Source organism: Rothia nasimurium (genome assembly GCF_928392795.1).
Classification (GTDB): domain Bacteria; phylum Actinomycetota; class Actinomycetes; order Actinomycetales; family Micrococcaceae; genus Rothia; species Rothia nasimurium_F.
On record NZ_CAKMTJ010000007.1, the window covers coordinates 57672 to 115342 of the forward strand.

The 57671-nt window shown below is 59.3% G+C and carries 53 protein-coding genes (2 of these 53 cut by a window edge); 34 read left to right on the forward strand and 19 right to left on the reverse strand.

Annotated features, from left to right (window positions below; all coding sequences use genetic code 11):
- The 5 genes from gmk to L6963_RS08515 all read left to right on the forward strand — a co-directional run.
- Positions 1-8: the final stretch of a guanylate kinase gene (gmk, locus tag L6963_RS08495; RefSeq protein ID WP_237206601.1), read on the forward strand. It extends 568 nt beyond the left edge of the window; the window shows 8 of its 576 coding nt (coding positions 569-576); the start codon falls outside the window, past its left edge; its stop codon occupies positions 6-8.
- A 155-nt stretch (positions 9-163) separates the two neighbouring features.
- On the forward strand, positions 164-550 hold the full coding sequence (gene rpoZ, locus L6963_RS08500) for a DNA-directed RNA polymerase subunit omega (protein ID WP_237206602.1): 387 nt from the start codon (positions 164-166) through the stop codon (positions 548-550).
- 13 nt (positions 551-563) lie between these two features.
- On the forward strand, positions 564-1862 hold the full coding sequence (gene coaBC, locus L6963_RS08505) for a bifunctional phosphopantothenoylcysteine decarboxylase/phosphopantothenate--cysteine ligase CoaBC (RefSeq protein WP_237206603.1): 1299 nt from the start codon (positions 564-566) through the stop codon (positions 1860-1862).
- A gap of 5 nt (positions 1863-1867) precedes the next feature.
- A complete protein-coding gene (metK, locus tag L6963_RS08510) occupies positions 1868-3073 on the forward strand; it encodes a methionine adenosyltransferase (protein WP_237206604.1) in 1206 nt (401 codons plus the stop codon).
- A 14-nt stretch (positions 3074-3087) separates the two neighbouring features.
- Positions 3088-5172: a primosomal protein N' gene (locus L6963_RS08515; protein WP_237206605.1), complete on the forward strand. Its 2085-nt coding sequence runs from the start codon at positions 3088-3090 to the stop codon at positions 5170-5172.
- Positions 5173-5224: 52 nt separating this feature from the next.
- Here the strand turns inward: L6963_RS08515 and L6963_RS08520 are convergent, their stop codons facing one another.
- Both L6963_RS08520 and L6963_RS08525 read right to left on the reverse strand, forming a co-directional pair.
- Positions 5225-6337: a glycosyltransferase family 4 protein gene (locus L6963_RS08520; protein ID WP_237206606.1), complete on the reverse strand. Its 1113-nt coding sequence runs from the start codon at positions 6335-6337 to the stop codon at positions 5225-5227.
- A gap of 1 nt (position 6338) precedes the next feature.
- Positions 6339-7256, reverse strand: coding sequence for an alpha/beta fold hydrolase (locus L6963_RS08525; protein WP_237206607.1), 918 nt, complete (start codon positions 7254-7256; stop codon positions 6339-6341).
- Positions 7257-7489: 233 nt separating this feature from the next.
- On the opposite strand from L6963_RS08525, the gene leuS reads away from it, so the two are divergent.
- The 6 genes from leuS (at position 7490) to holA (ending at position 15625) form a co-directional block, all read left to right on the forward strand.
- On the forward strand, positions 7490-9928 hold the full coding sequence (gene leuS / locus L6963_RS08530; protein WP_237206658.1) for a leucine--tRNA ligase: 2439 nt from the start codon (positions 7490-7492) through the stop codon (positions 9926-9928).
- 125 nt (positions 9929-10053) lie between these two features.
- The gene (locus L6963_RS08535; RefSeq protein WP_237206608.1) at positions 10054-10962 is read left to right on the forward strand and encodes a DegV family protein; all 909 of its coding nucleotides are present in this window, start codon (positions 10054-10056) and stop codon (positions 10960-10962) included.
- A gap of 180 nt (positions 10963-11142) precedes the next feature.
- Positions 11143-12048, forward strand: a complete 906-nt coding sequence (locus L6963_RS08540; RefSeq protein WP_237206609.1) for a ComEA family DNA-binding protein — start codon at positions 11143-11145, stop codon at positions 12046-12048.
- A gap of 368 nt (positions 12049-12416) precedes the next feature.
- A complete protein-coding gene (locus L6963_RS08545) occupies positions 12417-13637 on the forward strand; it encodes a ComEC/Rec2 family competence protein (protein ID WP_237206610.1) in 1221 nt (406 codons plus the stop codon).
- Positions 13634-14563: a ComEC/Rec2 family competence protein gene (locus tag L6963_RS08550; protein ID WP_237206611.1), complete on the forward strand. Its 930-nt coding sequence runs from the start codon at positions 13634-13636 to the stop codon at positions 14561-14563. Before L6963_RS08545 ends, L6963_RS08550 begins: the two co-directional genes overlap by 4 nt.
- 54 nt (positions 14564-14617) lie before the next feature.
- On the forward strand, positions 14618-15625 hold the full coding sequence (holA, locus tag L6963_RS08555) for a DNA polymerase III subunit delta (protein WP_237206612.1): 1008 nt from the start codon (positions 14618-14620) through the stop codon (positions 15623-15625).
- 101 nt (positions 15626-15726) lie between these two features.
- Here the strand turns inward: holA and rpsT are convergent, their stop codons facing one another.
- Together rpsT and L6963_RS08565 are read right to left on the reverse strand one after the other, a co-directional pair.
- Complete coding sequence (rpsT, locus tag L6963_RS08560; RefSeq protein ID WP_185172890.1) at positions 15727-15990, reverse strand: 30S ribosomal protein S20; 264 nt, start codon at positions 15988-15990, stop codon at positions 15727-15729.
- A gap of 392 nt (positions 15991-16382) precedes the next feature.
- Positions 16383-17021: a type II toxin-antitoxin system PemK/MazF family toxin gene (locus L6963_RS08565; RefSeq protein WP_237206613.1), complete on the reverse strand. Its 639-nt coding sequence runs from the start codon at positions 17019-17021 to the stop codon at positions 16383-16385.
- Between the two features lie 143 nt (positions 17022-17164).
- Between L6963_RS08565 and lepA the strand changes: the two genes are divergently transcribed.
- Together lepA and hemW are read left to right on the forward strand one after the other, a co-directional pair.
- Positions 17165-19021 carry a translation elongation factor 4 gene (lepA, locus tag L6963_RS08570; RefSeq protein WP_237206614.1) on the forward strand — a complete coding sequence of 619 codons (1857 nt, stop codon included), beginning with the start codon at positions 17165-17167 and terminating at the stop codon, positions 19019-19021.
- Positions 19021-20271, forward strand: a complete 1251-nt coding sequence (gene hemW, locus L6963_RS08575; protein ID WP_237206615.1) for a radical SAM family heme chaperone HemW — start codon at positions 19021-19023, stop codon at positions 20269-20271. Before lepA ends, hemW begins: the two co-directional genes overlap by 1 nt.
- Positions 20272-20362: 91 nt before the next feature.
- On the opposite strand, the gene L6963_RS08580 is transcribed toward hemW, so the two are convergent.
- Complete coding sequence (locus L6963_RS08580) at positions 20363-20779, reverse strand: DUF4870 domain-containing protein (protein WP_237206616.1); 417 nt, start codon at positions 20777-20779, stop codon at positions 20363-20365.
- A gap of 158 nt (positions 20780-20937) precedes the next feature.
- Positions 20938-21795, reverse strand: coding sequence for a DUF3097 family protein (locus L6963_RS08585; protein WP_237206617.1), 858 nt, complete (start codon positions 21793-21795; stop codon positions 20938-20940).
- 177 nt (positions 21796-21972) lie between these two features.
- Between L6963_RS08585 and hrcA the strand changes: the two genes are divergently transcribed.
- From hrcA to L6963_RS08645, 12 genes are all read left to right on the forward strand, one after another.
- Positions 21973-22965, forward strand: coding sequence for a heat-inducible transcriptional repressor HrcA (gene hrcA, locus L6963_RS08590; protein ID WP_237206618.1), 993 nt, complete (start codon positions 21973-21975; stop codon positions 22963-22965).
- Between the two features lie 46 nt (positions 22966-23011).
- Positions 23012-24142, forward strand: coding sequence for a molecular chaperone DnaJ (gene dnaJ / locus L6963_RS08595; RefSeq protein ID WP_237193770.1), 1131 nt, complete (start codon positions 23012-23014; stop codon positions 24140-24142).
- A 9-nt stretch (positions 24143-24151) separates the two neighbouring features.
- Positions 24152-24910 (forward strand): 16S rRNA (uracil(1498)-N(3))-methyltransferase, encoded by a 759-nt coding sequence (locus L6963_RS08600; protein ID WP_237206619.1) that lies wholly within the window; start codon positions 24152-24154, stop codon positions 24908-24910.
- Between the two features lie 82 nt (positions 24911-24992).
- Complete coding sequence (locus L6963_RS08605; RefSeq protein WP_237206620.1) at positions 24993-26093, forward strand: PhoH family protein; 1101 nt, start codon at positions 24993-24995, stop codon at positions 26091-26093.
- A 4-nt stretch (positions 26094-26097) separates the two neighbouring features.
- The gene (gene ybeY, locus L6963_RS08610) at positions 26098-26604 is read left to right on the forward strand and encodes an rRNA maturation RNase YbeY (protein ID WP_237206621.1); all 507 of its coding nucleotides are present in this window, start codon (positions 26098-26100) and stop codon (positions 26602-26604) included.
- A 3-nt stretch (positions 26605-26607) separates the two neighbouring features.
- Positions 26608-27885, forward strand: coding sequence for a hemolysin family protein (locus L6963_RS08615; RefSeq protein ID WP_237206622.1), 1278 nt, complete (start codon positions 26608-26610; stop codon positions 27883-27885).
- Positions 27886-27924: 39 nt separating this feature from the next.
- Positions 27925-29007: a GTPase Era gene (locus tag L6963_RS08620; protein WP_237206623.1), complete on the forward strand. Its 1083-nt coding sequence runs from the start codon at positions 27925-27927 to the stop codon at positions 29005-29007.
- A gap of 152 nt (positions 29008-29159) precedes the next feature.
- Positions 29160-30569, forward strand: a complete 1410-nt coding sequence (locus L6963_RS08625; RefSeq protein ID WP_237206624.1) for an LCP family protein — start codon at positions 29160-29162, stop codon at positions 30567-30569.
- Positions 30570-30776: 207 nt separating this feature from the next.
- On the forward strand, positions 30777-32519 hold the full coding sequence (leuA, locus tag L6963_RS08630) for a 2-isopropylmalate synthase (RefSeq protein WP_237205238.1): 1743 nt from the start codon (positions 30777-30779) through the stop codon (positions 32517-32519).
- A 111-nt stretch (positions 32520-32630) separates the two neighbouring features.
- Positions 32631-33398 carry a DNA repair protein RecO gene (gene recO, locus L6963_RS08635; RefSeq protein ID WP_237193747.1) on the forward strand — a complete coding sequence of 256 codons (768 nt, stop codon included), beginning with the start codon at positions 32631-32633 and terminating at the stop codon, positions 33396-33398.
- A gap of 3 nt (positions 33399-33401) precedes the next feature.
- Entirely contained in the window at positions 33402-34181 is a 780-nt protein-coding gene (locus L6963_RS08640; RefSeq protein ID WP_237185687.1) for an isoprenyl transferase, read from the forward strand.
- 46 nt (positions 34182-34227) lie between these two features.
- A complete protein-coding gene (locus L6963_RS08645) occupies positions 34228-35313 on the forward strand; it encodes a quinone-dependent dihydroorotate dehydrogenase (RefSeq protein ID WP_237206625.1) in 1086 nt (361 codons plus the stop codon).
- 106 nt (positions 35314-35419) lie between these two features.
- Here the strand turns inward: L6963_RS08645 and L6963_RS08650 are convergent, their stop codons facing one another.
- Positions 35420-35989 (reverse strand): DUF3043 domain-containing protein, encoded by a 570-nt coding sequence (locus L6963_RS08650; RefSeq protein ID WP_237193743.1) that lies wholly within the window; start codon positions 35987-35989, stop codon positions 35420-35422.
- Between the two features lie 100 nt (positions 35990-36089).
- Between L6963_RS08650 and L6963_RS08655 the strand changes: the two genes are divergently transcribed.
- The 5 genes from L6963_RS08655 (at position 36090) to L6963_RS08675 (ending at position 41151) form a co-directional block, all read left to right on the forward strand.
- Positions 36090-37484, forward strand: a complete 1395-nt coding sequence (locus L6963_RS08655) for a M20/M25/M40 family metallo-hydrolase (RefSeq protein ID WP_237206627.1) — start codon at positions 36090-36092, stop codon at positions 37482-37484.
- A gap of 85 nt (positions 37485-37569) precedes the next feature.
- A complete protein-coding gene (locus tag L6963_RS08660) occupies positions 37570-37926 on the forward strand; it encodes a HesB/IscA family protein (protein ID WP_237185683.1) in 357 nt (118 codons plus the stop codon).
- Positions 37927-38159: 233 nt separating this feature from the next.
- Positions 38160-39029, forward strand: coding sequence for a cytochrome c oxidase subunit II (gene coxB, locus L6963_RS08665; protein WP_237198944.1), 870 nt, complete (start codon positions 38160-38162; stop codon positions 39027-39029).
- A gap of 10 nt (positions 39030-39039) precedes the next feature.
- Positions 39040-40740 carry a cytochrome c oxidase subunit I gene (ctaD, locus tag L6963_RS08670; protein ID WP_185172910.1) on the forward strand — a complete coding sequence of 567 codons (1701 nt, stop codon included), beginning with the start codon at positions 39040-39042 and terminating at the stop codon, positions 40738-40740.
- Between the two features lie 9 nt (positions 40741-40749).
- Positions 40750-41151 carry a cytochrome c oxidase subunit 4 gene (locus L6963_RS08675; RefSeq protein WP_185172911.1) on the forward strand — a complete coding sequence of 134 codons (402 nt, stop codon included), beginning with the start codon at positions 40750-40752 and terminating at the stop codon, positions 41149-41151.
- 729 nt (positions 41152-41880) lie between these two features.
- Here the strand turns inward: L6963_RS08675 and L6963_RS08680 are convergent.
- From L6963_RS08680 to L6963_RS08695, 4 genes are read right to left on the reverse strand one after another with little or no spacing between them, the layout of a single operon-like run.
- Positions 41881-43545, reverse strand: coding sequence for a cytochrome b (locus L6963_RS08680; protein WP_237204948.1), 1665 nt, complete (start codon positions 43543-43545; stop codon positions 41881-41883).
- Positions 43545-44636, reverse strand: coding sequence for a ubiquinol-cytochrome c reductase iron-sulfur subunit (locus L6963_RS08685; protein WP_185172913.1), 1092 nt, complete (start codon positions 44634-44636; stop codon positions 43545-43547). Before L6963_RS08685 ends, L6963_RS08680 begins: the two co-directional genes overlap by 1 nt.
- A gap of 49 nt (positions 44637-44685) precedes the next feature.
- Complete coding sequence (locus L6963_RS08690) at positions 44686-45480, reverse strand: c-type cytochrome (protein WP_237193731.1); 795 nt, start codon at positions 45478-45480, stop codon at positions 44686-44688.
- A 52-nt stretch (positions 45481-45532) separates the two neighbouring features.
- The gene (locus L6963_RS08695; protein WP_185172915.1) at positions 45533-46171 is read right to left on the reverse strand and encodes a cytochrome c oxidase subunit 3; all 639 of its coding nucleotides are present in this window, start codon (positions 46169-46171) and stop codon (positions 45533-45535) included.
- A gap of 237 nt (positions 46172-46408) precedes the next feature.
- Here L6963_RS08695 and trpD point away from each other — a divergent pair, with 237 nt between their 5' ends.
- The gene (gene trpD / locus L6963_RS08700; protein ID WP_237206628.1) at positions 46409-47449 is read left to right on the forward strand and encodes an anthranilate phosphoribosyltransferase; all 1041 of its coding nucleotides are present in this window, start codon (positions 46409-46411) and stop codon (positions 47447-47449) included.
- Positions 47450-47516: 67 nt separating this feature from the next.
- Here the strand turns inward: trpD and L6963_RS08705 are convergent, their stop codons facing one another.
- Complete coding sequence (locus L6963_RS08705) at positions 47517-47900, reverse strand: DUF3054 domain-containing protein (protein ID WP_237206629.1); 384 nt, start codon at positions 47898-47900, stop codon at positions 47517-47519.
- Between the two features lie 228 nt (positions 47901-48128).
- On the opposite strand from L6963_RS08705, the gene L6963_RS08710 reads away from it, so the two are divergent.
- The 3 genes from L6963_RS08710 to L6963_RS08720 all read left to right on the forward strand — a co-directional run bounded on the left by L6963_RS08710 (position 48129) and on the right by L6963_RS08720 (position 50174).
- On the forward strand, positions 48129-48587 hold the full coding sequence (locus tag L6963_RS08710) for an NfeD family protein (protein WP_237206630.1): 459 nt from the start codon (positions 48129-48131) through the stop codon (positions 48585-48587).
- A 30-nt stretch (positions 48588-48617) separates the two neighbouring features.
- Positions 48618-49742: an SPFH domain-containing protein gene (locus L6963_RS08715; protein WP_237206631.1), complete on the forward strand. Its 1125-nt coding sequence runs from the start codon at positions 48618-48620 to the stop codon at positions 49740-49742.
- Positions 49743-49835: 93 nt separating this feature from the next.
- Positions 49836-50174 carry an RNA polymerase-binding protein RbpA gene (locus L6963_RS08720; protein WP_135011868.1) on the forward strand — a complete coding sequence of 113 codons (339 nt, stop codon included), beginning with the start codon at positions 49836-49838 and terminating at the stop codon, positions 50172-50174.
- 68 nt (positions 50175-50242) lie between these two features.
- On the opposite strand, the gene L6963_RS08725 is transcribed toward L6963_RS08720, so the two are convergent.
- The 7 genes from L6963_RS08725 to L6963_RS08755 all read right to left on the reverse strand — a co-directional run.
- Positions 50243-50977: a polyprenol monophosphomannose synthase gene (locus L6963_RS08725; protein WP_237206632.1), complete on the reverse strand. Its 735-nt coding sequence runs from the start codon at positions 50975-50977 to the stop codon at positions 50243-50245.
- Between the two features lie 114 nt (positions 50978-51091).
- Positions 51092-52141 (reverse strand): hypothetical protein, encoded by a 1050-nt coding sequence (locus tag L6963_RS08730; RefSeq protein WP_237206633.1) that lies wholly within the window; start codon positions 52139-52141, stop codon positions 51092-51094.
- A 34-nt stretch (positions 52142-52175) separates the two neighbouring features.
- Positions 52176-55016: a DEAD/DEAH box helicase gene (locus tag L6963_RS08735; protein ID WP_237206634.1), complete on the reverse strand. Its 2841-nt coding sequence runs from the start codon at positions 55014-55016 to the stop codon at positions 52176-52178.
- 108 nt (positions 55017-55124) lie between these two features.
- Positions 55125-55973, reverse strand: coding sequence for a twin-arginine translocase subunit TatC (gene tatC / locus L6963_RS08740; protein ID WP_237185672.1), 849 nt, complete (start codon positions 55971-55973; stop codon positions 55125-55127).
- A gap of 101 nt (positions 55974-56074) precedes the next feature.
- Positions 56075-56332 carry a Sec-independent protein translocase subunit TatA gene (gene tatA / locus L6963_RS08745; RefSeq protein ID WP_237206635.1) on the reverse strand — a complete coding sequence of 86 codons (258 nt, stop codon included), beginning with the start codon at positions 56330-56332 and terminating at the stop codon, positions 56075-56077.
- A gap of 5 nt (positions 56333-56337) precedes the next feature.
- Complete coding sequence (locus tag L6963_RS08750) at positions 56338-56652, reverse strand: hypothetical protein (protein ID WP_237185671.1); 315 nt, start codon at positions 56650-56652, stop codon at positions 56338-56340.
- A gap of 147 nt (positions 56653-56799) precedes the next feature.
- Positions 56800-57671: the 3' end of a helix-turn-helix transcriptional regulator gene (locus L6963_RS08755; RefSeq protein ID WP_237206637.1), read on the reverse strand. The gene runs 1081 nt beyond the window's last position; the window shows 872 of its 1953 coding nt (coding positions 1082-1953); its start codon lies off the right edge, out of view — the gene reads right to left on this strand; it ends in the stop codon at positions 56800-56802.

Sequence of the window (57671 nt, forward strand, 5' to 3'; positions counted from 1 at the left end):
GCAAGTAAGCCAGGGAGTCGCTAGGGCGGCGGTTTAGGGGAATATCACCCCTGCACCGCCGCCCTTTTGCGTGACAAAAAAACGGTTGACCGATAGTATAGGTAGAGTTTTATGCCACCGGTAGACCCGGTGGTGAGCAAGCACAGTCAAGATGGAGTCTTACGTGGCAAACGCACACAACGATGAAGGTATCATCAATCCCAGCGCAGACGCTCTGATCCAAAAAGCTGAGTCGAAGTACGGTCTGGTGATTTTTGGTGCTCGCCGTGCTCGCCAGATTAACGCCTACTACTCACAGCTTCACGAGAACCTGTACGATCACGTAGGCCCCCTGGTAGATTCTGAGCCCAACGAGAAGTCGCTCTCTGTGGCTATGCGTGAAATCAACGAAGGCCTGATTGAGGCCCGCCATATTGCTGATGGCCAGTTCGATGAAAACGGCACCCTGCTGCACGAGGATGAGCCCAGCGCCTTCCTGGCCGGTGGCGATTTCTACATCGACGAGCCTTTCGTTGAGTACGTTGACGCTGAAGACGCAGATCAGGCCTAATCTGCAGTAGCTCATGCGAGTTGTTATTGGCATTGGAGGGGGCATTGCTGCCTATAAGGCGGCAATGCTCCTTCGTCTTTTTGGTAAAGCCGGGCACGAGGTTATAGCCGTGCCCACCGAAGCTGCCCTCAAGTTTGTGGGGCAGCCTACTCTTGAAGCCCTGAGCGGCAACCCCGTATCGGTGGATGTTTTTGAGCGGGTTCCCGAGGTCAATCATGTGCGGCAGGCTGAGCAGGCTGACGCTGTAATCGTTGCCCCGGCGACAGCCGACCTCATGGCTCGTTTAGCGGCTGGGCGGGCTAACGACCTGCTGACCGCAACCGTGCTGACCACTCACGCCCCGGTCATTTTAGCGCCGGCGATGCACACCCAGATGTGGGAGCACCCGGCTACCCAGGCCAACGTAGCGACCCTGAAATCCTACGGCTACCACGTGATCGAGCCTGCCGTGGGCCGTCTGACCGGCCCCGACTCCGGTGTGGGGCGCCTACCTGAACCCGAGGATATATATGCCCAGGCTCTAGCCCTTTTGGGCTGGGATCAGGACGCCGCGGGGGAGGGTCGGTCGGTTGAGGCAGGTGAGCTGCCCCTAGCTGGGCAGCGCCTGCTCATTACAGCCGGCGGTACCCGTGAAGCCCTTGACCCGGTACGCTTCTTGGGCAACCGGTCCTCGGGCAAGCAGGGCATCGCCCTTGCTACTGCTGCTACCGAGCTCGGCGCCCAGGTACACCTCATTGCAGCCCATGTGGAGGTCGAGATACCGGATAACCTGCACCGGGTCACCCGGGTATCGAGTGCCCTGCAGCTACGCGAAGCCGTGTTTGAGCACCTGGCAGCCACCGACGTCCTGATTATGACCGCGGCGGTGGCTGACTTCAGGCCGGCAGAGTACGCGGACGCCAAGATTAAAAAGACGGACGACCCCGGCCAAGACCCCGTGATTAGGCTGGTGCGCAACCCCGACGTCCTCAAAGAAGCCGTACTTTACCGCGAGGAAAACCCGCAGCGAGCACCCCACACCATCGTTGGTTTTGCCGCCGAGACCGGGGATGCTACCACCAGCCCGCTCGACTACGGCCGCGCCAAGCTGGCGCGCAAGCGCTGCGACTACCTGGCGGTGAACACCGTGAGCGAAACCCAGGGGTTTGGGGCAGATAGCAACACTATTACCCTGCTCTCGGGCCAGAATGACCGCGAGGTAACCCTCCAGGGCAGTAAGCTCGACGTCTCCCGCGTAATACTTCGTCATATAGCGCAAGAATTCAACAATCATTCACCAAGTAGCCCCACCGGGCCGAGAGAAGTACAGTAAAAACCGTGACTGAAAATAATCATCTTCGTTTATTCACCAGTGAGTCCGTGACCGAGGGCCACCCCGACAAGATTTGTGACCAGATCTCTGACTCAATCCTGGATGCCCTACTGACCGTTGACCCGCTCTCAAACGTAGCGGTTGAAACCCTGGTCAACACCGGCCAGGTGCACGTAGCGGGTGAGGTGACCACTAACGGTTACGTCGACATCCCCAGCATCGTGCGTAAGACCATCCTCGACATCGGCTACAACTCATCCACCCACGGCTTCGACGGCGAATTCTGTGGCGTATCTGTATCGATTGGCGAGCAGTCACCCGACATTAACTCGGGTGTTTACAACTCCCTCGAAGCCCGCCGGGGCACCGCAGCCGACGACCTGGATCGCCAGGGCGCAGGAGACCAGGGCATCATGTTCGGTTACGCCACCAACGAGACCGAAGTGCTCATGCCCGCCCCCATTTACGTTGCCCACCGCCTGGCGGAGCAGCTGACCAAGGTGCGCAAGGACGGCACCCTGCCCAATCTGCGCCCCGACGGTAAGACCCAGGTGACCCTGGGCTACGACGAGAACTTCAAGCCCGTCATGATCGATACCGTTGTGGTCTCAACCCAGCACACCGCAGACTACGATCTCGACCAGCTTTCAGCCGATATTCAGCAGTACGTGATTGAGCCGGTTCTGGCCAGCTTCGACTTTGACTCGTCTCAGGCCAAGTTCATCATCAACCCCGCAGGCCGCTTCGTTCAGGGTGGCCCCGTGGGTGATGCAGGTCTGACCGGTCGCAAGATTATTGTGGATACCTACGGTGGCATGGCCCGTCACGGTGGTGGTGCCTTCTCAGGCAAGGACCCCTCCAAGGTTGACCGTTCTGCCGCCTACGCCATGCGCTGGGTTGCCAAGAACATCGTTGCTGCCGGCCTCGCCGACCGTGCCGAGGTTCAGGTCGCCTACGCTATTGGTCAGGCTGCCCCCGTCGGTATATACGTTGAAACCTTCGGTACCGAAAAGGTCGAAATCTTCAAGATCGAAGAGGCTATCCGCGAGGTCTTCGACCTGCGCCCGCTGGCCATCATTCGCGACCTGGAGCTGCGCCGTCCTATCTACGCCAAGACCGCAGCCAACGGCCACTTCGGCCGCGAAGAGCGCGAGTTCACCTGGGAGCGCACCAACCGCGTCAACGAACTCAAGGCGGCTGTAGGCCTCTAAGCTAAAATGTCTGTATGACAACGGCACCCACCCCCGAATCCCTGCAACCAGATTTGTTGCAGGGATTCGACATACCCGATGCGCACCTGGTCGGCTCCACGGCAGCCGAGGACGCTGCGGTGCAGCTGCCGATTGCCCGCGTGCACATCGACACCCACGTGCCCCACCTCGATAGGCTCTTTGACTACCGGGTGCCAGCGGCTCTTGATGAAGAGGCCCAGCCCGGGGTACGGGTGAGGGTTAAGTTCGGGGGAAGAGAGGTCACCGGCTGGCTGCGGGAGCGGGTAGAACATTCGGACGCCCCCGCCCGCCTGGTACCCCTGCACAAGGTGATTTCGCCCCTGCCTGTTGTTACCCCTGAAGTCTTTGAGTTAACCGATGCCCTAGCGGAGCGCTACGCGGGGCTGGTTTCCGATGTGCTTCGCCTGGCTGTACCCCCGCGGGTCGCTAGCGTTGAGAAAGCTTTTATAGAGTCCGAAGACCCGGCCGAAGCGCCCATTCCAGACTGCCCCGACCTCACCGGCTTCTCCGACTACGCCCATGGGGCAGAGTTCTGTGAGGACCTGCTCGCCGGCCATCAGGCCCGGGCGGTGATGGCCGTGCTACCCTCCCATCCTGAACGGAGCTGGGAGCAGCTGCTGGCGTCCGCCCTGGTAGCTACCGCCTCCACCGGCAGGGGAGCCCTAGCCGTGGTGCCAGACCATAAGAGCCTTGACCGGCTCACAGCCGCCCTCGAAGAGCTCGTAGACGAGAGCGCCTTCGTGCGGTTGACCGCCAACGATAAGCCCACCCCCCGCTACCGCAGTTATCTGAAAGCCCAAAGCGGCCAGGTGCGTATCGTGATCGGTACTCGTTCAGCCGCCTACGCTCCCGTAGCCAACCTGGGTCTGGTGGCCTGCTGGGACGACGGGGACTCTTCCCTGATTGAACAGCGAGCCCCCTACTGCCAGGCCCGTGACGTTCTTTTGTTGCGGGCCACCCTCGAAAAGACGGCGGCCCTCTTCATGGGCTATGCGGTCTCTAGTGAGGCTGCCCGCCTGGTCCGCACCCGCTGGGCTAGCTTCCTGGGGGCAGATAGGGCCTTGGTCAGGTCTTTTACTCCCCGGGTCATGCCCACCGGCGACGACTATCAGCTTGCCCGTGACCCCCTGGCAGCGATTGCCCGCATACCCCACCAGGCTTTCGCCGTAGCCAAGGACGCCCTCGCCACGGGGCCCGTGCTGATCCAAGTGGCCCGTGCCGGCTACATCCCCGCCCTGGCCTGCCAGCGCTGCCGCATGCCCGCCCGCTGCGATAACTGTCGCGGCCCCCTGGCCCAGCCCGCCGGGGGAAGTGCCCCCCAGTGCGGCTGGTGCGGCCACCTGGCCCACCACTGGCACTGTCTCGACTGCGGGTATAACCGCTGGCGTACCGGTATCGCCGGTGCCCTGCGAACCGCAGAAGAACTGGGTCGGGCATTCCCAGGCGTCCCGGTGATCACCTCTAGCGGCGAGAACATCAAAACCAGTATCGGCCCAGAACCGGCCCTGGTCATCGCCACCCCCGGCGGCGAACCGGTAGCTGAGGGCGGTTATGCGGCCGCCCTGCTGCTTGATGCCGACCGGATGCTTCAGTTCGACTCTCTGCGCGCCCCCGAAACCGCCCTTCGGCGCTGGTTGAACGCGGCAGCCCTGGTGCGCTCCTTTGCCGTGGGTGGCCGCGTCGTCACCACCGCCAGCCCCTCGGCAGCTCTTGAAGCCCTGGTGCGCTGGGACCCCATGGGCTTTGCCCTCTGGGAAATGGACGAGCGTGCCGAGATTGGCCTGCCCCCGGCCGTCCGCACCGCCGCCATTACCGGTAGTGAGCGTGCCGTTCAGGTCTTTTTGGAGGCTATTACCCTGCCCGATGAGGCCCGTGTCAATGGCCCTATGCCCCTGGCCGATTCAACCGGCTACTACGAGGGGGAGGCCGACAGCGACCTCTATCGAGCCATTATCTTCTTCCCCTATGCCGTGGGAGCCAAACTCACCCACCACTTGCGCTCCATCAAGGCCTCGCTAGCTGCCCTGAAAAAGAGCGAGCCCGTGCAGATACGCTGCGACGGGCTCGATATTCTCTAGGTCTGCCCGGTGCCTGGGGTAGCGGGGGCAAGTACCCGGGGCGGCTAAACTTCTACTGCCGATGAAGGGAAGAGGCCAGCTCCAGCAGGGTGAGGGCGCTCTGTTCCCAGGTGTAGCGGGCGGCGTCCGCAAGACCGTTCACAATGCTGGTCTGCTGGACTTGCCGGTCTTCTAGGTCGCGTACCGCCTGCGCAAAGGCGAAGGGAGAGCTGGTCTCAGCAAAGCGGGCTGAGGGGGCAATTTCCCGGAAAATCGGGATATCCGACAGCACTACGGGGCAGCCCGCCGACTGAGCCTCCACCACTGGCAGCCCGTAGCCTTCTTCCCGCGAGGCGGTAAGCAGGGCAGCGGCGGTGCGGAGCAGCTGGCGGTAGTCTTCATCGCTGGTTCCCCCGTGGAACACTATGTTTTCATCGGCCAGACCTTGTAATTCGGCCAAGCGGGCTGGAGCAACCTTGGAGAGCAAGTGCAGGCGGTAGTCCGGCAAGAACCTCATAGCCTGCACGAGGGTTTCTACATTCTTATAGGGCATGAACGAACCCATGTAGATGAGGTCCTTAGTGCGTCCCGGGGCCAGTTCAATAGCCTGGTCCCGGCTAATGAAACTATCAGCCTGGGGCGCGTTGGGGATCACCGTTATCGACTTGTCAGTTAGCTTGTGCTCCCGCATCAAAGCCGCCGTGGTCTGCGATACCGTAGCGACGGCGTCCGCCCGGTTCAGCAGGTAGCGCTGCGGCGCGTAGGTGGTGTGGAAGGCCCGCCAGCCCAGCCGAACCGGCAGGGGGAGGAAGCCCGGTGGAGTAGGGTGGGAGTAGTAAATCAAATCGTGCAGGGTCAGGATCAGCTTGAACTGCCTGCCCAGCCCGCCCAGTCCGATGGTTTGCATGGGCGAGAAGACCACGTCGGGTAAGTAGCGGTTGAGCTGCAGGGCGGCGGTGGGTTCCAGAGCGGACGTCGGTGCACAGATTTTCACGGACGGCAGGTCAGGGAGCATCTCAAGCTGACGCTGATCGCTCACGACCATGGTGAGCTCCAGGCCTTCGGGCAGGCGCCGGTCACCGGCGTCCGCGAGCTCCTTGAGGGCAAAGAGTAAGGACGCCGTGTAGCGGCTAATGCCGTCGTGAAAACCGATACGGGTATAGCGGGCATCGATAAAAAGTTTCATGCTATCTGCCCTCCTTCAGGTCTTGGGCGTGGAAGTCAGCAATTAGGGAGGCAGCCCGTAGGGGAGTTTCGTAGTGAATCAGATGGCCGACCTCGGGAATAACGTCGAGCCGCCCCCGCTGGAGTTTACGGGCCATGGCCTGCTGAAGTTCCAGAGTACCCAGGTCATCCTTCTCCGCCACAATGAGCTGGACCGGCATCGGCAGGGCCGGGGTGAAATCAGCTGCGGTGGTGCTGATAGAGGCCCGGTAGGCCTGTAGAACCGCCTCGCGGGAGGCAAAGGCACCGAAGTAGGCATCGTGCTGGCCGTTGATGAACCGGCGCAGGGCGGGGTCGTGATTTTTCATCATGAACTCACTGCTCAATCTGGTCACCAGGCGGGAGCGCAGCAGGGCAAAACCCAGGGAAGCAGGTAGGGCAGCTCCCGCACCATAATAGAGCTCAGCCAGGCGGCTCATCACCTTTTGGTCCCCCTCAAGAGCAGGCTGGCAGATGGGGTTAATCAGGGTCAAACGCTCTACCAGATGGGGGCGCACCAGAGCAGTATAAGAGCTCACGATCGACCCAAAAGAGTGACCCACCAGGTGCACAGAGCTGCCCACAGCGGTCTCTATAAAATCAACCAACCAGGCAGCATAGGTGCTCACCGCATGCTCGGCCCCCTCAATCGGGGCAGTCTTACCAAAGCCCGGCAGATCAGGGATATAAACACAAAAATCCTTCAGGCCGGTAGCAATGATTTCTAGGCCGTGGTGATCGCCTCTAAAGCCGTGCACCAAAACCAGGGGAGCGGCGTCCGCGTTTCCATACACCCACCAGCGACAATAGGTGCCGCCAACCCAGCCCTCGTAGCGCGTCCCGGCAGGAACCTGCTGAGGTGCCGGCTCAAAAACGCCGGCCGAGTGGGGGCTTGCAGACATAGTGACTCCTTCTCTCTACCCCCACCACTGTACCGCCTCACCGCCCACTTCTCAGTGGGCAAACTGCCACCGGGCAAAGCAAGCCCAAGCGCGGTACACTAGGAAACAAACTATTGACAGCTCAGACTCGTGCGCGCCCAAAAAGCGCAAGCACCACTCGACAGACAGGAAACACGGTGACTGCTGAGGTAGAACCTACCGAACAGAACGAAACCACCTGGGACTTCCGCTCCATGGAAGCCAAGTGGCAGCCCTACTGGGAAGAAACCAAGGTTTTTGAACCCACCAACGAAGAAGGCAAGGAAACCCGCTACGTAGCGGACATGTTCCCCTACCCCTCCGGCGACCTCCACATGGGCCACGCCGAAGCCTTCGCCATTGGCGACGTCACCGCCCGCTTCTGGAAGCAAAAGGGCTACGATGTGCTACACCCCATCGGCTGGGACTCCTTCGGCCTGCCCGCAGAAAACGCAGCCATCAAGAACAACACCCACCCCAAAGAGTGGACCTACAAGAACATCGAGACCCAGGCCGGCTCTTTCAAGCGCTACGGCATTATGACCGACTGGTCCCGCCGCCTGCACACCTCTGACCCCGAATACTACAAGTGGACCCAGTGGCTCTTCCAGCAGTTCTACAAGAAGGGCCTGGCCTACCGTAAGTACTCCCAGGTCAACTGGTGCCCCAAGGACCAGACCGTGCTGGCCAACGAGCAGGTTGTCAACGGCGAGTGCGAACGCTGCCACACCCCCGTGACCAAGAAGTCTCTGAACCAGTGGTACTTCAAGATCACCGACTATGCCCAGGAACTGCTGGACGACATGAAGGAGCTGGAGGGCCACTGGCCCGACCGCGTGCTGGCTATGCAGCGCAACTGGATCGGCCGCTCCGAGGGTGCCGAGGTTACTTTTGAGGTTGAGGCTGCCGGCAACAAGCCCGCCACCACCGTAGACGTCTTCACCACCCGCCCCGATACCCTCTACGGAGCAACCTTCTTCATCGTGGCAGCCGACGCCGACCTGGCCCTCGACCTGGTAACCGACGACCAGCGGGAAGCCCTGGAAGCCTACCGCGAAGAGATCAAAGTTCTGTCGGATATCGACCGCCAGTCCACCGACCGCGAGAAGACCGGTGTTTTCCTGGGCCGTTACGCCATCAACCCCCTGACCGGCGATAAGCTGCCCCTGTGGGCCTCTGACTACGCCCTGGCCGATTACGGCACCGGCGCACTGATGGCGGTTCCCGCCCACGACCAGCGCGACCTGGACTTCGCCCGCAAGTTCGACATCCCCGTCATCACCGTTCTCGACACCGGTGAGGACGACCCGGCAGAAACCGGCGTCGCTACCACCGGCGATGGTGTACACATCAACTCCGGCCCGCTGGATGGCCTGAACAAGGCTGACGGTATCTCAAAGGCCATCGAGATTCTTGAAGAGAAGGGTGTAGGCACCGGCAAGGTCAACTTCCGCCTGCGTGACTGGCTGCTCTCCCGCCAGCGCTTCTGGGGCTGCCCCATCCCCGTCATCCACTGTGAAGAGCACGGTGAACAGCTGGTTCCGGAAGAGCAGCTGCCCGTCCTGCTCCCCGACAACCTGGCCGGTGAAGACCTGGCACCCAAGGGCCAGTCACCCCTGGCAGCTGCTACCGACTGGAACACCGTTCCCTGCCCCGTCTGCGGTAAGGACGCCAAGCGCGACTCAGACACCATGGACACCTTCGTGGATTCCTCCTGGTACTTCCTGCGCTACGTCTCACCGAATTACGACCAGGCTATCTTCGACCCCGAGCAGATGAAGAAGTGGAACCAGGTCGATATGTACGTCGGCGGTGTTGAGCACGCGATTCTGCACCTGCTCTACGCCCGCTTCTTCACCAAGGTCATCCGCGACCTGGGCCTGATTGAACACTCTGAGCCCTTCAAGGCCCTGATGAACCAGGGCCAGGTGCTCAACCAGGGTAAGGCTATGTCTAAGTCACTGGGTAACGGTGTTGACCTGGGCCAGCAGCTCGATAAGTTCGGTGTCGATGCCGTCCGCACCGTCATGGTCTTCGCATCCCCGCCCGAGGACGATGTCGACTGGGCCGATGTTTCCCCCGCAGGTATGCAGAAGTTCCTGGCCCGCGCCTGGCGCGTTGCCCAGGACGTCACCAGCGAGGTGGGGGCGGACGGCGCAACCGGCGACGCTGCCCTGCACAAGCTGGTGCACCGCACCGTTCACGACGTCGATGCCCTGGTAGAGAACGGCAAGTTCAACGTTGCCGTGGCCAAGACCATGGAGCTGGTCAACGCTACCCGCAAGGTCATTGACTCCGGTGCAGGTGCTGCCGATCCGGCCGTCCGCGAGGCTGCTGAGACCATCGCCATCCTGCTCTCCCTCTACGCCCCCTACACCGCAGAAGACGCCTGGCACCTGCTCGGCCACGATACCCCGGTACTGACCGCGGGCTGGCCTGAAGTTGACCCGGCCCAGCTGGTAGACGATACCGTCACTGCAATCGTGCAGGTCAAGGGCAAGGTCAAGGACCGCCTGGAGGTCGCCAAGGATATTTCTGAAGCCGATCTAGAGGCCCTGGCTCTGGGGTCAGAGGCCGTTCAGCGAGCCCTGGGCGACGCTGAAGTACGCAAGGTCATTGTGCGTGCCCCCAAGCTGGTCAACATTGTGATCTAGCGAGATCTAGATAGAGATCATCGGGTGCTCCTTCCATAGCGAGGGGCACCCGATTTTTCTATCTTTTGGGTGATTGCTATGGACTGAGTCACTCCAAGGGCTTGGCTAGGCGGTAGAGTAGTGAGGTGCGTTCTATAGCCCTGGTCACCGATTCATCTGCTGCCCTGCCCGCCGCTACCCTTGAAGAGCTCAAGGCCGAAGGCGGGTTTATTCTGGTTGACCTACCGGTCACCGTGGGCGACCGTGCTTTGAATGACCTACCGGCCGATCAGATAGATGCCGCTATCGCTTTAGCTCACGTTCAGGGGGAGCAGGTGCTGACCTCCGGCGTTGCGCCGGGTACCCTGGTGGACGCCTACGAGCAGCTGGCAGCCCAGGGCTACACTGCGATTATCTCGGTTCACTTATCGGGGGAGCTGTCGGGTACCTGCGATGCGGCCCGTTTAGCGGCGCAACTGGTCGATGTGCCGGTGGTGGTGGTTGACTCGCTCAACTTGGCGATGGGGCTGGGGGAGCCCGTGCTCCGCCTGCACCGCCTCCTTACCCGCGAGCAGGACTTAGAGCAGGCTACCGCTGTAGCCGAGGAGCTCTGTGCTTCTACCGAGCTCTTTTTCTTTATCCCTACCTTGGACGCTCTTAAGCGGGGCGGACGCGTCAGCCCCGCTCTAGCTATGGTGGGCCAGATGTTTCAGATTCGGCCTGTGGCTACCGTGCTCGATGGCAAACTGCACTACGTTGAGCGCCCCCGCACTACAGCTAAGGCGATTGAACGGCTTGCAGCTTTGACCGAACAGGCCAGTGCCGAGCGGGCCGGTGAATTACCGCTAGATGTGCCGCTGAAGGATAGGGAGTCAGCCAACCTGCTCAGGCGCCAGGGGCAGGTGGTTGCCGTCCATTACAGCGGTAATGAGGAACAGGCGCGGGAGTTTCAGCAGACCCTGGGGTCTATCGCCTCTGGGGCCGTGCTGACGCCCCTGCCCCCGGTGCTCTCTGCCCATGCGGGCTTAGGGGCCCTGGCAGCCGTTATTTTCTAGAGTTATGTTCACGATGGTGCAGAGCCCCTGTGGATAGGGGCCTGAGTCGCGTCATCTTGTGACTCGGCTGCACCACCTGTGAGGTTTTTGGGGCTAATTTCCGCAGGTTGGTGGGAGGGGCTTTATCCACAGGCGCCATCGGCCTTGGCCTAGACGATCGGAAGCTCTTAGCCTGGGGCCATGTCTCAGAACTCTAGGTACCCCGCTGATACCCTACCGTCTGTTTCGGTTGAACCTGCCGACGTCAATACAGGTCAGCCGAGTCAGACCGATTATCTTTTGCGCAGCAGGCGCCACGGCCCTGCTTCTGCGAGCGCCACACGGAGCCCCCGCCATCGGGCGCTTCTTGAGCGCGCTTTGGCGTCTTCCGGTTCGGAGGCTCCCGGCCTTGGCCCGCAGGCTTCGGTGACCCGGTGGCGGGTGCCTACGGGTGCTTTAGTGATTCTTGCTCTTGTCCTGGGTCTGGTTGCTCTGTGGCCTGTGGTGTTTTCTGGCGGCGGCTCGTCTGTGTCGGCGGTTCCTGTGGCCCCTTCTGGGGAAGCCACGGTGCAGGCTGATGGGGGTAGCCCGGTGCAGGGTGATGAGGCTGGTCAGGGGCTGAGCACCGGGGCGGACGCTACTTCAGTTGCCGCTCATGGGGGAGGTGCGCCTGTGGTGGTTCATGTTGCCGGCGCGGTGCAGACCCCGGGAGTCTATGAGCTGGATTCTGGGAGCCGGGTAAACGATGCGGTCACAGCTGCCGGCGGGCTCAGGGACGATGCTGATACATCGGCGATCAACCTGGCAGCCCCTGCCAGCGACGGGAGCCAGGTCTATATTCCGGTGCAGGGCGAAGCACCACCTAGTTCGGCGGCTGACACGTTTCCCGATACAGACCGGGGCGCGGACGCCGCCGGGCTAGTGAATATCAATACGGCAAGCGCTGAGGAACTTCAGACCCTGCCGAAGGTCGGCCCGGTGCTGGCTGCATCGATTATTAGCTGGCGGGAGCAGTACGGGGGTTTCAGCTCGGTGGATGAGCTGGACCAGGTTTCGGGCATTGGTCCAGCCACTCTTGAAGCTCTCCGCCCGCTGGTGACGGTATGAAAAGGGTACTGGCTGCTGGGCGGAGCTGGCAGCAGGCACAGGCTGAACGGGCCGAACATCGGCGGGTGCAACCGCGTCTGACCGATGCCCGTCTTGTGGTACCTGCTGTGGGGCTCTGGTGTTTTACTGCTCTGTGGATTCTTGCCGGGGCCCGGTGTGCGCTCTGGGCTGGGGCCCTGCTCGCTTGTCTTGCTCTGGGCTCCTGGTGCGGCGCCCAGCTTTTAGTTCGGAAAAGTATTGCGAAGGTGAAAGGTCCACTGACCCAGGTACCGGTCTCTGTGTCATATACTCTGGCGCTAACCTGCCTGCTCGCTGCCTTACAGACTGTTGCCCTTCAGTCCCGGGGCTACCCTCAGCAGTGGGAGCTGATGCAGACTCTGAACGGGCAGGGAATACGAGTGACGGCTGAAGTAACTGAGGCCCGGCCTGCTCCGACGGGTGGGTATAGGTTGCAGGTAGAAACCGTGGAGATGAGACAGGCTACTAGGACCTGGAGCCAGCGGGTACCGCTCAGCATCTATACAGATAAACTTTTTATTCCGGGGAGCACTGTCAGCGCGGTGGGGGAGTTGAAGGTCAGCGGAACCTACTACCGGTTGCAGGGAGCTGTGAGCCTGCTGGAGCAACCGGCTTCTGTAGCCCCTCTCTTCGAACTTAAGAGCGGGTTGCGCGATAGGGCAGTGGACCACCTGGGCGCCGAACGGGCTGGCCTGCTCCTGGGTATGGCCTACGGCGATGATTCTTCACTGCCTGCACCGGCTCTTTCATCTTTGCGGGTGGCCGGTCTAACGCACCTGACAGCTGTTTCGGGGGCCAACATTACCCTGATTTTTGTCGTCGCCTACCGTCTGCTCTACCCGCTGTGGCCCCATCGTCCTGCCCTTATAGCAGTCGGAGTAGCCGCGTCATCGACCTACGTCGTGCTGGTAGGGCTTGACGGTTCTGTACTCAGAGCCTGGGTAATGGGGCTGCTGGGAGCTCTAGGTCTGATTCTTGGCCACGGAGCCTATCGTCTGGCTTTCCTCTCGACCTGCGTGATGGCTCTTCTTCTGGCAGCGCCACCCCTTGCCACCCACTACGGCTTTATTCTCTCGGTCGTGGCTACAGCTTCCCTCCTGATACTGGCACCGGCTCTCTCGCGTCTCCTCAGCAGGGGGCTGCCCCTTCTGCTTGCTGATCTGGTAGCCCTACCCTGTGCAGCTAGCCTCTGGTGCGCGCCGGTGATCCTGATACTTTCTGAGTCCATCTACCCCTATACGGTCCTAGCTAACCTTCTGGCCGCCCCTTTGGTAGCGCCCATTACCGTGCTGGGGTTACTTGCCCTCATCGGCTACGCCCTTGGGCTAGCCCAACCCCTGCTCGATGCCCTCATGAATCTCGGTGGCTTTCTTACCCAGGGGCTGCTAGCAGTTGCTACCTGGTGCTACAAGCTACCTGCAAGCCAGCTACCTCTTGCGCTTTCACCTCTCACTCTAGGGTTGACCCTGCTGATCGTTGTGGGTAGCAGCTGGCTGGTTCTCTCAGCAGACAGGTCTCTCAACTCCCTGCCCCCGGCCCGCTTGCCTCGACTGCTAGGGGGCAGACCGTGAACCGCAGGAGAAACAAAAGCCTGGCTGATCTTACCCTCATAGTGCTCGTGATAGGTCTAGCGGTATTCCTGCTGCACGACCGTTGGCCGGCTGCACACCGGGCCCCTGATAACTGGCAGTGGATTACCTGCGATGTAGGCCAGGGGGACGCCCACCTCATCCGCACCGGCCAGCGATCGGCCTACCTTCTCGATACCGGCAACGATTACTCGGCCCTCAAGTCCTGCCTCGACTGGGCCGGGGTAGACCAGCTGGAAGCTGTGCTCATAACCCACGCCCATAGCGACCACGATGGGGTACTACAACAGGTTCAAAGTGACTTCGCCCAGCCGACGCTGGTGACGTCGCCCCATTACAGCAGACAGGGGCAACAGACCCCGGTCGCACAAGGAACAGCTGCCTATCGGCTTTCTACGGGCTCGGCCTTCCCAGCAGAGTCCGTTACCGCAGGGCAGCACGAGGCAGCCGGTCAGCCCCTGGGCCGGGTGCTCTGGCCCCCGGCCCAGGCCCAGAGGATTCCCGGCGCAACCGGCTCCTCTAGCTGGATCAACAATTCCTCCCTCGTCATCCACTGGTCTCTACCTGCCAGGGAGACCGGCCAGAGGCCGCTGACCGTGCTCACCACGGGGGATCTTGAAGCGGACGCCGCCCACCGGCTTCTTGCCGAATCGGCAGGGCAGGTGCCTGCCGACGTCCTTAAAATAGCCCACCACGGCTCGGCGGGCAGCGGCACCGACCTGATCATCGCAGCCAGCCCCTCCCTAGCGCTCATCCCTGTGGGAGCAGGCAACAGTTATGGGCACCCGCATGAGAGTATTCTCAGCTTCCTGAACCAACGTTCTATCCCCGCTGCCCGCACAGACCTTTCGGGGCATCTGGCGCTGACCACCAGTGACCGGGGGATTGAGGTGACCGCCTCCGGCTAAACCTGCACAAAAGCGCTTTATCTGACAAGATAGAAAGGCACCCAAGGAGGATACATGGCACGCACACCCCGCACCCGCTCAGCTGGGCCAGATAACGGCTGGCGATCGGTTCCGCTTGCTCCACTCGTTTTGCTCTACGGCCCCGAAGAATACTTTGCTTCCCGGGCCACCCAGCGGCTCCGCCAGCTCTTTGAAGAGGCCCACGGCAGCTACGAACTCACCAGCCTTTCGGCCAAAGATTACCGGGCCGGGCAGCTAGACGTCCTTGCCAGCCCCTCACTTTTCGACGAACCCAAAATCATTGAGGTCACCCAGGTGGCCTCCATGAGCGACGCCTTCCTGCAGGACGCTCTTGCCTATGCCGCTGCACCCCACGACTCCACCCTGGTGATACTGCACCACGCAGGCGGTAACAGGGGCAAAAAGCTCATTGATACCATCAAGGCCAATAAGTCCTACCCGGTGGTCGAGTGTAAGGCCCTTAAGAATGAACGCGACCGGCTGGATTTCGTCATTTACGAGTTCCGCTCAGCCCAGCGCTCTATTGACCCGCCCGCAGCGGCAGCTCTCGCGGCAGCAACCAGTGATATCTCAGAACTAGCCTCGGCTGCCCGCCAGCTCATTGCAGATGAGCCGGGTACCATCACTGTAGACACCATCGACCGCTACTTTGGCGGCCGTACCGAGGTCACCGCCTTTAAGGTGGGCGATGCTGCGGTAGCTGGCAACAGCAGGGAAGCCATTAAACTGCTCCGCCAGGCGATCGATACCGGAAGCGATCCTATCCCCATCCTGGGTGCCCTGGCTGCCCGCATGCGCAACATTGCCAAAGTGCACGGGGTGCGCGGCAACTCCAACCAGCTGGCGGGTGACCTTAAGATGGCTCCCTGGCAGGTAGAAGCTGCCCAGCGGGATTCCCGCAGGTATGCGCCTGCCGACCTGGCTCGCGTCCTTGCCCTGCTGGCCGATACCGATGCCCAGCTCAAGGGCGAGAATCTTGACTCTTTCTACCCCCTAGAAAAAGCCGTCCTGGCTATTTCCCAGGCCTCCCGCACCCACTAGCGGCAGGCCAAGAAAGCACAAGGCCCCGCTCCCATGAAAGGGAGCGGGGCCTTGCGTCACTTCGCTCTTAGACGCCGGCTAGAGGTGCCGGAATATAGAACTTAGGAAAGCTTGTTGACGAGAACGGTCAGACCGGACTTCTTGTTAGCTGCGTTCTTCTTGTGCAGAACACCCTTAGAAACAGCCTTGTCCAGCTTGCGGTTCGCAACACGAAGAGCTTCAGTTGCTGCTTCAACGTTCTGAGCTTCAACTGCCTCGTTGACCTTACGGATGGAGGTCTTGAGATCTGACTTGATTGCGTTGTTGCGCAGACGAGCCTTCTCGTTGGTGAGGATGCGCTTCTTCTGGGACTTGATGTTAGCCACGATTAAAAACTTTCTGTTTTTGTCTAATTGGTCGGTGAGGGCTGCGCTGACCGGTCATCGACTGAGCGGCGTGGGGATGCCTATGGCAACCAGTCAGCAGTGCCCGATGACCATCGGACACACAAGGGTTAACTTTATCAGCTCCGCCCCAGCTTGGGGCAGAGATATAAGCAACAATTTTTCTTAGTCTACGTCAGGTTGAGTGGAGCAGGCTCGCAGCGAAGCTGCTGGCTTCGGGGCTGGCATGAATCACTAGTGATGAGCACCGAGATTCCGAGCGCGCGAGGAAAACAAATCTCGGCGCGAATCTGGCGAGCCTGCGAGCCAGCTAGCGAACCAGCGAGAGGGTCGGCAGCGAGCGCGAGCCTGTGTAACCCCTTTGAGCAAGTCTCTTAGCGACGGCGGTAGGCTTCGGCGATGAAGTCGAAGGTTGCACGGTCCATGATGGCTCCTTCACGGCGGATACCGTTCGGGTTGAGCTGGATGACCCGGTTGAGCTTGACCTCGGAGTCTCGCCCTTCCTTGTCCCATACGCCTGCGCCGATGTCCAGGTAGTTGGGGTCGACGGTGCGGGAGTTGGAGTGGTCCTTGCTGGTGAGCATCAGCCCTAGAAGGTAGGAACCGGAGCGTCCGATGACCAGGACAGGGCGGTCCTTGCCCTGGCTGTAGTCCTCTTCGAAGGGGACCCAGGCCCAGACGACTTCGCCGGGGTCGGCGTCGCCGTCGAGAGCGGGGGAGTAGTCAAAGGATACCGAGCCGAAGTAGTCGCCGGGGTAGCCGCCCTGTTCCCAGCTTCCGGTGGATTGACCGGCAGGGGTCTGCTGGCTACTGCCGGGGCCGAAAGTACCAAAATTGCCGTTGCCGGCGTCTGGACGCTGCTGGGTGCGCGTGCCGGCCTGGCTCCCACTGCTAGAGGGGCGGGAACCTGTGCCTTGCTGCTTATTCTTCTGGTTCTGGTACTTGTTCCATTCCCGGTAGATGCGCTGGCCGATGTTCAGTGCCTGCTGGATGGTTCGCATGTTGATCTTCATGGTCACTACAATAATCGCTGCTCATCGGCGCGCGAGCAGACACGCACCGGCTAAATGTGAGAAACTGGTTAACTGATTTCTACCGTCAGAGACCCGGTAGGCTCCCATGAGCTTTCTGAGAGTCGTGAAAGGACCCAACCCACGTGTCACCCTTGGCGACCAACCCGCCCAAACCGGCGGCCACTGACCCTTCCGTTATCCGTAACTTCTGCATCATTGCGCATATTGACCACGGTAAGTCCACCCTGGCTGACCGCATGCTGCAGGCCACCGGCGTGGTTACTCCGCGCGAGATGAAGGCCCAGTACCTTGACCGCATGGATATCGAGCGTGAGCGCGGTATCACTATTAAGTCCCAGGCTGTTCGTATGCCCTGGGAGGTGGACGGCGTCAACTATGCCCTGAACATGATTGATACCCCCGGTCACGTGGACTTCACCTACGAGGTCTCCCGTTCTCTGGCTGCGTGTGAGGGTGCCCTGCTGCTGGTGGATGCTGCTCAGGGTATTGAGGCTCAGACCCTGGCTAACCTCTACCTGGCTATGGAAAATGACCTGACCATTATTCCGGTGCTCAACAAGATTGACCTTCCGGCTGCCCAGCCCGATAAGTATGCCGAGGAGCTGGCTAACCTGATTGGCGTTGAGCCTGAGGATGTGCTGCGGGTTTCGGGTAAGACCGGTGAGGGCGTACCCGAGCTGCTGGACCGTATCGTTGAGCTGCTGCCCGCGCCCGAGGGTCAGGCTGATGCCCCCGCTCGCGCCATGATTTTTGACTCTGTCTACGATTCCTACCGCGGTGTGGTCACCTACGTTCGTGTGGTGGACGGCAAGCTGGAACCCCGCCAGAAGATTAAGATGATGTCTACCGGTGCAGAGCATGACCTGCTGGAAATCGGTGTGATTTCTCCCGAGCCCAAGCCGACCGACGGCCTGGGCGTGGGCGAGGTAGGCTATCTGATTACCGGTGTGAAGGACGTCCGCCTGTCCCGCGTGGGTGATACCGTCACCGGTGCTCACAAGCCTGCCGCAGAAGAGCTGGGTGGCTACGAGGATCCCAAGCCCATGGTTTTCTCTGGTCTCTTCCCGATTGACGGCTCTGACTACCCGGCTCTGCGTGACGCCCTCGATAAGCTGCAGCTCAACGACGCCGCCCTGATTTACGAGCCTGAGACCTCTGCGGCTCTGGGCTTTGGTTTCCGCTGTGGCTTCCTGGGTCTGCTCCACCTTGAAATTGTGCGTGAGCGCCTAGAACGCGAGTTCAACCTCGACCTGATTTCTACTGCCCCCAACGTTATTTATGACGTGGTCGATGAAGCGGGTAATGCCCAGCGAGTCACCAACCCTTCCGAGTTCCCCGAGGGTAAGGTCGCTACCATCCGCGAACCCATGGTGGCCTGTACCATCATTGCCCCGAACGAGTTTGTGGGCGCGATTATGGAGCTGTGCCAGTCCCGCCGCGGCACCATGGGTGGCATGGACTACCTTTCCCAGGATCGCGTGGAACTGCGCTACCGCCTGCCGCTGGCCGAAATTGTCTTTGACTTCTTCGACCAGCTCAAGTCCAAGACCCGCGGTTATGCCTCCCTGGACTGGAAGTTTGACGGTGAGGAAGAAGCCGATCTGGTCAAGGTCGATATTCTGCTGCAGGGTGAGAAGGTTGACGCTTTCTCAGCTATTACCCACCGCGATAAGGCCTACTCTTACGGCGTGATGATGACCGGCAAGCTGCGTGAACTGATTCCTCGTCAGCAGTTCGAGGTGCCGATTCAGGCTGCTATTGGCTCTCGCATTATTGCCCGTGAGAATATTCGCGCTATGCGTAAGGACGTTCTCTCTAAGTGCTACGGTGGCGATATTTCGCGTAAGCGTAAGCTGCTGGAGAAGCAGAAGGAAGGTAAGAAGCGTATGAAGATGGTGGGCCGTGTTGAGGTTCCCCAGGAAGCCTTCATCGCTGCCCTGTCTTCCGGTGAAGAAGGTAAGGACAAGGGCAAGAAGTAATGCCAGCCCAGCCCCTGGGCGCTCCAGCCCCTTTGGACGGCAGAATCCCCGTTGATTCTGCCGTCCACGGCGTTGAGCGCGATTTTTCTCTCTACGTGCACGTGCCCTTTTGCTCGGTACGGTGCGGCTACTGCGACTTCAATACCTACGCCACCGAGGATTTCGGCAACGGGGTGGGTTTGGGTACCTATGCCGAGGACGCCATCGCCGAGTTGCGCTTTGCCCGGCAGGTTTTGCGCGAGTCGGGTGTCGCTGACCGTCCGCTCTACTCTGTCTTTTTTGGCGGGGGCACCCCCACCAAGCTGCCTGCAACTGACCTTGTGAAGATTCTGCGCGAAGCGGTTGAGCTGTTTGGTGTAGAAGAGGGTGCTGAGGTAACGACCGAGGCCAACCCCGACTCGGTGACCCGCGAGGATCTTGAGACGCTGAAGGCCGGTGGCTTTACCCGGGTGTCCTTCGGTATGCAGTCGGTGGTACCTGAGGTGCTTGAGGTGCTTGATCGTACCCACACTCCGGCGAATGTTCCCAAGGTGGTCGCCTGGGCTAAAGAGGTTGGGCTGCAGGTGTCGGTTGACCTGATTTACGGGTCACCGGGGGAGAGTCTGGCCCAGTGGGAGCAGTCGGTGCGGGCAGCGGTGTCGTATGCCCCCGACCATATTTCTGCCTATTCGCTCATCGTTGAAGAGGGCACCAAGCTGGCTGCCCAGATTCGGCGGGGCGACTACACCATACCCGACGAAGACCTGATGGCAGATATGTACCTGCTGGCTGAGCAGATCTTCAATGAGGCCGGCTACCACTGGTATGAGGTGTCGAACTACGCCAAGTCACCTGAGTATCGTTCCCGCCATAACTATGCCTACTGGCGCAACCAGGATTGGTGGGGCATTGGTCCCGGCGCCCACTCGCATGTGAATGGTACCCGCTGGTGGAATCTCAAACACCCTGTACCCTATGCCAACCGAGTCCGGGCTGGCCAGAGCCCGGCTGCTGCCCGCGAGGTTTTGGGGGAGCAGACCCGTAGGTTTGAGGACATCATGCTACAGGTCAGGGTCATTGACGGCCTAGACATTTCCCGCCTGCTGGAGGGTGGCGATGCTGCCCGAATCGAGGCGTCCCTGAACTGGCTTCAGGAGCAGGGTTTGATTGACCCCGAGGCGAGAGCGGGCGGACGCGTGCAGCTCACCCTCCAGGGGCGTCTGCTGGGCGACGCGGTGACCAGGGAGCTCCTCCCCGATATCGACAGCTAACTACTTTGCCCCACCAGGGGGGGGAAACGAAAGGGGCGGTCTGACTCAGCTGAGTCAGACCGCCCCCTTCATGTTCTAGAAGCCCGGGTGCCTACTTACCGCGGCGAGTGAGCTTGCTGAAAAGACGGGTATTGCCCTTGTACTGGTAGGGGTTACCGCGGGTTACCTTAATACCGGCAATGAGGGCTGAAATAGCCAGGTAGGTCCAGGCCAGGGCAGCGATGAGGCCGAAGAGCCAGCCGATAGCCGGAATGTTGCTGAGCATAATTGAGACAGCCAGAACCAGGGTGGGTAGCAGGGTGAAGTCGAGAGCTTCACGGGATTCCTGCTCGGTGAAGGGGCCGCGGCCTCGGTAGAGGTAGTAGATGACGGCCGCGGGAATACAACCTAGCACGCCCCCAAAGTGTGCAGCGGTTGCGATATTTCGGTCTGCGCTAACAGACAGGTGTGCAGCGGTTGCAGGTGACCCCTTATAGGCGGTCGAGGAAGGTGCTGATGCGGTCTTCAAGAATTCTTCTCTTTGAGGTTGAAAGGGCGAATGAGTGATGTGCGGGCTGTGATCCCATCAAACACAATTTTAGTCAAAGCTAGGGGAGGGCGGTATATGTGAAGCCTACGAATTTATGGGGGAGTAGGACGATATTTGTCACACCGCCTGTACCCGCTTTAGCCTGCGGCCCCGTCAAGGGTGACGAAGTCAATGAGGTGTTCCACCGGCCCTAAGAGACTTGGCTCAAGGTCGGTGTAGGAATTGACCCTCTTGAGAATGGAATCCCAGCCGGCGCGGACGTCCTCGGGGGTCTCTGCCGCTCGGCCGAAACGCCGCAGTATGCCGGTCTTCCAGTCTTCCCCGCGGGGAACTTCGGGCCAGGCCTGTAAGCCCAATACCTGGGGCTTGACGGCCTGCCAGATATCCACAAAGGGGTGGCCCACAATCAGCACGTTATCGCGGGCACCGGCCACGGCCATGGCCTCTTGCGCGATGCGCTCTTCCTTACTTCCTGCCACCAGGTGGTCTACCAGAATTCCGAGTTTGCGGTGGGAGGCCGGGCCAAAACCTGCAACTGCTGCGGCGAGATCGTCGACCCCGTGCAGGGGTTCCACCACAATACCCTCAACCCGTAGGTCGTGGCCCCAGACCTTTTCAATGAGCTCGGCATCGTGTACGCCCTCCACCCAGATACGGCTGGCCCTGGCTGTCCGTGCCGGAGCGTTCTCCACCGCAACCGACCCCGACCGAGAAACCTGCCGTGTAACGGTCTTAGGTTTCTGTTGAGGTTTGGTTAGATCAATGCTGCGGCCCTCAAGCAAAAAACCCGGACCCAGGGGGAAGAACTTGATACGGCCCCGCCGGTCTTCGAGGCCCACTTGAGGGCCGGACGCCGTAGCCCGCAGGGTCACTGCCGCCCCCACAAAGCCGGTGGCGGCGTCCTCTAGCACCATGCCGGGGGCAAGAGGTACCTTGGGCAGGGCAGGACGGTGGGAGGTGAGGTCAGCCTGACCCCAGGTATCGCGGTAGTCCATCGGTGTGTCTCTCACTCTCTCATCCAGGGGCATTAGCCGTCAGCGTACCGAGTTCTGATTCTAGTTCAGTGGTATTAGAGTTAACGGGTAACTTAGCACTCAAGGTCATCAAGTGCTAACCTAGCCCCGCAGACCTCTTCGCCCACCAGGCGAAGACCTATGAGCCCAGGAGGTGCCGTGAACCACCCGAGACGCTTGCAAGTTCTGCAAGCCATCGTCGAAGAATACGTGCACACCCGTGAGCCCGTGGGGTCTAAAACCCTGCTTGAGCGGCATCAGCTGGGGGTTTCCAGCGCCACCGTGCGTAACGATATGGCGGCCCTCGAGGAGCAGGGTCTGATCCAGGCTCCTCATGCCAGTGCCGGGCGGGTCCCCACCGACCGGGGCTACCGCCTTTTCGTTGACCAGATATCGTCCCTACAGCCCCTCTCTAACGCTGAAAAACGGGCGATTCGAACCCTGCTCGATAGTGCCGAAAGCGTTGATGAGATGATGAAGACCAGCGTGCGTCTACTCTCATCGCTCACCCACCAGGTAGCTATGGTGCAGTACCCCACCGGCCCGGCTACCAGCGTGCGCCATATCGAGCTGGTCTCCCTCTCCAGCACCACGGTTCTGCTGATTCTTATTACCGACTCCGGCCAGGTAAACCAGCGCACCCTCACCCTTGCCCACAGCCCCGAAGAGCTTGCAGTAGCCCGCCAGCAGCTCCTTGACCTCTACGCCAACCGTACGCTCGACAGCATAGCCGCAGCACCGGCGTCCGCCCCCGGCAATAACCTGCTCGGCCCCCTCACCGAGGCCCTGCACCTACTCGCAGCCCAGGGTGCCTCTTCTCAGGTGCTGATTGCGGGCACCTCCTACCTTGCCGCCTCGACCGTAGATTTCAGGGGCAGCATCGCCCCGGTGCTCGATGCCCTAGAAGAACAGGTTGTGCTACTCAAACTACTCACCGACCTAGACCACGATGAACGCGGATTTGCCGTGAGTATCGGCTCTGAGAACCGCAGCGAATCCCTAGCCGAAACCTCGGTCGTCGCCAGTAGCTACGGGCCCGGGGGAGCTGCCCACGTGGGAGTCGTTGGCCCCACCCGCATGGACTACACCAGCACCGTCTCCAAGGTCAACGCCGTAGCCCGCTACCTATCCAAGATTTTGGGCCAGGCCTAGCCCTGCGCCTACCCCCTTTAAACCAGCCCATCGAAAGAGAGAACCAGTGAGCAGTCACTACGAAACCCTCGGCGTCTCACGCGATGCCAGCCCCGAAGAAATCAAGAAGGCCTACCGCAAGAAGGCCCGCCAGTTGCACCCCGACATCAACCCTTCGGAAGAAGCTGCCGAGGAGTTCAAGCGCGTCTCCCTCGCCCACGATGTGCTCTCTGACCCAGAAAAGCGCCGCATCTACGACCAGACCGGCAACGAAAACGGCACCGCCGGTGGCTTCGGTGCAGGAGCAGGCGGCTTCGGCGGGGGCTTTGGCGGCTTCCAAGATATCTTCGATACCTTCTTCAACTCTGCCCCGCGCGGCCCCCAAAGCCGCGTCCGCCAGGGCCAGGACGCCCTCATCAACGTCAAGATCGACCTCAAAGATGCCGTCTTCGGCACCAACAAGCCCATCACCGTTGATACCGCCGTTACCTGTGACCTCTGCAAGGGCGAAGGAACCGCTGAGGGCACCCACCCCGAAACCTGCGACACCTGCCACGGCCAGGGCTACATGCAGCGCCAGGTCCAGTCGATTCTGGGCACCGTCGTGCAGCCCGTTGAGTGCCCCACCTGCCGCGGGTTCGGCACCGTCATCAAGCACCCCTGCGCTGAATGCTACGGCGAAGGCCGAGTGCGGGAACGCAAGCCCCTCACCATCAAAATTCCCGCCGGCGTCACCAATGGCGCCCGCATCCGCCTGGCAGGCCAGGGTGAAGCCGGTACCGCAGGCGGCCCCAACGGCGACCTCTACGTTGAGCTGCGCGTCAACCCCGACCCCACCTTCAGCCGGGACGGCGATGACCTGGTAGCCACCGTAGGTGTGCCCATGACCGCAGCGGCCCTGGGTACCACCATCACCCTCGACACCTTCGACGGCCCCCAGCAGGTACAGATTCCCACCGGAACCCAGTCAGGTGACGTAGTCACCCTCAAGGACCTGGGCGTCACCCACCTGCGCGGCGGCGGCCGCGGCGACATCCGTGTGCAGATTGAGGTGCGCACCCCCACCGACCTCACCGAGGAGCAGAAGAACCTGCTCAAGCAGTTCTCCGAGCTTCGCGGCGAGGACCTGCAGGTCAGCGAAACCGTCACCCATAAGCAGGGCGGCTTCTTCTCCCGCCTCAAAGACCACCTCAAATAGGACGACCCCATGAGCAACGCTGTCTACTACATCGAACCTGACGAGCTGGCTGCCCTGACGCCAGGTGCCACCCTGCACCTGACCGGCGACGAGGGGCACCATGCCCTCGTTAAACGTCCCGAGCTCGGGGAAGGGCTCGACGTAGTAGACGGTGAGGGCAACCGCGCTATCACCCGGGTTACTGAGCTGGGTCAGGACGGCCCCGTGCTTGAGGTCCTCGAACTCACCGAAGATACGGTGGGGGTAGAGATATACCTTGTGCAGGCCCTGGCTAAGGGGGATAGGGATATCCAGGCTATTGAGATGGCCACCGAGCTGGGTGCCCACGGTATTGTGCCCTGGAGCGCCGACCGTTCGATTGTGCGCTGGAAGATGGAGCGGGCCGTCAAAGCACGGGCTAAGTGGCAGAATACGGTGCGGGCAGCAGCTAAGCAGTCCCGCCGGGCCCTGCTGCCCCCGGTCTACGAGCAGCACTCAACCGCAGATTTAGCCGACCTTGCCCAGGAGCTGGGGGAGGACGGCCTCTTCCTGGTTCTCCACGAGCAGGCAGATTACCGTCTCACCCAAGCTCTTGAAAAGCACCTGACCGATCGGGTGAAAGAGGTCTACTTCATCGTGGGCCCCGAAGGCGGTATCAGCCCCCGAGAACTCGACCTGCTCGCAGAAGCCGGGGCCCACACGGTACTGCTTGGCCCAGAAATCCTCCGCAGTTCTACCGCCGGTGCAGCCGCTATTTCTGCCCTCAACGTTGCGCTAGGACGCTGGTAAACCCCGTTCTGCTACAGGTAAAGTAAGAACTACCGCGTACGCTTTGTATTTCAAGGAGCTCTGACAGCCCGCACGGGCATCTATGACTACCTCATCTACGGCTAGCAGCCGCCCCCTCTCTGTTGCCCGCACCTTCTCCTTCCGGTCAACCGAAGAGATGGTCGCGGTGCTTGGTCCCCACGACGGAAATATCACCCTGATTGAGCAGGCCTTCCCCGGGCTCACCATTCGCCCCAAGGGGCTAGACGTCATCGTTACCGGCCCCTCAGAAACCGTAGCCACCACCGTCCGTCTGCTGGCTGAACTCACCATTTTGGTAGAGAACGACACCCAGGTCACCGGCGAGGTGGTCAAGCGCATCATGGGCATGATGACCGCCAGCCTCTCCCACCCAGCTACCGCGATTAGCCAGAATATTCTGAGCTCCCGGGGCAAGAATATTCGCCCGAAGACCATTAATCAGAAGTCCTATGTCGATGCTATCGATGCCAACACCGTGGTCTTTGGCATCGGCCCGGCAGGTACCGGTAAGACCTACCTGGCCATGGCCAAGGCGGTACAGGCCCTCCAGTCAAAGGAAGTCAACCGCATCATTCTGACCCGCCCCGCTGTTGAAGCTGGCGAGCGCCTAGGCTTCCTACCCGGGTCGTTGAACGAGAAGATTGACCCCTATCTACGCCCGCTCTACGATGCGCTGCACGACATGATGGACCCCGAGACCATTCCCCGCCTGATGGAGGCCGGGACCATTGAGGTGGCGCCCCTGGCCTATATGCGCGGTCGTACCCTGAACGACGCTTTTATTATTTTGGACGAAGCGCAGAACACTACGGTGGAGCAGATGAAGATGTTCCTGACCCGTTTGGGCTTTGGGTCGAAGATGGTGATTACAGGTGACGTCACCCAGGTGGACCTGCCCGGTGGTCAGGCCTCAGGTCTGAAGCAGATTCGTCAGATTCTTGAAGGTATTGACGATATCCATTTCGCGGTTCTGCAGGCCGAGGACGTGGTACGCCACTCCCTGGTCTCGGATATTGTAAGTGCCTACGATAAGTGGGACGATGCCAAGACCTCGATGGAGCGCCGCCGCAATCGCAAGGTCAAGCGCCAGACCATTGAGGCTGCGGCCGAAAAGCTGCTGCAGCAGTCAGGTATTGATGTAACCCCCGAAGAGAAGGTCTAGCCCTGTGAATATTGAGTTTGATATTGAAGAGCCCGGCGCAGAGGCGAGCGACTTTGTGCGTGAGTCTTTTGAGGCTGTTGATACCGGTGTGCTGGAGAAGCTTGTAGCCCATGCCTTTGCCCATATGAAGGTCTCGCCTGAGACCGAGCTGTCTATCGCTATTGTGGGCGAAAGCGAAATGGAGCGCATCCACATCGATTGGATGGACCTGCCCGGCCCCACCGACGTGATGAGCTTCCCCATGGACGAGCTCACCCCCGGTACCGACGACCAGCCGGCCACCGGCGTCCTCGGTGATATTGTCCTGTGCCCGCCCGTTGCCGCCCGTCAGGGGGCGGACGCCGGCCACAGCACCCTCGATGAGCTCTGCCTACTCACCACCCACGGCATCCTGCACTGCCTGGGCTATGACCATGCCACGGCGGAAGAAGAGGCTGAAATGTTCGGTATTCAGCGCACCATTCTTGAAGAGTTTCTGGGGCGCCCGGCACCTGTAGAGACGAGGCACTAACCGGTGCTTTCTTCTGCTTTGCTGGCCTGTGCCGTCCTACTCTTAGTATTAGTGGGCTACCTGCTCACCGCCGTTGAGTCGTCCTACACCTACCTGCCCCGCTCTGAGGCCCAGCGCCTGGGGGAGGAGCCCGAGAACAAGAGCATTCGGGCTATTCTCACTGACCCCGAGCCCTACTTCCGGTCCCTGCGTATCTGGCGGGTTCTGGCTGAGGTGTCTTCGGTCGTCTGTTTCTTCCTGCTGGTCCACGACCTTTTCAGCCGCACCTGGGTGAGTGTCCTGGTCACCCTGCTGGTCATGACCGTTGTGGTCTTTGCCTTCTTCGGGGTTGCCCCCCGCCTGGTGGGCCGCACCAAGCACACCCAGGTCTTCTCGGCGATGGCCGGGGTGGTTTACGGGCTGGGCGTGCTCACCCGTCCCTTCTCGTCCGCTCTCACCGCCCTGTCCCGCAAGGTCAGCCCTAAGGACTCCGAGCAGGTGACCGGCATTTTCACTGAAGATGAGATTCTTGAGTTCGTTGACCGCGCAAGTTCTTCTGAGGCTATCGAAGACGACGAGGCAGAGATGGTTCAGTCCATCTTTGAACTCGATGAGACTCGCATCCGCTCCATCATGGTTCCCCGAGCCGACATGGTCACTGTCGATGTAACCGAAAACCTCGACGATGCGATTTCCCTTTTCCTGCGCTCGGGCTACTCCCGTATCCCTGTGTTAGGGGAGTCTTTCGACGATGTGCGCGGCGTGCTCTACCTTAAGGACGCCTTGGCAGCTGCCCGGGAGCCGGGAGCGAATGCCCAGGAGATGGGAATTGCCTCGCTCATGCGCCCGGTGCGCTATGAGCCAGAATCTAAGCGCGTGATGGATCTGCTCAAGGAAATGCAGCGTGAATCTACCCACGTCGCCGTTGTAGTCGATGAATACGGCGGTACTGCCGGTCTGGTTACTCTGGAAGATCTGATTGAAGAACTCGTGGGCGATATCTCTGATGAATATGACAATGAGAAGCCCGAGATTAACCTTCAAGAGGATGGCACCTTCAAGATTAGCTCCCGCCTGAGTATCTGGGAGCTGGGAGAACTATTCGGTGTGGACCTTGAAGATGAGGACGTCGATACAGTGGGTGGTCTACTTGCTAAGCACTTGGGCAGGGTACCAATCATTGGCAGTGAGGTTCTTGTTGAAGGAATCCATATCAAGGCAATCGGTTCCCGTGGCCGTCGCAATAAGATTGGCACACTCTCTGTTTGGGCGGACTCAGCCCCCCAAGAGCCTGTAAAGTAAAGCCAAGACATTTCTTAACCTCTTCTTTGGAGTATTTGCATGGAGTTTGCTTCCTTCCCCGACGACTACACTGCGGGCTTTGCCGTCCTGGTAGGCCGCCCTAACGCCGGTAAGTCAACCCTCACCAATGCGTTGGTCGGGCAGAAGGTCGCCATTACCTCCAACCGCCCGCAGACCACCCGCCACACCATCCGCGGTATCGTGCACCGTGAGGACTTCCAGCTGGTTCTCGTTGATACCCCCGGCTTGCACCGCCCCCGCACCCTCCTGGGCGAGCGTCTGAACGATATGGTTGCTCAGACGCTTTCTGAGGTCGACGTGATTGGTTTCTGTATTCCTGCCGATGAGAAGATTGGCCCCGGTGACCGCTACATTGCACAGCAGTTAGCTGCTTCGGGGAACAAGCCCATCGTAGCTATTGTGACCAAGGCCGATAAGGTGAGCCATGAACAGCTGACCGAGCAGCTTTTGGCTGTTTCAGCCCTGGGCGACGAGATTATGAGCGCTGAGCGTGCAGCCCGTCAGCAACGCCGGGAGCGTCAGGAGCGAAAGAAGAAGGGGGAGGAGCTCCCCTTCCGTAAGGGCAGTGGCCCGGCCGCTACCCGTGACAAGAGTAAACCTCTTGCCGCACCAGTTAATGACGGCCGTGGCGGCTGGGCAGACATTATTCCGGTCTCGGCGGTGAAGGATTACCAGGTAGAAGAGGTTGCTAAGCTCCTTTCTTCTTACCTTCCCGACTCGCCCCCGCTCTATCCCACCGGTGAGCTGACTGACGAACCTGAGGCTACCCTGGTAGCTGAGCTGGTTCGAGAGGCCGCCCTTGAAGGTGTACAGGACGAACTCCCACACTCGGTAGCAGTTACGGTTGAAGAGATGGAGCTACGCGAGGGTCGGAGTGAGGACAACCCCCTGCTTGATATTCATGTGAATCTCTTTGTGGAGCGTGACTCCCAGAAGGGAATTATTATCGGTAAGCGGGGAGCTCGTCTGAAGGAGATTGGCCAAACCGCCCGTAAGAATATTGAGGCCTTACTTGGCACCAAGGTTTTCCTGTCGATCCATGTCAAGGTCGCAAAAGACTGGCAGCGTGACCCTCGGGCCTTGGGCAAACTAGGCTTCTAGATTTCCCCTTATCAGGAGTTTCTTCCCTGCATTACCCCCTAAGCTGGTCTGAAAAATCGGTTACCCCACACCGAACAAACGAATCGGAGATACCTTTTATGGCGCCACAGGGTCAGCCCCAGCAGCGAGTAATTACGCCCCTGGGGCGTCATATGAGCAACCAACCGCTTAGGTCCCAGCGGGTCAAGTGGATAGCGCTCTCGTGCGTTGCCCTTCTTGCTATGGTGATTGCCTTCAGCGGCTTTGCCCTGGTACGGTTGCGCAGCAACGTGCAAACTGCCGAGATGAACATTGGTGAGCTCTCGTCGAACCTTGCCAGTGGCCCACTCGACATTCTCGTGATTGGCTCCGATACCCGTGCGGGTAACAATGGCGCCTATGGCACAGCTGAGGACGCCGCCTCCGGTGCCCGCTCCGACGTGATGATGCTGGTTCAGGTGAGCGAAGACCGTTCAAACGTCAATGTTATATCCTTCCCCCGTGACCTGATGGTCGATATCCCTAAGTGTACGGACGCTGATACAGGCGAAGTCTACCCGGCGAGTGAAGAAACCCAGATTAACGAATCGCTTGAACGAGGTGGCCCCGGTTGCACTGTTGCCACTATCAGCAACCTCACCGGTATAGCTATCGACCACTTCATGCTGGTAGATTTCAACGCCGTTAAGGCTCTGTCGAGTGTCGTGGGTGGCGTTGAGGTCTGTGTAACCGAACCGATCGATGATACCTACAGTGGGCTCAAGCTCCCCGCCGGCACCTCAAGTGTTGAGGGGGAACAGGCTCTGGCCTTCTTGCGGTCCCGCCACGGCTTTGGCGACGGCAGCGACACCGCCCGGATCCAGGCTCAGCAGAGCTTCCTAGCTTCCCTCTTGCGTAAGGTGCAAGCTGAAGGGACCCTCACTAACCCGGCCATGCTACTCAATATTGCAGAAGCCATCACCCAGAACGTTACTGTCGATAAGGAACTGACCAACCTGGGCAACCTGGTGAGCATCGGAACCATTTTTGCAAAGGTTGATCTGAGCAAGGTTGTCTTTGCAACCGTCCCCAACGAACCCTATATCTACGATGCTAATAAGCTCCAGCTATCGGCCGATGCAGAGGCTTTCTTCACCAAGCTTCAAAATGATGAATCCCTGGTTGAGCCTGCCCCCGCTGCAACTGCCGACGAGAGTGAATCGTCCGCCCCGGCTGCTGAACTGACCTATTCGCTGGGTGTGAGCGTTACCGATGCCACCGGTGTTGTGAACCGTGCTGAAGAGCTCGCGCCAAAGATTGAGGAGACTGGCTTTACCTCGGTCACGGTAGATACCACCGATGCGGTCTACACCGAGTCGGCAATTTACTACCCCTACGGTTATGAGGCCGAAGCTCAGGCTATTGCCGATCTCTTCGGTATAACCTCCCTGACTCCCTCGGACCAGTACGTGGGAATTGCCGTTGTTCTGGGATCAGACCTGGCTGAGAGCGACACCATTGAAGCCCCCCAATCTGAGATTGCAGCGGGTGCTACCGGCCAGACCGCCGATCAGGTGACCTGCCAGCAGTCTTTCAGCTACTAAGCACCCACAGCGGTTCCAAATAGTGGACGGGCGGTGGCAGGTTCTGCCGCCGCCCGTCTCTGCGTGGTACCGTGACAGTATGAGTGAGATGACACTGGTACTCCTTATCTGCCGTATCGAAGCGCCCCGGGTGTAGCTTCGATACGGGTCAGTGCTACCCGGGACGATACCCCTTCCTCACCGATCTCAACATCTAAGGTCATTACGATGAAAAACTTTCAGAAGCCCTCACCCATGCCCGTGCACAAGTACGTGCCATTTGACCAGCAGATTCAGGTTTCTTTGCCCGACCGCACCTGGCCTAATAAGACCATGACCAAGGCCCCCCGCTGGTGCGCTGTTGACCTGCGTGACGGCAATCAGGCCCTGATTGACCCCATGGACACCGAGCGCAAGCTGGCCATGTTCAAGCTCTTGGTCAAGATGGGCTACAAGGAAATCGAGGTTGGCTTCCCCTCAGCTTCAGCCACCGATTTTAACTTCGTGCGCACCCTCATCGAAGAGGGTCATATTCCCAATGACGTCACCATTCAGGTGCTGGTGCAGTGCCGTGAGCACCTGATTCAGAAGACTTTTGAGGCTATCGACGGGGCTCCCAAGGCTATCGTCCACTTCTACAACTCCACCTCTGTGCTGCAGCGTCGTGTGGTTTTCAACCAGGACCAGGACGGTATCTTGGATATCGCCCTCACCGGAGCCCGTCTCTGTAAGAAGTACGAAGAACAGCTGGCTGGCGACACCAAGATCACCTACGAGTACTCACCGGAGTCCTTCACCGGCACCGAGCTGGAATACGCAGTACGGGTCTGCAATGCTGTCACCGATGAGCTGGGTATCGGCGAGGGCAACGAGGTTATTATCAATCTCCCTGCCACCGTTGAGATGGCTACCCCGAACGTGTACGCCGACTCTGTAGAGTGGGTCAGTCGCAACCTGACCAACCGGGAGCACGTCATTCTCTCCCTGCACCCCCACAACGACCGGGGCACCGGTGTAGCTGCGGCTGAGCTGGGCTACCTGGCCGGTGCAGACCGTATCGAGGGCTGTCTCTTTGGCAATGGAGAGCGCACCGGTAACGTTGACCTGATTACCCTGGGCCTGAACATGTACACCCAGGGTATCGACCCCGAAATTGACTTCTCCGACATCGACGAGATTCGCAGAACCGTTGAGTACTGCAACCAGTTGCCCGTTCACGAGCGTTCCCCCTACGGTGGCGACCTGGTCTTCACCGCCTTCTCAGGCTCACACCAGGACGCCATCAAGAAGGGCTTCGAGCGCATGGAGAAGGACGCTGCCGAGCAGGGTAAGAGCGTCGATGAATTGGTATGGGCTGTTCCCTACCTGCCCATTGACCCCAAGGATCTGGGCCGTACCTACGAGGCTGTGATTCGTGTGAACTCTCAGTCGGGCAAGGGCGGGGTGGCCTACCTGCTCAAGAAGGACTTTGGGCTCGATTTGCCCAAGCGCGCCCAGCAGGAGTTCTCTGCTATTGTGCAGGCTCAGACCGATGCCCAGGGTGGCGAGGTTGAGAGCAAGGCCCTGTGGGATATTTTTGCCGATGAGTACCTGCCGAGCAGGGAGGCGGACGCCCGCTGGGGTAAGTACCGCATTGAATCGCTCTCTATTGACTCTGAGGAGCATGGCGAGACCACTATGCGGGTTGGCCTGAATATTGCTGGTCATACCTACAACCGAGTAGGTCAGGGTAGCGGCCCTATCGAGGCACTACAGTCTATTTTGGCCAAGGAGGGCGTGGACGTCCGCGTGCTCGACTACTCGGAGCACACCCTGGCTTCTGCAGCGAGCGCCCAGGCAGCCTCATACATTGAGGCAGCGGTGGGGAGCCGGGTGCTGTGGGGTGTCGGTATCGACAGCTCGACCACTCGTGCCTCACTCAAGGCTATGATTTCAGCGGTGAACCGCGCACTGCGCGACGCTGCAGAATAGAGCAAAGCGATGGGCTGTATCGGGACTTCCGGTACAGCCCACCTTTTAACAGTGCCCCGTATAACAGGCCAGGGTGGAGCCCTGGCACACTGAATGTGGGAGAATAAAGACGTGACTTCAGCGCTATCTACGACTAAGACCATTCGTGATAGCGCTATTGTTTTACGCACCCAGGATCTGGGGGAGCACGACCGCATTATTATCCTGGCTACCCGGCAGCGGGGGATTCTGCACGCAGTAGCCAGGGGAGTGCGCAAGAGTAGCTCAAAGATTGGTGCCCGGCTCGAGCCCTTCATGCTGGTCGATATTTCGGCTGCCCCCGGTAAAAAACTCGCTACGATTTCGCAGGTTGTTACCCGCCGCGCCTATTTGGGACCGATTATCAACGACTACACCCGTTACACGGTCGCAGCTGTCTTAGCCGAGGTGGCAGAACAACTGCTCAACCACGAACAAGAGCGCCTAGAGGAGCAGTTTACGCTGTTAGCCGGGGCCCTCTCAGCCCTAGCGCGGGGGACCTACCCGCCCCACCGCGTCCTTGACTCCTACCTGCTACGAGCCCTGCACAGGGCGGGTTGGAGCATGGCCATTGGCGCCTGTGCCGCCTGCGGTAGCCTGGATGACCTCACCTATTTTTCCCCCTCCCTGGGGGTGCTGTGCACCGGGTGCGCGCGTACCGGGGACTTCCCTCAGCTCAGCCCACTGGCTCCTGAAGAACCTGCCTATTTAGCGGCTCTGGCCACCGGCGACTGGCCCGGCATTTTGAGCGAGCACCCGCCCGCGCTCCGGCAGCGGGCAGAACGGCATATCATGGACTATGTGCAGTGGCAGCTTGAGCGGCCGCTCAAAACTCTGACCACCCTAGAGAAGGAAATCTAGTAGATGACACCGGTGAAGCCCTACAGCCACCCCAGCGGCGCCGTAGCTCCTGCGATTCCGAGCAAGTTCGTGCCCCAGCACGTGGCCGTGGTGATGGACGGCAATGGACGCTGGGCGAATGAACGCGGCCTACCCCGCAATGAGGGCCACCGAGCCGGTGAAGCAGCCCTGCTCGATGTGGTGGCTGGTGCTATCGAAATGGGTATTCCCTATGTTTCTGCCTACGCTTTTTCAACCGAGAACTGGCGTCGTAGCCCCGACGAGGTCGCCTTCCTCATGCGGTTCTCCTCTGAGGTTCTAGAACGTCAACTAGAGACCCTCAAGAGCTGGGGGGTTCGCATCCGCTGGGCCGGCCGTCGGCCCAAGCTCTGGAAGTCGGTTATCAAGCTGCTCGAAAAGTGCGAAGAAGAAACTAGGCACAACACCCTGTGTACCCTGACCATGTGCGTCAACTACGGGGGTAGGGCAGAAATTGCGGACGCCGCCGCCCTGATTGCCGAGGACGTCGCAGCCGGGCGCCTCAAGCCCAAGCACATCAACGAAAAAATCTTTCAGAACTATCTCGACGAGCCTGACCTGCCCGACGTTGATCTTTTCCTCCGAACCTCGGGTGAACAGCGTTTCTCTAACTTCCTTCTCTGGCAGAGTGCCTATGCCGAGATGGTCTTTATGAACGTGCTCTGGCCCGATGTTGACCGTACGGTACTGTGGCAGGCGGTAGAAGAATATGCCCTCCGCGACCGCCGCTACGGAGGGGCCGTTGATAAGGTGACCCAACCCTAAGTTTCCTCCCATACTAGGCGAAAGCCGCGGCTGAAAGGGGTCCGATATGCGGATCTACCCAACCCTGTTCAAACTCTTCTTCAAACCCATGGACGCCGAGAAAGCGCACCATGTGGGCATGTGGGGGGTGCAGACCCTTCGCCGCACCGGTATTTCTCGCCTGGGGGGCCGTTACTTTGCGCCGCACCCGTCACTGGCTACCGAGGTCATGGGCCTGACCTTCCCCTCGCCTTTCGGTGTTGCCGCTGGTTTTGATAAGGGCGGTAAAGCGATTCCGGCGCTAGGTAACCTGGGCTTTGGGCACATTGAAATCGGTACGATTACCGGTCAGGCTCAGCCGGGCAACCCCCAGCCCCGCCTTTTCCGCCTGGTAGATGATAAGGCCATTATTAACCGCATGGGCTTCAATAACGATGGGGCGGCAGCAGCTGGGCCCCGTGTTGCTGCCGCCCGCGCGGACCTTGAAGCCGAATATAAGGGTAAGGTACGCCCCATTATTGGTGTCAATATCGGTAAAACCAAGGTGGTAGCCCTTGAGGATGCTATCGAGGACTACCTGGTGAGTACTCGGGTTCTTGCGCCCCAGGCTGACTATCTCGCTGTAAATGTCAGCTCACCGAATACTCCGGGTCTGCGTGACCTTCAGGCGATTGAGACTCTTGAACCTCTACTTAAGGCTGTACGTGCTGAAGCCGACCACGTCGTGCAGGGGCGCCGTGTGCCCCTGGTCGTGAAGATTGCTCCTGATCTGGCCGATGAAGATATTAAGGACGTTGCCGCGATGGCTCTGCGTCTGGGGCTAGACGGCATTATTGCCACGAACACCACGATTGCCCGTGATGGGCTGGGCCTGGTTAGCCCTCAAGCTAAGGTTAAGGAAATTGGTGCGGGTGGACTCTCAGGCGAGCCCCTCAAGAAGCGTTCACTTGAGGTTCTCCGTCTGCTGAAAGCTGAGGTGGGCGACCAACTGGCTCTTATCTCAGTAGGTGGCGTTACAACTGCTCAGGACGTCGCTGACCGCCTGGATGCAGGCGCCAATCTCGTACAGGGTTACTCTGCGTTCATCTACGAAGGCCCACTCTGGGCAGCTCATATCAATCGGGGACTGTTGAAATTGCGGAAAACCCGCTAGACTAGACACGTGAGATCATGACACAAAGGGGCGTTACCTCTCTAGAGAGGTAACGCCCCTTTGTATTTAAAGGTTCAAGCTAACGGATTTTTACTCCGTTGTGGCCTTACTTGGGGTATTCACCGCGCTTTACCTGAGGCTTGGGTAGGCGGAAGCGACGAAGCATCATGACGCGATTGAAGGCGTAGAAGCCGGAGCGGGGCTCGATGGAGCCAAACTTTTCGGTCAACTTCTTCTTGAGACCGCGCCACATAATCATGTAGTCGATGACCCAGAGCAGAATCATGCCCCACATCAGCAAGATGGTGTACCGCTGCATGCTGGGGGAGAAAAGGCCCACGATGAAGACAGCCAGAATAACGATGATCATGATGTCACCTACGTTGAAACGGGCATCAACGTAGTCACGGATGTAGCGGCGCTGGGGGCCACGATCGTTGGCGGGCAGGTAGCGCTCATCGCCGGTTTGCAGGGCCTGCTGTTGCTTTGCCCGGAACTCGCGGTCAGCTTCACGCTGGGCGTCCTTTGCAGCCTTGCGGTCTGCGGGAACCAGGGGAGTGCGGCGGGCAGCTTCACGTTCTTTACGGGAAGGGGTAGGACGTCCCTTGGGCGCGGTGTACCCCGGCTGGGTGGTTTCAGGGGCTTCGCTTGCTACCGGAGTAGCCTCGGCAACCACAGAACCAGCATTTTCTGATGATTTCTTATTACGACCAAACACCCCTTAAGAATAACCAAGTTCGTGCGTAGATATACAGTCAGAGCGTATTCTGAGATGTATGACAACACACGATTTTGATTTTTCTGCCCGCCCGGCTCTAGCAACCTACATCGAAGAGAACTTTGAAGCTCAGCTTGAGCATCTAGCTGAGCTCGTGGCTATCCCTTCTGTTGCCTGGGAGTCTTTTAATCTTACTGAGGTACAGCGCAGTGCCGAAAAGGTGAAGAGCCTGGCGGAGGACGCCGGTTTTGAAAGTGTTGAGATTCTCTCAGCAACATACGGGGAAGGCCAGCAGGGTATGCCTGCGGTCGTAGCCCACTCACCGGCTGCACCTGGCTTCCCCACCTTCTTGCTCTATGCCCACCACGATGTGCAACCAGCTGGCGACCGCTCCCTCTGGGAGACCGAGCCTTTTGTCGCCACTCGCAAGGGCGATCGCCTCTACGGCCGCGGAGCTGCGGACGACAAGGCCGGCGTCGTTGCCCATCTGGCCGCTTTTAAGGCTGCGCGCGAAGTACTAGGTGACGACTTTAAGGTTGGCGTCACCCTCTTTATCGAGGGCGAGGAAGAAGCTGGTTCACCCAGCTTTGATAACTTCCTGCATACCTACCGTGACAAGCTTGCTGGCGACTACATCGTTGTAGCAGACTCGGCTAACTGGAAAACCGGCGTACCGGCCCTTACCGCGGGCCTGCGTGGTGTGGCGAGCGGTGATATTTCTGTACGCGTGAGCAGCCACTCGGTTCACTCCGGCATGTTCGGCGGCCCCCTGCTGGACGCCAACACCGTCCTTATCCAGCTACTCGCCACCCTGCACGATACTCAAGGTTCAGTTGCGGTTGAAGGTTTAGTTACTGCACCTGAACCTGACGTTGAATACCCTGAGACCGATTTCCGCACCGATTCCGGCATTCTCGACAGCATGAAGCTGGCAGGTCAGGGGTCCATCTCCTCCCGCCTCTGGTCCCAGCCCGCTATCTCCGTCATCGGTATGGACATCACCTCGGTTGCCGAGTCCTCAAACACCATTGCTGCCACAGCCAAGGCGCGCATCAGCGTCCGCCTGGCTCCCGGCCAGAATCCCGCCGCAGCCCACCGGGCACTTGCCGAGCACTTCGCCCGCCACAACCATCACGGGGCAGAGGTGACCTACCATGCCGAAGACTCCGGTCAGCCCTACCAGGCCGACCTTTCTGGCAGTGGCGCCCAGCTAGCCCTGGCAGCGCTGGGGGAGGCCTGGGGAGTTGAGCCTGTCACCACCGGCATGGGCGGGTCCATCCCCTTCATTGCGACCCTCACCGAGGTCTACCCCGAGGCCCACATTCTGATTACCGGCATCGAAGACCCCGATACCCGCGCCCACAGCGCCAACGAGTCCCTCTTCATCCCCGACTTCCAGAAGGCAATCCTTGCTGAAGCCCTCATGCTGGCGGCAGCTCACACCGGCAACTAGGAAATTCACTTGACTGCGAACATCTCGCGCCCCGTACCCAAGAGGCGTAAGATTGACATCAAAACACCCCACGAAAGGATTGCTTATGTCTGAGGCAGTACTCGAAGATCTCCCCACCCACGGCGTTAACCTCACCGAGGTTGCAGCCGGTAAGGTTCGTTCCCTGCTTGAGCAGGAAGGACGCACCGACCTGCGCCTGCGCATCGCCGTGCAGCCCGGCGGTTGTTCAGGCCTGATTTACCAGCTCTACTTCGACGAGCGCGTGCTCGACGGTGACGCCGTCCGCGACTTCGACGGTGTAGAAGTCATCGTTGATCGTATGAGTGTTCCTTATCTCGAAGGTTCAACCATCGACTTCGAAGACACCATTCAGAAGCAGGGGTTCTCCATCGATAACCCCAACGCCCAGGGCTCCTGCGCCTGTGGAGATTCCTTCCACTAAGCGTTCGCCCAGCCCGCTTCACAGGTGGGGGTATGCTCCGGCATACCCCCACTTTTCTGTTTCAGCCCGCCCAAACATGAAATACTTATGTAATGACACGTCAGTTCATTGACAGGTTGTCACCAGAAACGCCCGTTTGAGGGTAAGCTCGTATTGAAAGAATTAACACCTGGGTTAATGCTGTCCACACACAGCACCAGGTGACACGCACATCGCTACAGGAAGGGCCGTCTGTGAGTTCGCAGCATCGAACCAGCAGCAAGGGGCTTAAGGGCAAGGCAGTAGCCGCTGCCACAGCCGTTTCAGCGCTGCTCTTGACCGGTTGTTCAGAACAGGCATCAGTGGGCTGGCTGCCCACTCAGCGTGGTGTAACCGATAACGCCGATACCATCATGGACCTCTGGATTGGTACATGGATCGCTGCGTTGGCTGTAGGTCTTGTGACCTGGGGCCTCATGCTTTGGTGCATCATCGCCTACCGCCGTCGCAAGTACGAAACCGGCTACCCCCGCCAGGTGAGCTACCACGCTCCGCTGGAAATTTTCTACACCGCTATCCCGATCATCCTGATCATCAGCTTCTTCACCTTCTCAGACCGTGCCGAGCGCGAAATCACCGCTCCCAAGTCTGAAACCGCCGATGTCACCATCGAGGTTTACGGTAAGCAGTGGGCATGGGACTTCAACTACCTCGACGAAAACGTCTACTTCGCCGGCGTCCAGGCTCGCCTCGACAAGGAAGGCAAGGAAGGCGTTGAGGAAACCCTCCCCACCCTTTACCTGCCGGTCAACTCAACCGTAGACCTGCAGCTCAAATCCCGTGACGTCATCCACTCCTTCTGGGTTCCCGCCTTCCTCGAGAAGCGCGACACCATTCCCGGCATGACCAACCACATGTACTTCACCACCGGTTCCGAGCCCGCTCGCTACCAGGGTAAGTGCGCCGAGCTCTGCGGTGAGTACCACTCAGAGATGCTCTTCAACGTTGAAGTTGTCAGCCAGGAAGACTACGATGCCTACATCCAGTCACTGGAAGATGAAGGCAACATTGGCCGTCTGGGTGACGAGTACAACCGTAACCCCAACATGAACACCAACAACTAAGAGGTAACCCGTGACTACTCTTGAGTATTCAGCTGAGACAACCGGTAGCGTTGTCCCGCGGGTGGTTCCTAAGTCCAAGGGACGAATCATCGTCAATTGGCTGACTTCCACCGACCACAAGACCATCGGGTACATGTACCTGATCGCTGCGTTTATTTTCTTCTGCTTTGCCGGTGTCATGGCTCTGCTTATGCGCCTGGAGCTCTTCACCCCCGGTATGCAGTTCCTCGAAACCAAGGAACAGTTCAACCAGCTCTTCACCATGCACGGCACCCTGATGCTGCTCATGTTTGGTACCCCGCTGTTCACCGGTTTCGCTAACGTCCTGGTACCCCTGCAGATTGGTGCACCCGACGTTGCCTTCCCCCGCCTGAACTCCCTGGCCTTCTGGTTCTTCCTGTTCGGCTCACTGGTCGCCATCGCTGGCTTCCTTACCCCCCAGGGTGCAGCTTCCTTCGGCTGGTTCGCATACGCTCCGCTGAACAGCACCACCTACAGCCCCTCTGTCGGTGGTGACCTCTGGATCTTCGGTCTGGCTCTTCAGGGCTTCGGCACCATCATGGGTGGCGTCAACTTCCTGACCACCATCCTCTGCATGCGCGCCCCCGGTATGACCATGTGGCGTATGTCGGTCTTCACCTGGACCACCCTGATCACCGCAATCCTGATCATCATGATCTTCCCGCCGCTGGCGTCCGCCCTGTTCGCCCTCGGTATGGATCGCCGTCTCGGTGGCCACATCTTCGACCCCGAAAACGGTGGCGCCGTCCTCTGGCAGCACCTCTTCTGGTTCTTCGGTCACCCCGAGGTTTACGTTCTGGCTCTGCCCTTCTTCGGCATCGTTTCAGAAATTATCCCCGTCTTCTCACGTAAGCCGATTTTCGGTTACAAGGGTCTGATTTTTGCAACCATCGCTATTGCGGCTCTGTCAGTTACCGTGTGGGCACACCACATGTACGTCACCGGCGCGGTCATGCTGCCCTTCTTCTCCTTCATGACCATGCTGATTGGTATTCCTACCGGCGTGAAGTTCTTCAACTGGATCGGCACCATGTGGCAGGGCTCCATCACCTTTGAGACCCCCATGCTCTGGGTTATCGGCTTCCTGATCACCTTCCTCTTCGGTGGTATCACCGGTATTATCCTGGCAACCCCGCCGCTGGACTTCCACCTGTCTGACTCCTACTTCGTGGTCGCTCACTTCCACTACGTCATCTTCGGTACCCTCGTCTTCGGTATGTTCGCAGCTCTCTACTTCTGGTGGCCCAAGTTCACCGGCAAGATGCTGAACGAGCGCCTGGGCAAGATCCACTTCTGGCTGCTGTTCATCGGCTTCCACATGACCTTCCTCATCCAGCACTGGCTCGGTGTCGACGGCATGCCCCGCCGCTACGCAGACTACATGCCTGAAGATGGCTTCACCTGGATGAACCAGCTCTCAACCGTAGGCTCCATGATTCTGGCAATCTCCATGATTCCCTGGTTCTGGAACGTCTACACCACTGCCCGCAACGGCAAGCGTGTTGAGGTTGATGACCCCTGGGGCTTCGGTGGCTCACTGGAATGGGCAACTTCTTGCCCGCCCCCGCGCCACAACTTCACCGCCCTGCCCCGTATCCGTTCAGAGCGTCCTGCACTTGACCTGCACCACCCTGAACTGTCCACCAACAATGACGTCGCTGCAGCAGCCCGCCAGGCAACTGCACGCTAGGAGGCCACTGTGAAACTTCTTGCTAAGATTTTCGGTTTCATCGGCGTCTTCCTGATTCCCGTTGGCATTGTCTACGGTCTGATGACTGACTTCACCGAGTGGGCCGGTTTCCCCGCGATTCTGGCTACCGCCGTGATGTGTCTCTTCCTCTGGTACTTCCTGAACTTCACCGACAAGAAGCACCCCGACATGCCCTACGAGAACCTCGAAGGTGAAATCGCTGATGGCGCTGGCGACTACGGCTTCTACTCACCGTGGTCATGGTGGCCCCTCTTCATCGGTGTTGCTTGCACCATCGTTGTTGTAGGTCTGGCTATCGACTGGTGGATCGTACTCGTTGCCATCCCCTTCGCAGCAGCAGCTGTTCTGGGTTGGGTTTACGAATACAACCGCGGCGACCACGCCCACTAAGAGTCTTACCTGGCTCAAGGGGTGGGGCCCCTATCCTCTCGGATAGGGGCCCCACCCTTTTTTGTGCCATTTTTAGATTGCTGAGGGGAGGTTGGGAGGACGGCACAGGACGGCACAGGACGGCACAGGACGGCACAGGACGGCACAGGACGGCACAGGACGGCACAGGACGGCACAGGACGGCACAGGACGGCACAGGAGCCAGCCTGACCCTGCCAGCCCACCCTAGGAGTGCGACACGCCGAACCGCTCAAAGAATCTTTAACTATGTGATGAACCGTCAAGAGCACCCGCCAACATAGCTCCCTGAGCTGGGAGACCATCCCTGTGGCGGGCGCTCAGCGACACGCCCCCGGTTCAGACGGCGCGCTGTGCCCCCCCCGCGTCCTCGATGCACAGAAAAGCAGTTCAAAGAGGTATAAGGGACTCCGTGAGCTAGGGGAGAGCCACCTCATTTACCCTGCATAATACCCCTGCATCTTGCGCAGAACGGGGCCAGCACACGCGGCCTCGGGAGTGCGCTACTTTTTTCAGAGCCGTCATGGCTGCATAGGGGAGCAGAGCTAAACCCAACAAACTAGTTTTGGCTCCTAAAAGGCTCAGGAAGCCCTTAGAGGCGATGATTGGCTCGGTCATTGATAACCAATCACGCGGGGCCAGTAAAAGCCTGTTAAAACACGTGTGGGGCACCCCTGACGGGGTGCCCCACACTGTTACTACAACCGTATGTTATTTTTCGATTGAGTCGGCTTTGTGGCCGTCAACCTCATGTGCACCGTGGTGCTCATGGTGAGCTGCTTCGAGCTCAGCGGGAGTTACGGCAACTACGCGGTCTTCGAACCAGATCTTTGAGAGACCTGCGCGGGTCTTCTCGATCAGGCCAACCTTGCCCTTCTTGTTGGGCTGAGCCGGGATGGGCTCGGGTGACTCGAAGGAGACCAGCTCGTAGCGGCGGTATTCATCGAGAGGCTTGTGAACCTCGATGAACTCACCGTGGGGGAGCTGGACGACCTTACCGGTTTCGATACCGTGCAGTACGAGCTCACGGTCCTTACGCTGCAGAGCCAGGCAGATGCGCTGGGTGATGAAGAAGCCAATGAGGGGACCGAATACGAAGGTAAAGCGGAGCCAGTAGGCAACGTCGTTCAGCGATACATGGAAGTGAGTTGCGATTAGGTCGGAGCTTGCCGCGATCATCAGGGATGCGTAGCCAATGATGCCTGCTACACCCACACCGGTACGGAAGGGGGCGTTGCGGGGGCGGTCCAGGATGTTGTGGACGCGGTTGTCCTTGGTAACCCACTGCTCAATCCAGGGCCAGAAGACCATGGCCATCATGACTGAGCCAGCCATTAGAGCGAAGGGGAGAAGGACGCTCAGAACCCAGGTGCCGCCGAGGAATTCGAATTCCCAGGGCCAGGGCCAGACGCCGGGCCATAGACGCAGGGCGCCGTCACCGAAGCCTACGTACCAGTCAGGCTGGGTACCGGCCTGTACCGGTGAGGGGTCGTAGGGGCCGTAGTTCCAAATCGCGTTGATGGTAAAGGTTGCGCCGAGGAAGGCGATGATACCGAACACGATGAAGAAGAAACCGCCAGCCTTGGCTGCGTAGACGGGGCCTACGGGGAAGCCAACGACGTTGTTCTCGGTGCGGCCGGGGCCGGGGTACTGGGTGTGCTTGTGCAGTACAACCATGAACATGTGAATAGCCACGAGCAGCAGAAGCATCGCGGGGATAATCATGATGTGCAGGGTGTAGAGGCGACCAATCACAGCGGTACCGGGGAACTCGCCACCGAAGAAGAAGAGCGAGATGTAGGTACCAACCAGCGGGATTGACTTGAAAATACCGTCAATAATGCGCAGACCGTTACCTGAGAGCACGTCATCGGGCAGTGAGTAGCCGGTGAAGCCAGCCAGAATACCGATGATGAGCAGGGTGCAACCAACAACCCAGTTCAGTTCACGAGGACGGCGGAAAGCGCCGGTGAAGAAGACGCGCAGCATGTGCACAGTCATCGCCATCATGAACATCAGAGCTGCCCAGTGGTGAATCTGACGCATCAGCAGACCACCGCGGACGTCAAAGGAGATGTCCAGGGCAGAGGCGTAGGCGGCAGACATGTGGGTGCCCTTCATGGGGACGTAGGAACCGTCGTAGGTTACCGACACCATGGTGGGGTTGAAGAAGAAGGTGAGGAAGGTACCTGAGATGATCAGGATAACCAGGCTGTAGAGCGCAACTTCACCGAACATGAATGACCAGTGATCGGGGAAGATTTTGCGACCGAATTCCTTGATGATGCCTGAAGCACCAACACGCTGATCAACGTAGTGGGCGATACGACCGGTTGAGGTCTTTGCCTTGTAATCAGACTGCATTGAAGTCGACATTATGCTTCACCTGCCATTTCCTTGATGTGCTTTGCACGCTCCCAGTAGCCGGGGCCAACGGGCTCGTGGAAGTCACTCTGGGCGACCAGGTAGCCTTCGGAGTCAACTGCGATGGGCAGCTGGGGCAGGGCGTGGCCTGCGGGGCCGAAGATAACCTTGCACTCTTCTGCCGCGTCAAAGGTTGACTGGTGGCAGGGGCAGAGCAGGTGGTGGGTGCGCTGCTCGTACAGAGCGATGGGGCAGCCTACGTGGGTGCAAACCTTGGAGTAGGCGTAGATGCCGTCAACGTTCCAGTTTTCGCGACCGGGGGTGACCTTCTTGATGTCAGCGGGATCCAGACGCATGAGCAGCACAACGGCCTTGGCCTTTTCCTCGAGGTAGCCGTTCTCGTGGGTCAGGCTAGAGAGGGTTTCGGGCAGGACGTGGTAGGCAGAACCCAGAGTAACGTCAGCAGCCTTGATGGGGGTGCCGGAGGGGTCGCGCACGAGGCGGACGCCTTCGTCCCACAGGGTGTACTTGAGTACTGAGGGGTCTGCGGGGCCCAGGTCACGGAACAGGGTGACGAAGGTCAGGGGAGCGAGGATAACGGAACCGATGAGGGTATTACGAAGAAGCGGGCGACGCTTGATGCCTGATTCTTCGATGATGGTTTCAACGATTTCCTGAGCCTCTGCGCGGTCCTCTTCAGAGGTAACCGCGTGACGCTCTTCGACCATTTCGTGGTCGGGCATGAGTGAGCGTGCCCAGTGGACGATACCGATACCGATACCGAACATGGCAAAAGCGATGCCGAGACCCAGCAGAAGGTTCTGCAGACGAAGCATGTTGTTTGCTTCGGGGTTCATGACATCGTAGAAGTTGCCGCTTACCTCTACACCGAAGTAGCCAATCCAGAAAAGCAGGGAGCCCAGCATGGAGATGACGAATAGCAGAACTACCTGTCGCTCGGCACCCTTAGCTTTTTTGGAATCGACGTCGGTGAGTCGGGGAGCATGCGGGGGAAGTCCGGGGTTAGCGAACTTCTCCTGACTTGCCTCTTGAGAGGTAACTACGGCAGCCTTTTCATGTGCGCCGTCACTATGGTTTCCCATGTGTTGCCTCAAATCTTCCTTGGTACGAAATTTATGTGTGTGCGTGAGCTTATGCAGCTCGTGAAGTCAGCCAGAGGGTGAATGCAATGACGATGACCAGGCCGAGGGTCCAGATCAGAAGACCTTCAGACACGGGGCCGAGTGAGCCAAGCTTGAAACCACCAACCGATGCGTTAACTTCCTGGGACTTCAGGTAGGTAATGACATCGCGCTTTTCTTCGGGGGTGATGTTTGCGTCGTTAAAGACGGGCATGTTCTGCGGGCCAGTTTCCATAGCCTCGTAGATGTGCTTCTCTGAAACGCCCATCAGGGTAGGAGCAAACTTACCGCGGGTAAGAGCACCACCAACGCCAGCAGCGTTATGGCACATAGCGCAGTTTGCGAGGAATACCTTTGCGCCATTGGCTGCATCGCCCTTGGAAACATCGAGGTACTCTTCCTCGGGGATGGTGGGGCCTGCACCGAGTGATGCAACGTAGGCTGCGAGCTGCTTAGTCTGCTCATCGTTGAACTGGCCGGGCTTCAGCTGAGCCTGAACGCCCTGCATCTGCATGGGCATGCGGCCGGTGCCTACCTGGAAGTCAACAGCAGCAGCGCCAACACCGATCAGTGAGGGGCCGTCTACTGAGCCTTCTGCGTTAGTACCGTGGCAGGTTGCACAGTTGGCCAGAAAGAGTTTCTGGCCTTCTGAGATGTCTTCTGCAGTGTAGGTGGTGCTTGTAGCGGCTTGAGCCTCGTTAGTAGCCGTGGCAACTGCGTAGAGGCCACCAGATAGGAGGAGGGCAAGGGCAAGCAACACGAGAGCTGCGAGCGGATGACGTCGCTTTTGAGAAAGTGCCTTCACGTCGTTGTTCCTTTGTGTGTGTGCTAGTTGGTTTACTTTTAGCGGTTACCGGTTACTTGAGGAAGTAGACGATAAGGAACAGGGCGATCCAGACGACGTCTACGAAGTGCCAGTAGTAAGAAACAACGATTGCTGAGGTTGCTTCGTAGTGACCGAAACGCTTAGCAACATAGGCACGGCCGATGATCAGCAGGAAGGCGATCAGGCCGCCGGTTACGTGGAGTGCGTGGAAACCGGTGGTGATGTAGAAAGCTGAGCCATAAGCACTTGACGCGATAGTCATACCTTCAGCTACAAGGTTTGCGTATTCGTAAGCCTGGACGGAAACGAAGAACGCACCCATGATGAAGGTGAGCAGGAACCACTCAACCATGCCCCATTCACGGACATTGAAGAGGGAACCGGTGCGGCGGGGCTTGAGCTGTTCAGCCTTGAAAACACCAAACTGGCAGGTAACGGAGCTCAGCACCAGCACGATGGTGTTGGCGAGAGCGAGAGGGACTTCAAGCAGCGGGGTATTCTCAGCCCAAATATCGGGGCGAGAAGCGCGCAGAGTGAAGTACATTGCGAACAGGCCGGCGAAGAACATGAGCTCTGAGGCAAGCCAAACGACGGTGCCGACAGACACCTGGTTGGGTCGATTCAGAGCGGCGTGTGCCGACTTACTTGGGGTATGGGTTGCAGTTGTCACATAGACATTATGTCTGTAAAAGTGCCCGTGAACCAATAGGTAAGGGGGTTTGCTAGGAGGTGTGTTGTAAATCCTGCATATCTACCCCCTAATCTAGGGGTTTTTGGCAGAAGCTTGGCGACACGTTGTATGTAAAACTTACGTAACCCACATTCCGATTCATCTGAAAGTAAAAGCTGGGCTGGGGCCTATCTCACGAGGTCGCTCAGAGTGCAAAAGAGCCGTAGAATGTGAGCCATGACAGGCACCATCACGTGGAAACTTATTCTTAATCAGCTCGTAGCCCAGCAGGATCTTGCACCAGCTCAGATTGAGTGGGCTATGCAAGATATCATGTCAGGCTCTACACCCGAGGCTATCATCGGGGCGTTCCTTGTTGGACTTCATGTTAAAGGTGAAACTCCTGAAGAGCTTGCAGCCCTAGCGCAAGGCATGCTTGACAAGGCAGAACACATCGAAGTTACCCGAGATGCAGTGGATATTGTAGGCACCGGGGGAGACCAGCAGAATACCGTCAATATTTCTACTATGGCCTCCTTGGTCATTGCAGGTGCCGGAGTACCAGTTATTAAACACGGCAATAGAGCATCTTCATCCTCAAGTGGAAGTGCAGACGTGCTGGCAGAACTTGGCATAAACCTTGACCTAAGCATTAAGGATGTTGCGGGTGCAGTTGAAGCTGCTGGTATCACTTTCCTCTTCGCCCAGGTTTTCCACCCGTCAATGCGTCATGTGGCACCGACTCGCCGCTCCATCGCCGTCCCAACAGCCTTTAACTATCTTGGACCCATGACTAACCCAGCCCGTGTACGAGCCTCTGCCATCGGTGTTGCTGACGCCGAAATGGCGGAGAAAATCGCTGCCGTTTTTGCCTCACGTGGTGATCATGCGCTGATTTTCCGCGGAAATGATGGCCTGGACGAAATTACCATCACCGGCGAATCTCAGGTGTGGGAAACAGTTGATGGGGGAGTTGAACACTATGTACTGACTCCCACTGATTTTGGCATCGAGCTGGCGAGCCTGGATGATCTGCGCGGGGGAGACGCTCGCTACAACGCTGGTGTATTCCATGAAATTCTCGACGGTAAACCAGGGCCCATCCTCAATGCAGTGCTCCTGAACGCCGCAGCAGGTTTAACTGCCTTCCGGCCAGTAGAGGACAGGCCCTTTGCGGTGCGCTTCGAGGAGGCTCTCAAGGACGCCCGTGCGTCTGTCGAAACAGGTAAAGCTAAGGCTGTGCTTGAACAATGGATAGCCTATAGCAATAGTAAATAACCCATAAAGATGTGGCCCCAGTTTTTCTGGGGCCACACTGCTTTAAGACTGCCTACACCGGAAAGGGTCAGGCCTTACGACGTACGAACCAAAGGATTAGACGCCAGCCCACTAAAAACACTAGTAGGGTTAGGGCTGATACCACCACAAAAGCGGTTGCAGCAGTATCACCAAAAGACAGGCGTAGACCAAGCCCCAAAACCAGGGTGGTAATCCACATCATGAAACCTTCAAGCAGAAGGGGCAGTTGCCGCCTAGAACTCACAGCCCACACACCAAGATGACCAGCGCAAGCGGCCAGCAAGAAAGGTGCGGCGGTGGCTAATAGCTGGGACAGCGGTTCCTGGTGACTGGTGAGCCCGATAGTAATAAAAAGAAGGACGAGGGCCAGGTCAATCACCGCACGAACCGGCTGGGACAAATACTTACCTGAATCAACTGAACTGAGCATAGTTTTACTCTAACGCAGGATCACCAAGCCCAGCAGTTACCGGGGTTAGTCAAGGGCACCCAGGGGAGCTTTTTTAGCTTTACTTTACATAATGTATATTATCGGCTTTATAGAAAGCCTTGCTGAGATGGTCAAATCTCCTTATATCTCACGTAATGACTAGCACAGTGAAACAGCATCAGGAAGAATAGATAAGTACTAACACACACCGACCTGTGGGAGGTACACATGATTGATTGGTTCACTCAGAACCTCTGGGCTTTCTGGCTCACCGCTGCTATCGTTCTAGCCATTATCGAGATTTTGATGCTCGACTTCGTCTTTCTAATGATGGCCCTAGCTGCCCTGTCGGCAACGCTGAGCACCACTTTCCTCGATTCTTTTGTTGCGCAGGTTGTTCTCTTTGCGATTATTAGTATCGCCCTTCTCTTGGGGCTCCGCCCGCCGCTTATCAAGCGTTTCCATCAAAGCTCACCCAATATCGCGATGAACTCTGACGGTCTGGTTGGCCAGGATGCCCTTGTAACCCAAACCGTCACCGATCAGACCGGTCTTGCCCGTATCGCCGGTGATACCTGGACGGCCCGCCCTGAAAGCAACCAGTTGGTTCTCCCTGAAGGGTCAACAGCAACCGTCGTGGCTATTCGTGGTGCAACCGCCTACCTAGCTCCTCACACTGCAAAATAACCTTTAACTTAAAGATTAAGGTCGTAACCTATGACAGCTTCAACCATCACCACAACCATCCTGCTTACAGCCCTTGTCCTCTTGGTGCTCATCACCCTGCTCAAGGCTGTGCGCATTATTCCTCAGGCCCGCGCTGGCATCGTCGAGCGTCTGGGTAAGTACCACACCACCCTCAACCCCGGCTTCCACGTCACCGTTCCCTTTATCGACCGCGTCCTGCCCCTCATTGACCTGCGTGAACAGGTCGTGTCCTTCCCCGCCCAGTCTGTCATCACCGAAGATAACCTGGTCGTCGGTATCGATACCGTGGTCTACTTCCAGGTGACCGACCCCAAGGCCGCGACCTACGAAATCACCAACTACATCCAGGCGGTAGACGAGCTGACCAGCGCCACCCTGCGCAATGTCGTCGGTGGTCTCAACCTCGAAGAAACCCTGACCTCCCGCGACCAGATTAACAGCGAGCTGCGAGGGGTTCTCGACAGCACCACCGGCCGGTGGGGCATCCGCGTCTCCCGCGTCGATATCAAGGAAATTCAGCCTCCGCACTCCATCCAGGACTCCATGGAAAAGCAGATGCGAGCCGAGCGGGACCGCCGAGCCGCTATTCTAACCGCTGAAGGCCAGAAGCAGTCCCAGATTCTGACCGCTGAAGGTGACTCTCGCGCTGCGATTCTGCGAGCTGAAGGTGAGAAGCAGTCCCAGATTCTAACTGCTGAGGGTGATGCTAAGGCAGCTATCCTGCGTGCTGACGGTGAAGCCCAGGCTATCCAGAAAGTCTTCCACGCAATCCACGCCTCGAACCCCAGCCAGAAGCTACTGACCTACCAGTACCTGCAGACCCTGCCCAAGCTGGCCGAGGGCGATGCCAATAAACTCTGGTTCATTCCCACCGAGCTCGGTGATGCCCTGCGCGGTATCGGCAACGCTTTCTCACCCCTGGGTAACGAGGGCGCACCTGAGACCGAGGAAGGGTCTACCCCTGCGACTCCCCCGTCCTCTCCCCTGGTCGACACCCCGGTGATCCGCGTGACCCCTGAAGACCTCAACCCCAACCTCGATAAGCTCGATAGCGGCGTTGAAGTCCCTCAGGAGGGCGAGCTCCCTACCGGCGAATCAGCTGAGGGCACAGACCCCCACACCCCCGGCGCCTAAAGGTTATAATGGGTATTTGGCCTGCACGGTTTACCCGCCTTTGAGTAGTTACAAACCTGCAAGCACTTCAGTCACCGTTTATGGAGGAAGAAAATGAGCGATCGCAGCCTGCGCGGTATGCGCCTGGGTTCACAGTCAATGGAAACCGAATCAGGCGTGGAGCCGGCTCCCCGCCAGCGTGTGGAATACCGCACAGAAGACGGTGAACGAGTCTTCGTTACCTTCGCGCAGGAAGCTGAGATTCCCGCAACCTGGACCGCCAAGTCCGGCAAGGAAGCCTTCCTGGTTTCTGGCGACGGCAAGGTTGAAGAGAACGCTGAAAAGCCTGTTCGTACCCACTGGGACATGCTCCTGGAGCGCCGTAGTGTCGAAGAACTTGAAGAGACCCTGCAGCAGCGTCTTGAGATTTACCGGGAGCGTCACGCCCTCTAGGCTAGTCTCCCTCTAAGACCAAGGGCCCCACCAGATAACTGGTGGGGCCCTTGGTCTATCAACTGCTATTACTTCTTGATGAGGGAGCGAACGCGTTCTGCTCGGGCGGTCAGGCCCCAGCGGGTTACCTTGGTCATGGAGTCAACGATGATGTTGCCGTCCATCTTGGAGCTGCCGATTTCACGCTCTACGAAGGTGATGGGTACTTCTACAATTTTCAGGCCGGCTTGCTCGGAGCGCCAGGCCAAATCGACCTGGAAGACGTACCCCTTGGAGTCGATGCCTTCGAGGTTAAGCTTCTGCAGGGCTTCACGGCGGTAGGCGCGGTAGCCCGCGGTGATGTCTTTGACCTTGGTGCCCAGAATCAGGCGGGTATAAAGGTTGGCGCCGCGGGAAAGGATCTGGCGGTGCAGGGGCCAGTTTTTGGTTTTGCCGCCGGGCACGTAGCGGGAACCGATAGCCAGGTCAGCTCCACCTTCGATAGCCTGCAGGAGCAGGGGCAGCTGTTCGGGTTGGTGGGAGCAGTCAGCGTCCATCTCGACAAGTACGTCGTAGCCAGCTTCTAGGCCCCAGTCGAAGCCTGCCAGGTAGGCACCGCCCAGGCCGTCCTTGACGGTGCGGTGGAGGACGTTGATGTGGCTGTCTTCTGCTGCCATGGAGTCGGCGAGCTGGCCGGTGCCGTCGGGGCTGTTGTCGTCGACGACGAGGATGTCGCAGTCGGGCACAGCTGCGCGCAGGCGCTCTACTACGACGGGAAGGTTTTCCTTCTCATTGTAGGTAGGAATCACGGTTAGTACTCGCATGCGGTCTCCTTGTCATGGCCCATCCGAATCGTGGGACGGCGTGTAAACCAGTTCTTCATTATATAGGGTGCAGGTGCCCGAGCGTGTATCGCGGGCCTGGGTCTGAGGTGACGCCTAGCCCACTTTGTGGCCGTTGCGGTACAGGCTGACCAGCTCGGGGCGGGGTACGTCGGGGGCAAGGACAGGGAGCAGGGGGGTGCGGGCGCGCGGGTCGGTGCTCCAGGCGGCAATGCGGCTGTCGGGGGTCTGTACGATGAGTTCGGTGATGGTCCAGAGGGCGCAGTGGGCGGGGGCTCCGGGCACGAGCTGGCCGGTGAAGGGGTTGGGGGCGGACGCTGCGCGGTAGACAGCGCGGGTGCAGGCGGCAAAAGCGGCGCGAGCCGATACTGCTTGTTCTGGCTGTGCGGGATTGACGGCGGCGTTGACCTGCTCCCAGCCCAATAGTGAGGGCCGGGTACCGGGGTCTGACCCTAGGGTTACTGCTGCTCCCGCCGCCAGGGCCCGACCAAAGGCTTCGCCGGAGCGGTCGAAGTCGCCTGAGAAACCGAGGGTGACCTGTAGGTTTTTGGCTTGTTCGAGGTCGCCTTCGGTTAGCTCGGTGAGTCCTTCCAGGCTGGGGCTGATCCGCAGACGGGTGAGGCCGTCAAGAGGTGCCAGATGAGCCAGGTACTCCCCTACCTGAGACTCATCGGTGACCACCAGCATCAGTTGCAGACGCTCTTCTGCCAGCGAAGCCAGTAACTGCGAGCTGAGCTCTCCCGGGGATGAGATAAAAATACCGCGGACGCCGGCGGGCAGCTCCCTGCCACCCTCAAGGCCGCCTACGGGAAGGTAGTAGTCAGCAGCTACCGCAGGGTGCGCTGCAGGGAGCTCCTGCGCGAAATCAGTGAGCAGCAGGCGGGCATAGCCGTAGCCAGCTGCCGCTAGCTCATCGAGCAGGGCGGGAGCGTCCGCCCCGGTCGTAGAAGCCGCTGCCAAGGCAAAGCTGGGGGTGACCAGGCGTCCGCCCAGCTCCTGCACGGTCATGGAGGAATCCGCGATAGAGCGGGCACCGGCGTCCTGCCCCACCCACTCCACCTGCCCCTCGTTCATGACCAGGGCGGTAGCAAAGGGGTCAGCGGGGCTGTAGACAGAGCCATCGAGCATGACAGTTGCGGGCATCATTGCCGTCCTTTCAAAATACTGACAGTACAACAGACTAAAGCTGGGTTGCTACCACGCCGCGGCGCAGCAGGTTGATAGCGGCCTCGCACTGGGTGCGTAGCTGGGGGTCAGACGATGCCACATGGGCAATCTGATCAAGGCTATCGATGACCTGTTTGGTCCAGCGCACGAAGTCGCCAGCGGCCAGGTCGGTACTATCGATCGCCTGGGCGAGGCTCTTGCCCCGCGCCCACTTATAGACGGGCCAGACCATACCGAAGTCAGGCGAGGCGGTCTGCGGTAGCCGGTGGAGTTTTTCGGCGTCGTTGAGCTTATTCCAGTGCTTCAGCACGGTCATCAGCGCCCCCTCAACCCCGTGACCGGGGTAGCGAGACAGAAGACCCAGCTCATCGCGTTTAGCCTCATAGACCAGGGCTGAGACCACCGCAGCGGTAGAAGCCGGGTCAAGGCCCTGCAAGAAACTGTCCTCAAGGCAGAGGGAGGTCAGCAGGTCCTTTTCACCGTAAACCCGGCGCAGGGAGGCACCCCGGGCGGTGAGCACGCGACGCCCCTCCACTGTCTCAACGTAACCGTAGCTAGCCAGCAGCTGGGTAATACGCTCAAAGACCTGGGCAATAGTGTTGGTGCGGCGCTCAATCTGACGGCGCAAACCGTCGGTATCGCGCGACAGGCGGTACCAGCGCTCAGCCCACCGGGCATGGTTCTCGCGGTCAGAGCACCCGTGGCAGGGGTGGTTGCGCAGGGCCCGGCGCAGCTCTTCAAACTTCTGTTCCTCCCCGCGCTCGCGCTCGTTGAAGTACTTCTTCTGAGACCCCGAGCGGGCAGGAAGCCCCTGATAGAGGGCCTCACGCATACGGGAGGCCATGTCTCGGCGGTCCTTGGGGGTCTTACCGGTGAACTTCTTTGACACCTTAATCTTCGAAATCGGCAGAACCGGCCCGTCGAGGTCGCGGGGGTCGAGGCGGCGCAGCTGTGCCGCCATCGTCAGAATGGACGGGCGCGGGTCGTCCAGAGACTCGGCCCTGGCCAGCACTACTGCGGGGCCCGCATTACGGCCTCGGGGGATCTCGATGATATCGCCGGGCAGCAGGTCAAGGACGGACGCCACCGCCTGGGACTGGCGCAGACGGCTACGGCCCTTCTCGGCCTTTTTCTCAAGGTCAGAGAGGTCACGGCGGATGCGGGCGTACTCGGTAAAGTCACCCAGATGGCAGGTCATCGCCTCTTCAAAACCGGCCAGAGCCTTTTCGTTCTTTCTCACCCGAGAAGCCACTCCCACCACCGACTTATCGGCCTGGAACTGGGCAAAGGAGCTTTCCAAAATCTTCTTGGTGCGCTCAGTGCCAAACTGGGCAATCAGGTTGGCGCTCATATTGTAGGTGGGCTTGAAGGAGGAATTGAGGGGGTAGGTGCGCTTCGAGGCCAGGCCGGCTACCTGCTGGGGCTCTAGCCCGGGGCGCCACATGACAACAGCGTGCCCCTCAACGTCGATACCGCGGCGGCCCGCGCGTCCGGTCAGCTGGGTGTACTCCCCCGGCGTGATATCCACATGGGTCTCACCGTTGAACTTGGTGAGCTTCTCAAGCACCACCGACCGGGCCGGCATATTGATGCCCAGGGCCAAAGTCTCGGTGGCAAAAACCATGCGAATGAGCCCCTCAGAGAAGAGGGTCTCAATAACCTCCTTGAAAACCGGCAGCAGGCCCGCATGGTGGGCCGCTACACCCCGCATCAGGCCCTCACGCCACTCGTAAAAACCGAGCACCGCCAGGTCACTGGTCTCAAGGCTAGCGGTAGCCTCAGCGATGTAGGCCCGAATAGCCTGGGCCTCAGCCTCGGTTGTCAGGCGAATGTCGGCATCGATACACTGCGATACCGCAGCATCGCAGCCCACCCGCGAGAAAATAAAACAGATACCGGGCAGCAGACCCGCCTTATCGAGGGAGCGAATCATCTCTGGGCGGCTAATGCGTTGGGGGCGGACGGGCGCGCTCGCCTCGTCCGCGCTGCTGCGGCGCTCGCGGTCATAGACCTGGGACTGGTAGCCCTGGTTGCGACTACGTTTGCCCTTGCCCAGCCGGGAGAAGGACTTGCCGCCCGGGCCCCGCGAGGGGCGGGGCCGGCGTCCGACCCGTATCAGTTCCGGGTTGACCTCGGGCAGGTCGGTAGCAGCGGCGGCGTCCTCGACGGTGGTGTCGCCGGCAAAGAGATCCATGAGGTGGCGGCCCACCATCACGTGCTGCCAAAGGGGAACCGGGCGGTGCTCAGAGACGATAATGTCTGTCTGACCGCGCACGGTATCGAGCCAGGCTCCAAACTCTTCGGCGTTGGAAATAGTGGCCGATAGGGCGATGACAGAGATGGATTCGGGCAGGTGAATAATGCATTCTTCCCACACTGCGCCGCGGGAGCGGTCAGCTAGGTAGTGCACCTCATCCATGACGACGTAGCCCAGGTTGGCCAGGGTGGCGGAATCTGCATAGAGCATGTTACGGAGCACCTCGGTGGTCATCACGACCACGGGGGCTTCGGAATTGATGGAGGTGTCGCCGGTCAGCAGCCCCACGGCGTCCTCACCGTAGGCTGCCACCAGGTCGTTGTACTTCTGGTTACTCAGAGCCTTAATCGGGGTGGTGTAAAAGGCCTTTTTACCCTGCGATAGAGCCAGGTAGATAGCGAACTCTCCCACGATCGTCTTGCCCGCCCCAGTGGGGGCAGCAACCAGCACACCCCGGCCGTCCTCAACCGAAGTGCAGGCCCGGCGCTGGAAGTCATCCAGGTCAAAGCTCAGGGTCTGCTCAAAACGGTAGAGAGCGGTCTTTGAGAAGGTGGCGCGTTCTTTGGCGCGCAGGTACTGTTCAGCGTAGCTAGCCATATGTCTAATCTTAGGCGGTAGATTTCGGCCAGGGGCACCCCGCAGTCAGCTTTCGTTCCAGCGCGAACAAAAAACCGCCCCGACACAGCGTGCCGGGGCGGGAAAGTTTTAGGAGCGACCGAGCTGGTCGAGTTCTTCTAAGCTGGTGGCTCGGTTGAGTTCGTCGTCGGTGAGACCCTCTGCCAGTTTGGCGTTGCGGCGGTCGCGGCGCTTATCGTTGAGCATGGCGATACCGATAGCAACAAAGAAGAAGAAGAGCAGGGGCAGCATGAGGTAGAGCATAGACATGATGTCGTTACCGGGAGCTGCCATAGCTGCGAGCAGACCAACGAGCACGACTACCCAGCGCCAGGACTTGAGAATGGTCTTACCGCGGATCAGGCCGATGAAGTTAAGGCCGACCAGGATAACGGGCAGCACGAAGGCGATACCGAAGACCAGCATGAATTTAACCACGAAGCTGACGTAGACGTCGGCGGTGAAGAGGTTGGTTGCGCCATCGGGGCTGAACATGGTCAGGGTGCGGACGGCGGTGGGCAGCACCCACCAGGCCAGGCCGGTGCCCAGAAGGAACATGGGGATGGCGGTGAAGGTGAAGCCCAGGGTGTAGAGCTTTTCCTTGCGGTAGAGGGCCGGGGTGATGAAGGCCCAGAGCTGGTAGAGCCAGACGGGGCTTGCGATGACCAGGCCGATGTAGAGGGAGATGCGCACCATCTGGTCGAAGGGAGATGTTGCGGTGGAGTAGTTCAGGGCGGCGGTGCGGCCAGCTTCGGTGTTGATGGCGTAGACCGGGGCGCTGATGGCCTCCATGAAGGGCTCGTAGAGGAAGAAGCCGCCGATAGCGCAGATAAAGGTAGCAACAGCCGCTTTGATCAGGCGGTTGCGGAATTCGCGAAAGTGCTCGCCGAGGGCCATGGTGGCCTGGGGGTTGTTCTTTCGGCTGGTTGATTTAGCCATGGGTGCCTTCTACTGAAACTCTGGGAGCCCATAAACCCGCGCCCTGGGTGGCCAGGGCACGGGTCGGGCGGTTAACTCACGAACGCTCTGGGGGCGAGAACTTAGTTCTGTGAGCCCTTGTTCTGGTCGGTGGTGGTGGGGTTGTTGATGACCTCACCGGAAACGACGGAACCGTTGGCGTCGCCGTTTGCTTCGTTGTTCTTCTTGGAGTCGTTCTTCAAGCCGTCAACTTCTGACTTGAAGATACGCATGGACTGGCCAAGGCTGCGGGCCATGCCGGGGAGCTTGGGGGCACCGAAGAGCAGGATGATGATGACAAGGAGGATGATGAGATGGACGGGGCCGAGGTTACCGAGCACGAGCGTCACCTTTCTTGAAGACGTTTGAGGTCTCCGACGAGTTGGGGCTGTCCGAGTTCGTCGCGGCGCTGTGAGCGGCGGCGGGCTCGGTCGAGCGTTCGAGTGTTCTTGCCCTGGATGTAGTCTGCGTAGGCGGTTCCTACCGGGGTGAAAAGAGCCGGTTGCGGTTCTTCTCTGAGGGGCTGGGCGTGGTTGGCCTGCCCAAGCGCATCTGTAATGCTGGACTCCCAGTCTTGGGCGGCATCGAGTGCCCCTAAGGCTTTGCGGAAGACGCGGTATAGCAGCCAGGCTAGCAGGCAGAGCGAGCTCACTACGAGCACGGTCCACAAAACTATCCAAAACCACCAAGGCATAGTGACAATTATATATGCCAATCGGCAACAGTTTTGAGAATATTTTGCTGTGGCCTTGCACTGATTCTGCTGGGTGTTGGGTTGCCAGCGGTTGCAGGGCTTTATTTTGACCGGCTAGTCACCCAGCAGCTCAAGCAGGCTAGCCCGCAGGTGGTCGGGGCTTAGTAGTCGGACGGTGGGGCCAAGATCTATCAGAAGTTGCAGGGCCCACAGCGTATGGGCAACCGGTATTTTGTAGAAGGTCACACCGTTTTCGTCGGCGATTTCAAGCGCATACCGCTGCAAAACGCTGTGGGTCTTTTCCCGTAGGGCAGGGGGTAAGCTTTTCGAAACGGCCAAAATCATCATTTCGGCAGCTACCTGCCCCTTGGTGAGCTGGGTGAGCCAGCTTCGGGGGCTGATAGGGGCGGACGTGCCCTCCCCCTGCCCGAGACCGGTCTGGTAGGACCCGCTCAAACTATCGCCTTCCACCAGGCTCATGCTCAAGATTTGGTCAAGCCTAAAGTGCCGTACCTGACGGCTGAGCCGGCACCAGGCTTGCAGGTAACGAGGGCCGTTATCGACCATGAGAGCTAGCGGTTCAATCACGCGATGGGTCACTGAGCGGTGGGAACGGTAGGTAATTTCGAGCGGTAACTTGTCGTCGAGAGCTCGCTGAATCATCGGGTCAAGGTCAGCCCGATAGACGCCCACCCGCTCAGGCATGGGAGCAAGGTCGGGGGCGGCCTCCCCCGCAACCGAAGCCCAAACCTTCTGACGCAGGTGGCTGTAAAAGGACTCAGTATCGAGACTGGCAGATAGGTCCAGGGCAAGGCTGAGGACTAGTGCCTCGGTTTCGGTCAGGGAGACACCGCGGGTCAGTACCTGCTGCCCCCGTAAGGTCACAAAGCCCTGAGCGTTGATGTCTAAAGCCAGAGATTCAAACCCTACGCTACTGGCTAACCCTTCTAACTGAACACGGGCTTTTGACTCCGTGGTAGAAAAGA

Excerpts from the sequence above, each read along its gene's own strand:
- coaBC (WP_237206603.1), top strand. The coding sequence starts at position 564 with ATGCGAGTTGTTATTGGCATTGGAGGGGGCATTGCTGCCTATAAGGCG.
- L6963_RS08515 (WP_237206605.1), top strand. The coding sequence starts at position 3,088 with ATGACAACGGCACCCACCCCCGAATCCCTGCAACCAGATTTGTTGCAG.
- L6963_RS08520 (WP_237206606.1), bottom strand. The coding sequence starts at position 6,337 with ATGAAACTTTTTATCGATGCCCGCTATACCCGTATCGGTTTTCACGAC.
- L6963_RS08525 (WP_237206607.1), bottom strand. The coding sequence starts at position 7,256 with ATGTCTGCAAGCCCCCACTCGGCCGGCGTTTTTGAGCCGGCACCTCAG.
- leuS (WP_237206658.1), top strand. The coding sequence starts at position 7,490 with ATGGAAGCCAAGTGGCAGCCCTACTGGGAAGAAACCAAGGTTTTTGAA.
- L6963_RS08540 (WP_237206609.1), top strand. The coding sequence starts at position 11,143 with ATGTCTCAGAACTCTAGGTACCCCGCTGATACCCTACCGTCTGTTTCG.
- L6963_RS08545 (WP_237206610.1), top strand. The coding sequence starts at position 12,417 with ATGCAGACTCTGAACGGGCAGGGAATACGAGTGACGGCTGAAGTAACT.
- holA (WP_237206612.1), top strand. The coding sequence starts at position 14,618 with ATGGCACGCACACCCCGCACCCGCTCAGCTGGGCCAGATAACGGCTGG.
- L6963_RS08565 (WP_237206613.1), bottom strand. The coding sequence starts at position 17,021 with ATGAAGATCAACATGCGAACCATCCAGCAGGCACTGAACATCGGCCAG.
- hemW (WP_237206615.1), top strand. The coding sequence starts at position 19,021 with ATGCCAGCCCAGCCCCTGGGCGCTCCAGCCCCTTTGGACGGCAGAATC.
- L6963_RS08585 (WP_237206617.1), bottom strand. The coding sequence starts at position 21,795 with ATGGACTACCGCGATACCTGGGGTCAGGCTGACCTCACCTCCCACCGT.
- L6963_RS08600 (WP_237206619.1), top strand. The coding sequence starts at position 24,152 with ATGAGCAACGCTGTCTACTACATCGAACCTGACGAGCTGGCTGCCCTG.
- L6963_RS08605 (WP_237206620.1), top strand. The coding sequence starts at position 24,993 with ATGACTACCTCATCTACGGCTAGCAGCCGCCCCCTCTCTGTTGCCCGC.
- L6963_RS08620 (WP_237206623.1), top strand. The coding sequence starts at position 27,925 with ATGGAGTTTGCTTCCTTCCCCGACGACTACACTGCGGGCTTTGCCGTC.
- L6963_RS08625 (WP_237206624.1), top strand. The coding sequence starts at position 29,160 with ATGAGCAACCAACCGCTTAGGTCCCAGCGGGTCAAGTGGATAGCGCTC.
- leuA (WP_237205238.1), top strand. The coding sequence starts at position 30,777 with ATGAAAAACTTTCAGAAGCCCTCACCCATGCCCGTGCACAAGTACGTG.
- L6963_RS08640 (WP_237185687.1), top strand. The coding sequence starts at position 33,402 with ATGACACCGGTGAAGCCCTACAGCCACCCCAGCGGCGCCGTAGCTCCT.
- L6963_RS08645 (WP_237206625.1), top strand. The coding sequence starts at position 34,228 with ATGCGGATCTACCCAACCCTGTTCAAACTCTTCTTCAAACCCATGGAC.
- L6963_RS08655 (WP_237206627.1), top strand. The coding sequence starts at position 36,090 with ATGACAACACACGATTTTGATTTTTCTGCCCGCCCGGCTCTAGCAACC.
- L6963_RS08660 (WP_237185683.1), top strand. The coding sequence starts at position 37,570 with ATGTCTGAGGCAGTACTCGAAGATCTCCCCACCCACGGCGTTAACCTC.
- L6963_RS08680 (WP_237204948.1), bottom strand. The coding sequence starts at position 43,545 with ATGTCGACTTCAATGCAGTCTGATTACAAGGCAAAGACCTCAACCGGT.
- L6963_RS08685 (WP_185172913.1), bottom strand. The coding sequence starts at position 44,636 with ATGGGAAACCATAGTGACGGCGCACATGAAAAGGCTGCCGTAGTTACC.
- trpD (WP_237206628.1), top strand. The coding sequence starts at position 46,409 with ATGACAGGCACCATCACGTGGAAACTTATTCTTAATCAGCTCGTAGCC.
- L6963_RS08705 (WP_237206629.1), bottom strand. The coding sequence starts at position 47,900 with ATGCTCAGTTCAGTTGATTCAGGTAAGTATTTGTCCCAGCCGGTTCGT.
- L6963_RS08710 (WP_237206630.1), top strand. The coding sequence starts at position 48,129 with ATGATTGATTGGTTCACTCAGAACCTCTGGGCTTTCTGGCTCACCGCT.
- L6963_RS08715 (WP_237206631.1), top strand. The coding sequence starts at position 48,618 with ATGACAGCTTCAACCATCACCACAACCATCCTGCTTACAGCCCTTGTC.
- L6963_RS08720 (WP_135011868.1), top strand. The coding sequence starts at position 49,836 with ATGAGCGATCGCAGCCTGCGCGGTATGCGCCTGGGTTCACAGTCAATG.
- L6963_RS08725 (WP_237206632.1), bottom strand. The coding sequence starts at position 50,977 with ATGCGAGTACTAACCGTGATTCCTACCTACAATGAGAAGGAAAACCTT.
- L6963_RS08730 (WP_237206633.1), bottom strand. The coding sequence starts at position 52,141 with ATGATGCCCGCAACTGTCATGCTCGATGGCTCTGTCTACAGCCCCGCT.
- L6963_RS08735 (WP_237206634.1), bottom strand. The coding sequence starts at position 55,016 with ATGGCTAGCTACGCTGAACAGTACCTGCGCGCCAAAGAACGCGCCACC.
- tatC (WP_237185672.1), bottom strand. The coding sequence starts at position 55,973 with ATGGCTAAATCAACCAGCCGAAAGAACAACCCCCAGGCCACCATGGCC.